This window comes from Streptomyces sp. NPDC026589, assembly GCF_040638385.1.
In the GTDB taxonomy this organism is placed as follows: Bacteria; Actinomycetota; Actinomycetes; order Streptomycetales; family Streptomycetaceae; genus Streptomyces.
Genome location: NZ_JBEZYG010000008.1, coordinates 1 through 54,856, shown reverse-complemented (window position 1 = coordinate 54,856; position 54,856 = coordinate 1). Strand labels below are relative to the sequence as shown.

Below are 54,856 nucleotides of genomic sequence, written 5' to 3'. Positions count from 1 at the left end.
CAGGTCAGCGTGGCGGCGGTCTCCGCCGACGGGATCCGCACCCTCGTCGGTGACCGTGACCCCGGCGAGACCGTGCGGCCCGACCTCACGCTCGACGACGTCGACCCCGCCGCGTACGACCTGCTGCTGGTCCCGGGCGGCACGCTGAACGCCGACTCGCTGCGGTTGGAGGACGCCACCACCCGGATCGTCAGCTCGTTCGCCGCTTCCGGCCGGCCGGTGGCCGCCATCTGCCACGGGCCGTGGGCGCTGGTCGAGGGCGGCTACGTCCGGGGCAAGACGCTGACCTCGTACGCGTCACTGCGGACCGACATCACCAACGCGGGCGGCACCTGGGTCGACAAGCCGGTGGTCCGCGACGACGCCTCCGGCTGGCCGCTGATCACCTCCAGGAACCCCGGCGACCTGGACGACTTCCTCGGCGAGATCGACGCCGTGCTCGACGAGTCCTGAGCCGTCCGCTACGGACGGTCCCGCTGCCCGGTCAGGGCGGCGACGGCGGCGGACGCCGCCTTCGCGATCAGCGTGTTGTCGTAGTCGGCGTCCGCGTCCGCCCGGTTGGAGAGCACCGCCAGCACCAACGGCGCCGCGTCGGGCGGCCATACCACGGCGATGTCGTTGCGCGTCCCGTACGTACTGCCCGCCCCGGTCTTGTCGCCGACGGTCCACCCCTTCGGAACCCCTGCCCGGATCAGTTCGCCGCCCGTGGTGTTGGTGGTGAGCCACTGGGTGAGCCGGGCCCGCTCGGGCCTGCCGAGGGCGTCGCCCAGGACGAACGCCCGCAGATCCTCGGCCAGGGCCCGGGGGGTGCTGGTGTCACGGGTGGCGCCGGGAGTCCACTCGTTCAGCTCGGTCTCCCGCCGCTCCATCCGGGTCACACCGTCCCCCAGCTCCGCGAGCACCGCCTGCAGCTTCCGGGGCCCGCCGACCGCGTCGAACAGCAGATTGCCCGCGGTGTTGTCGCTGAAGCGCACGGCGGCGTCGCACAGATCGCCCAGGCTCATTCCGGTGGCCACGTGCCTCTCGGTGACGGGGGAGTGGTCGACCAGATCCTCATGGCGGTACGTCACGACCCGCTCCAGCCCGCCCAGCCCGTGCTCGCGGAGCACGGCCCCCGCCGCGAGCGCCTTGAACGTGGAGGCATAGGCGAACCGTTCCCCGTCACGGTGGGCGACCGTGCGCCCGGTCCCGGTGTCGACCGCGTACACGCCGAGTCGCGCCGCGTACTCCTTCTCCAGCGCCGCGAAGGCGCGCCCGGCGTCCCGCGCCGCGGCCGAGGGAGTTCCGGCCGCCGTTCCGGCGGGCGAGGGCGAGGGCGAGTCGGATTCCGTGCCACAGGCCGCGAGCGGCACGGACGCGAGGGCGCCGCCCAGCAGACGGAGTACGGAACGTCGGGCGTGGGGGTTCGGCAGACGGCTCATCCCGTCATGCTAGGACGCACACGCCGTCCGGCGGGGGCGGGTCAGTCCAGCGTCTGCGTCAGTTCACTGCGCGTCGTCGTGTGGACGACCCGGCCCCGCGCCCCGTTGACCAGGGGGAGGTACGGCTGCACATGGCCGCACTCGACGTCGGCGACGATCGGCACGCCCAGCGGTCCGAGCGCGTCCAGCACCGCCTGACGCTGGGTGAGCGAGCCGCTGTCCGGGGCCGAAGTCCGGGCCACGAGAACGGCGTTGGCCGCGTCGAAGAAACCGGCCAGCCGCATCCCGTGCAGATTGCGGCAGATGGTGAACGCGTCGTGGCCGCCGGCCTCCACATACACGAGGAGGCCCTCCGGGGCATGGGCCCGGGCGAAGGCGGAGGCGTCGAGGTACGGCGTCCCGGTGAGGTTGCTCAGCATCTCGATACAGCCCCCGATCAGCCGCCCCTCGACGTCCACGTCGCCACCGTCGTCCAGCCTCGTCCACCGGCCCGGGGTGTCGAGCGTGAACGTGCGGACCTCCGGGTGCTCCGCGTAGTCGTCGTAGCCCGTGGCCCGGTGACGCTCCGGCGGAATCTGGGTGAACCGGTGACCCGGCGGCGCGGCGACGACGTCGAGCCAGGAAACCAGCCCCTCCGGCACCTGGTAGGGGGTGTCCAAGAGGTTGTTCCCGTGCACGGTCGCCGACCCCGTGAGGAGGGTCAGCGGCGTCATGACGGTCGACATGTCCGAGTAGCCCACCACCCAGGTGGGCTCGGCCCCGCGCAGCCGGTCCCAGTCGAGCAGGGGCAGCAGTTCGATGGCGGTCTCCCCGCCCCACGGGGGCACCACGGCCCTGATGGCGGGGTCCGTCAGCATGGCCGTCAACTCGGCCGCCCGGTCGGCCGCGGGCGCGCTGACGTGCCCGCCGCCGTCCATGCACCGGCCGGTCACGACCTCGTACCCCCGTGCCTCCACATCGCGCACCGCGACGGCGAGCCGCTCTCCCAGTTCCTCGGGCACTCCGCTGGACGGGGAGGTGACGCCGATCCGGTCACCGGGGCGCAGGGGACGTGGATATCGAACGGACATGCGTCGGATCTTGCCACAGCGCCCGCCCGTACGACCGATGCCGTATCGAACTGGCGCCGATGAAAGGTTAGGCTGGCCTAAGTCAATTCGGTTCTCTCGTCCCGGCGGGCGAGGCGCTCAGGCCGACCACGCGTACGAAGGGGCAGAGTCCATGACGATCCACCGAGCCGTCGTTGCCCGAGTGCAGCCGCTCACCGGGACCATGACGCGCGTCACCCTCCACGGAGAGGGTCTGGCGGGCTTCAGGACCACCGGGGTCGGTGACGAGTACGTACGGATCTTCCTTCCGCACGGCCCGGACCGCACCGAGGTCTCCCTGCCCCGGACGACCGAGCAGGGCGGGTGGGAGACCCCCGAGGGGCAGCCCGTCGCGCCCATGCGCACTTACACGATCCGCGCGGTGCGCCCGGAGGCGGGCGAGGTCGACATCGACTTCGTGCTGCACGAGGGCGGCGTGGCGTCCGGCTGGGCCGCCGAGGCGCGGCCCGGAGACGTCGTGGGCGTCAACGATCCGACGGGCCTCTACAGCCCCCCGGCCGACCTCTCCTGGCAGGTGCTGGTCGCCGACCAGACCGGTCTGCCCGCCGCCGCCCGGCTGCTGGAGAACACGCCGGACCACGTCAGGACCCGGGTGGTGCTGGAAGCGCCCGCGCCCACGGCCGTGCTGCCCCTGCGGGAGCCCTCCGACTCCAAGGTGACCTGGACGTACGGCGGGAACGGTCATGGCCCGAGCCGCCTGGCCGACCTGGTGGCCGCCGCCGTCCCGCCCGGCACGGACCTCGCGGGCGGGTACGTCTGGGTCGCGGGGGAGACCAACGCCCTGCGCTCGGTGCGCCGTTACCTCCGTCGTGACCTCGGGCTCCCGGCGGACCGCTTCAAGGTCGTCGGCTACTGGATACCGAACTCCGACACCTGGTCCGAGCGCTACGAGGCGCTGCCCGACGCGGTGCGCTCCGAGCTGGAGGCCCTCTGGGACAACCCGGCCGGCGACTCCGAGGACCTCACCATCCGCTACGAGGCCCGTCTGAGCGACCTCGGGCTCTGACCGGGCCGACGTCGCCACCGGCCTGGGCAGGGTGGCGAGCGGGGCCGCCGGGGCGCTGATTTCGGGCCAGCAAAACCGGTGTTGAACAGAAGAGTTGTGCGATTCGGCGAGTCAACCGCGGAGCGGATGGGTAGGGTCGCCAGCGATCAAGTAAAGGTACCCTTACCCCAATGGATGGAGGTTGCGGTGACCAATCCGTTCGAGGACGAGGACGGCGTCTACCTGGTGCTCGTCAACGACGAAGGACAGCACTCCTTGTGGCCGGCGTTCGCCGAGGTGCCCTCCGGATGGGCCGTGGCCCATCCGGAGGACAGCCGCCAGGCCTGCCTGGACTACGTCGAGCGGAACTGGACCGATCTGCGGCCGAAGAGCCTGATCGAGAGCATGGCCGCCGATCCCACCTGAGAACTCCCCCGAGCGGACGGACCTGGTCGCCCGCCGGGGGTTCCTGATCGGGGCCGGCGTGGGCGGCACCCGGCACCGAACCCGCCCGCGGCCCGGGCCGGCTCTCGGCCGGTGAACTCCAGCTGATCGGGCTGGTCCGCGCGGAGAACGCCCTGCTCGCCCAGAACTGAGCCCGTCACCGTCGGCCCCGCACACCCGTGTGCGGGGCCGCGTCCGTACTCACCGGGCACCCCCTAGGCTGCGACCCTGTACCGGCACCGATCCAGGAGCGCACCCGCATGCACGACCCCGTCCCCGGACTTCCCTTCCCCGACGCCCTCCACCCCGGAGCCTCTCCCGCGCCGCATCCGCTGCTCGCCCCGGTGACCGGGTTCATCGGCACCTGGCGGGGCACGGGCCGCGGCGGATATCCGACGCTGGAGGCGGACTTCACCTACGCGCAGGAGGTCACGTTCAGCCACGACGGGCGGCCCTTTCTCGCGTACGAGGCCCGGGCCTGGCTGCTCGACGCGGACGGGCTGCCCCTGCGGCCGTCCGCCCGCGAGACGGGATGGTGGCGTCTGCAGCCGGACGGGCGGGTGGAGGCCCTGGTCACCCAGCCCACCGGCATCGCGGAGATCTCGGTCGGCCACGCTCGCGACGGCGTCGTTGACCTCGCCACCGAGCGGGTGTCGCTCGCCCGCACCGCCAAGAAGGTCGACGCCACCCGCCGCCGCTACACCCTGACGGATCCGGACACGCTCGCCTTCGTCCACGATCTCGCCGCCGTCGGCCGGCCGCTCCAGCACCACCTGTCGGCGCGGCTCCGCCGGGAAGCCTCTGGCCAGGGCATTTAGGCCCTCTCGTTGCCGGAGTGTGACCAAAGGCGTGCATGGAGGACGGGTCACCGGGCAGGTGGACGGGAAGCCAGGAGAACAGGAGCACTTCCCCGATGTCCCTTCCCTCGTACCCGGATTCCCCGTACCCGGGGCAGCCCGCCGCCCACCACGACCCCTACGGCAGCCAGGCGCCCGCCCGGACGAACGGCTTCGCGGTCGCCGCACTCGTGCTCGGCCTCATCGCCTGCCTGTTCTTCTGGACCGTGGTGGGCGGGCTGCTGCTCGGCCTGCTCGCCGTCGTCTTCGGGATCATCGCCGCGCTCCGTACCCGCCAGGGCCGCGCGCCGCGCCGGGTGATGGCGATAGTCGGCGCAGCGTTCGGGGCGCTCGGGCTCATCGGTTCCGCCATCGTCCTCGTGGTGGCCGTCTCCGTGCTCGACTCCCAGGAGTTCAGGAACCTCGAGGACTGCATGAACCGGGCCAACGGCCAGGCGGCCGAGGACCGGTGCGCGGAGGACTTCATCGACGAGCTGACCAACTGACGGATCCGCACACCTGTCCGTACGTGCCCGGCGGCGTGCCGCCGGTTGCACCCGCACCTGGTGTTTGCCACGGTGTCCATGGGTAGGCGGCCCGGTGATCTCCGGGCCTCACCGCCCGGTGGACCATCCGCAACGGAGTACAGAGCAGAAGGAAGAAGGAGGGTTCGATGTCATCGAAGCGACGTCGTAAGAAGAAGGCCCGCCGCAAGAACGCCGCGAACCACGGCAGGCGCCCGCAGAGCTGAGGCGACGCCGCGGCCCCACCGGGCGGAGGAGCCCGGTGGGGCCGCGGCGGTTTCCGTGGGCCGGGGGAGGGCCGTGCGGAACTCGGGTCCTGAGGGTGATGCCCGATGCGTGCCGGGTTCACACCCCGACCGGGGCCGTGGGCTCCGTTCCCGCCCTGGCACAGACCGTCGCGGCCGTCGCGGCCGCGTACTCCAGCATCGCCCGTGCCTGCCCGGCGGACAGGGCCGGATCCCAGTCGGCCACCGTCCTCAACCAGGTCAGCATCCCCGCCATGAACGCGTCACCCGCGCCGATGGTGTTCACCACCCGCACCCGCAGGGCCGGGACCGGGACCGCGGGAGCGTCATGGACGTACGCGGTGGCGCCTTCCGCCCCCCCCCGGGTCATCACCACCAGCCGCCCCTCCCCGGCGAGCGCCCGGCAGCTGGCCTCCGGGGCCGCGTCCGGCCACAGACGCGCCAGATCCTCGTCGCTCGCCTTCACGACCCGAGCCGGCGAGCACAGCTCGCGCAGCCGGCCGAGGCTCCGCACGGGGTCCAGGGTGCGGTCCTCGCGCACATGGGGGTCCACCACGAGCGGCCCCGCGTCGGCGGCCGCCCGCGCGGTGGCGGCCACGACACCGGCCGCCGGCGCCACGACCGCGGCGAGCCCGCCCACGTACACCGCGCCGAAACGCGCCGTCGCCTCCACCGTCCGTTCGGGCAGCTCGAAGGTCGCCGTGTCACGGAGGTGGAAGCGGTACGTGGTCCCGTGAGCGCCCGGGTCGGCCACCGCGAGCGCCGTCGGCAGCGACGACCGCCCACTCAGTGAGAGATCGACGCCCGCACCGGCCAGCCATGCCTCGACGCTCTCCGCGAAGGCGTCGTCGCCGAGCCCGCCGACGAAGGACGGCCGCCCGCCGAGGCGGGCCAGGCCCACCGCGACGTTCGCGGGCGCGCCGCCCGGCTGGGCCGCCCGGACCCCGGCGTCACCCTCGGTCGGCACCAGGTCCACCAGCGCCTCACCGAGCACGAGGACGGCACCGGGATCCGCGGCAGGCGAAGGCAGGGAATCCGTCACGGCTCCACCACGATCTTGCGGCCGATCCCCGCCCGGAAGCGCTCGATCGCCTGCGGATACTGCTCCAGCGGCAACCGGTCACTGATGAACACCGACGCGTCCAGCACCCCGCTCGCGAAGAGCGCCGCCGCCCGCTCGTAACTGTGCAGGACCGCCATCGAACCGGTGATGGTGATCTCCTGGTTGTAGATCCGGTACGGCTCGATCACCGCGGTGGTGGCGTAGTCGGAGACCCCGAACTGGAGGAACGTGCCGCCCTTGGCGACCCTCCCGAGACCGTCCTGGATGGCCCCGGCGTTGCCGGTGGCGTCGATGACCACATCCCAGCCGCCCGGACGGTCCAGCTCATCCGCACGGGCCGCCGCGCCCGTACAGCCCAGCGTCGTCGCGGTGGCAAGCCGCTGGGCGTTGACGTCCAGCATGTCCACCGACGCGGCGCCGGTGCGCTTGGCCAGCTCCAGCATCATCAGCCCCATCGTCCCGGAGCCGTAGATCAGCACCTGCGCCCCGAGATTGCCGTTGAGGACGTCGTAGCCCCGCACCGCGCAGGACAGCGGCTCGATCAGCGCCGCGTCGCGGACGTCGATGTGCTCCGGCAGGGTGACGCAGTTGGCGACGGGCGCCACCGCGAACTCGGCCGCGCCCCCGGGCACGGTGACGCCGATCGCCGCCCAGTTGTCGCAGAGGTTGCCCCGGCCCGAACGGCAGTAGCGGCACTCGTGGCAGTGCAGCGAGGGGTCAACGGCCACCTTGTCGCCGACGGACAGCTCCGTGACGTCCGCACCGAGGCCGACGACCTCCCCGGCGAACTCGTGCCCGGGCACGATCGGCAGCGTCGGGGCGAACTCGCCCTGGAATATGTGGAGATCGGTGCCGCACAGCCCGCACGACGCCACCTTGACCACCACGTCGCGGGGGCCGGGTGTGGGGTCCGGGACGGTGGTCACGGAGACCTTGCCGGGGGCTTCGACGATGGCTGCCCTCATTTGACTGCTCCCAGAGAGAGGCCCTGGACGAGTTTGTCCTGGGCGGCGTAGCCGGCGACGAGCACCGGCAGGGACACGACCACGGACGCCGCGCACAGCTGGGCGAGGAAGAGGCCCTGGCTGGTGACGAAGGTGGTCAGATGGACGGGGGCGGTCCCGGCGACGACGCCGGTCAGCACCCGTGCGAACAACAGCTCGTTCCAGCTGAAGATGAAGCAGATCAGGGCGGTCGCGGCGATGCCGGGACCGGCGACCGGGGCGACGACACGGCGCAGCACCGTCGGCAGCCGGGCCCCGTCGACCTGAGCCGCCTCGATGATGGAGACGGGGACGTCCGCGAGGAAGGACTGCATCATCCACACCGCGATCGGCAGATTCATCGAGGTGTAGAGGAGGACCAGCAGCCAGATGTTGTCCAGCAGCCCCGTGTTCTTCGCGAACAGATACACCGGCAGCAGCCCGGCGACCACCGGCAGCATCTTGGTGGACAGGAAGAAGAACATCACGTCCGTCCACTTGCGCACCCGCCGGATGGACAGCGCGTACGCGGCCGGAAGAGCGAGCAGCAGCACCAGCACGGTCGAGAAGAACGAGGCCGCGAGCGAGTTGACCAGCGGCGGCCACGGCGTCGGACCGCCCCCACCGCCGAAGAAGGTGCGGTAGCCGTCCAGCGTCAGCGCGGCGGCGACCGACGGCGGGTTGGTCGCGGCGTCGGCCTCCGCGTGGAAGGACGTCAGCACCATCCACAGGGCGGGCAGACAGAAGCCGATCCCCACGACCCAGGCGGCCACGCCCAGGGCGGCGGAGCGCCGACGGGCCTTGCGCGTAGCGGCGTTGACGGATGCGGATACGGATGTCGCGGTCGAGGCGCTCATGCGCGGCTCGCCTCCTCACGGAAGAGGGAGGAGACCGTCCGGAGCGCGAAGGTGGCGATGACGATCGTGCCGATCACCACGACCACGCCCGCCGCCGACGCCAGCCCGTACTCATGGGCCCGGTAGAAGGTCTCGTAGACGGTGTAAGGGAGGTTGGCGGTGCCCAGACCGCCGGAGGTGATCGTGAACACCGCGTCGAAGTTCTGCACGATGTACACCGACCCGAGCAGGACGCCGAGTTCGAGGTAGCGGCGCAGATGCGGCAGGGTCAGATAGCGGAACATCTGCCAGGGCCCGGCCCCGTCCAGCCGGGCGGCCTCCATGATCTCGGCCGGCCTGCTCTGCAGCCCGGCCAGCAGGATCAGCATCATGAACGGTGTCCACTGCCACACGAGCGACGCCTCGATGGCGATCAGCGGCATCTGGGACGTCCACTCGGGCTGCGCGACCGACTCGATGCCGAACAGCTCGCCGAACCAGGTGAGCGCCCCGTTGAACAGCCCGTACTCGGGGTTGTAGAGCGCGTGCTTCCACAGCAGCGCGGCGGAGACCGGCACCAGCAGGAACGGGGTGATCAGCAGGGTGCGCACGAACCCCCGGCCGAAGAAGGCGCGGTCCAGCAGCAGGGCGAAGAGGAGCCCCAGCACCACGCTGACGATCACGACGGACACGGTGAGGACGACGGTCGTCACGACCGATTCGCGCAACGCCTCGTCGGTGAAGACGGAGGCGTAGTTGGAGAACCCGGTGAAGTGGCGCTTCTCCGGCTTGAGGGAGTTCCAGTCGAAGAGCGAGATCACCAGGGTCGCCACGAAGGGCAGTTGGGTGACGGCGATGAGGAAGACCAGCGCCGGCAGCAGGGGAGCGCGGGTCGCCCAGGTACGCCGCCGGCCACCGCCCTGCCTCTTCGCAGGGGAGGGCGGGGACGTGGTCTCTCTGGTTGCGGTGACGGTCATCGGTACTCCTCCGCGACCTTCTCGGCCAGCTTCTGGGAGGCGGCGAGCGCGGCGTCCACCGACTGGCGGCCCGCGATGGCGGCGCTGATCTCCTGCGCCACGCGGGTGCCCAGATCGGTGAACTCCGGTACGCCGACGAACTGGATGCCCGCCGTCGGGCGGGGCTGCGTGCCCGGATTCTTCGGATCGGCCTCGGAGATGGCCCGCTCGGTGACGTCCGCGAACGCGCCCGCCTCCGCCCGGTAGTCGGGGTTGGCGTAGGTGGAAGCCCGTTTGCCGGCGGGTACGTTGGACCAGCCGCTGGTGGCCCCGACGAGTTCCTCGTACTCCTTGCTGGAAGCCCAGGACACGAACTTCCAGGCGTCGTCCGCCTTCTTGGACGCCTTCTGCAGCCCCCAGGCCCAGGTGTAGAGCCAGCCCGAGCTCTTGGTCTGCTCCACCGGGGCGGCGACATACCCGATCTTCCCCTTCACCGGGGAGCCCTCCGCCTCCAGGGACCCGGCGCCCGCCGTCGCGTCGTACCACATGGCGGTCTTGCCCTGGGTCATGTTGTTCAGGCACTCGGCGTATCCGGACTGCGGGGCGCCGAGCTGTCCGTGCTTCCGCACCAGCTCGACGTAGAACTTCGTCGCCTTCTTGAACCCCGGCGCGGTCAGGCGCGGTTCCCAGTCCTCGGTGAACCAGGTGCCGCCCATCGTGTTGACGACCGTGGTGAGCGGGGCGATGACCTCGCCCCAGCCCGGGAGCCCGCGCAGGCAGATGCCCTTCATCCCGGGCTCCGCCCCGTCCGCCCGCTCGGCGAGCTTCGCCACCTGCGCCCAGGTCGGCTTCTCGGGCATGCTGAGGCCCTGCTCCTCGAACACGTCCTCGCGGTACATGAGGAAGGACGACTCGCCGTAGAAGGGCTGGGCGTAGAGCTTGCCGTCCTCGGCGGTCAGCGATTCCCGCAGTGGTGGGAGGATGTCCCCCTGGTCGAAGGCGGTGTCGGCCTTCGCGTAGTCGTCGAGGGGGTGCAGCCAGCCGTTCTTCGCGAAGAACGGCAGCTCGAAGTTGCTGATGGTGGCGACGTCGTACTGACCGGCCTGGTTGGAGAAGTCCTGGCTGATCTTGTCGCGTACGTCGTTCTCGGGCAGGACCGTGAAGTGGACCTGGATGCCGGTCTCCTCCGTGAAGTGCCTCGCGGTCAGCTTCTGCAGTTCGACCATCTGCGGGTTGTTCACCATCAGTACGTTGAGCGCGTCGCCGCCCCCGAAGGAGGTCCCGCCCGCTCCGGCGCAGCCGGTGGCGAGCAGGGCCAGTGCGGCGGTCACGGCGCGGGCCCGACCGCGTACACGTGGTCGGCTGCGGCGTCCTGGATGGGGCATGGGAGCTCCTGATCAGTCGTAGCGGCTCGGTGATCGGGTCGTCGCGGGCATGGCGAAGCAGGCTCCGGCGGTGCGGGGGAGCGGTGATGCGGGGTGTGGGTGCGGGGGGCCGTGCGGTCGGCGGTGCGGCGGGCGGGCCGGTGGGGGCGGGCCAGTCGGGCAGGGGCGGTCGGCCGGGCTGACGGGGCCGGTCAGACGCGGATGACCTGGGGGCCCAGGAGGGAGTAGCGCTGAGCCTCGGCCGAGGAGAGCCCCGCGTCGGTGACGATCGCTTCAAAGTCGCCGACCCCGGCGAACCGGCAGAAGCTCACCGCCCCGAACTTGCTGTGGATCCCCGCGAAGATCCTGCGCCGCGAGCTGCGCAGTGCCTGCGCCTTCACCTCGGCGACGGCGGGGTCCGGGGTGGTGAGGCCGTACTCGCGGGAGATGCCGTTGGCTCCGAGATACGCGAGGTCGATGACGAAGTCCGCGAGCATCCGGGAGGCCCAGTGGTCCACCGTCGCCATCGTCGAGCCGCGTACCCGGCCGCCCAGCAGAAGCACCGAGGTCTTCTCGGCCCCGGCGAGGGAGGTGGCGACGGTCAGGGACGCGGTGACCACGGTCAGGGGCCGGTCCTGAGGGAGTGCCTCGGCGATGAGCTGCGGGGTGAAGCCCTCGTCGACGAAGACCGTCTCGGCGTCGCCGAGCAGATCGGCGGCGGCGGTCGCGATCCTCGACTTCTGCGGAACGTTGCGTGTGGTGCGGACGGCGAGCGTGGTCTCGAAGCCGGCCGACTCCACCGGGTAAGCGCCGCCGTGGGTCCGGCGGACGAGTCCGTGCTCCTCCAGTACATGCAGATCGCGGCGGACGGTCTCCTTGGCCACCTGGAACAGGTCCGCGAGGGCGTTCACTCCGACCGACCCCTCTCGCCGGGCCGTGTCCAGAATTCCCCGACGGCGTTCCTCGGTGTCCACGGCGCACTTCCCTGGTCGCTGCTGGGCCCGTTGCGGGCGGAGCCCGTCTGTCCGTTCGGGCTCATGTGTCGTTTGTACAAGCAGTGCCGGGGCGACTACCAGCCGCTTCACCAGATCCCCTCAGCCCGATCGTGCCCGTTTCCCGCGGGTGACGGTGCTGGTCATGCCCAGGACGGTCGCGGATCCGGTCACTGGGGCTGCCCGCTCTCCCGCGATCCGCGCCCGAATGGCGCCCGAAGTGCGGAGCCCCGGCGTCCGCGGTGCCCGGGAAGGGGCACGCGCAGGCCGGGGCGAGGGGAGGCAGCGCTTGGGCTGGGGCGAGGGAACGCTGGGGCGAGGGAACAGGAAGGACGGGGTGCTGCGCCCGGGCGGGCTCAGGCCGGCACGCAGGTCACGCTCAGGTCATGTCAGGAGAGGACAGTGCTGTCCTCGCCCTCGCTGCGGTGCGGGCGGGTCACCGAGGACCTGCCCGGCGCCTCCGGGTAGAACCGCTTGGCCCAGCGCCGGAACGGGCCGATCGGTCCGTCACCGGAAGCCAGCCGGGGTGGCTGCTGATACTGCTTGTGGTGCCAGATCGGGAAATCGGCGGCGGTGAACTCGCAACTGGCCCGGAAGACGGGGCGGTCCAGGAGCCGCGCCGCGGTACGGCTGACGATCCGGGCGAGCCCGGGCGGCAGTCGGCCCGGCTCGTCGAAGGCGATGCGGTTCAGCTGGCGGAACTGCATCCGGTTGGGCCCGATGGCCGTCGGCATCACCATCGTGCACATCCGCAGCCCGAAGCGGGGCGTGTGGACGTCGGCGTGCAGACAGCCGAGTCCATATCCGTCCACCTTCACGTCGACGGTGAAGTCGCCCATGAGCGGCGCCGACTCATGGGCCCGCATGGCGACATGGAACGTCGCGTCGTCGTACGCCACAGGGCCGTCGATCTCGGCCTTCGCCCAGCCGTGCAGGGTGGCGAAGTGTCCGAGGTCGACCGAGTTCTCGATGACCTCCTGGACGTTGCCGGCCAGCTCCCAGGCGGCGGTACGCGCGGGCCGGCGCCCGATCTCGTGCCACTGCGGGACGGACCAGTCCGGATCCCGGCCGTCGTGGTGCCGCCAGACGAATACGCCCCCGTTCACCTCCTGGACGGGCAGCTGCGTCAGCGGGGACCGCGGCGGCGGCGTGCCGTACCCCGTGCGCACACAGGTGCCGTCGGGTCCGAACGAGAAGAAGTGGAAGGGGCACGTGAGATCCTCCCCCTCGACCTTCGCCAGACCGAGATGGGCCCCCAGGTGCGGGCAGTACGGACGGACGGCGCGGAGCGCCCCCGTGCCGGTGCGGTACAGGACGACGTCGCGCCCCGCGAGTGGCCGGGTGAGCACGGTGCCCGGCCGCAGCTCGTGCGAGAAGGCCAGGGCGGACCACCCGCTCGGATAGGGCAGGGTGGGCGCTCCCGCCGCATCGGCCGGTGTCGGACCCTCACTGATGGTGCGCCCGTACTCACGTGCCACTCCCACGACTCCCCCTCCACGGTCGGTTCGCACGGAGGCTGCCCAGAGCCGCCCCGCAATCCTCCCGACACGCCGCACCGCACCCGAACGGGGCATTGGGTGCGACGTGTTGACGGGCCGGCTCCGCGCCCGTCAGAGCTCGTCGCCGAAAGCCTCGGCCAGCTCACGCCATGCGGCAAGCGGCAGGCCGCCGCCGCCCTCCTCGGCGGTGAGCACCTGCAACGCGACGTGGTCGGCGCCGGCGTCGAAGTACTCCCGGGTCCGGCGCCTCACCTGCCCGGTGTCGCCCATCGCGAAGAGGGCGTCGAGCAGGCGGACGCTGCCACCGCCGTCGAAGTCGCCTTCCGTGAATCCCAGACGCAGCAGATTGTCGGTGTAGTTGGGCAGCCGCAGGTACATCGCCAGCATCGTCCGCGCGGTGGTGCGCGCCCGGTCGAGGTCGGTGTCCAGCACCACCGTCAGCTCCGGGGCGAGCAGCGCGTCGGGGCCGAGCGCCTCACGGGCCTCCGCGGTGTGCTCGGTGGTGACGAGATAGGGGTGTGCCCCCAGCGACCGGCCGGCCGCGAGCTTCAGCATCTTCGGACCGAGGGCCGCCAGGACCCGATGACCGGAGCCCACCGACGGTTCGGCGGCGTCGAGCGCGTCGAGGTAGGAAACCATCGCGCTGTACGGTTTCGCGTACTGCGGCACCATCGGACCGTGGCTGACGCCCAGACCGAGGACGAAGCGGCGGCGCGCCGCCGGATCGATCGCCGCGATCGCGGCCGTCACCTCCTCGGCCGTGTGGTTCCAGATGGACAGGATGCCGGTGGCCACCGTGATGGACCGGGTGGCGGCCACGACGGCCGCCGCGTCCTCGGGCGTCGGGCTGCCCCCGATCCAGACGGTGCCGTACCCCAGTGCTTCGAGCTCGGCGAGCGCCTCCGCGATCGCCTTCCCGCCCGCGTCGTCCACCAGTGAAGCGTGCAGGGCGCCGCTCCAGATCCCCACGCGTCGAAATGCCCTGTTCGTTCCGGAAATATCAGAAGTCATGGTGTGGTCAACCGTGGCCGGGCCCACGTATTCCTGACCTGAGGGTGATTCACTCGTCCGGACTAGCCGAGTGGGCGGACGACCTCTCCGGCGCATGTCACGAGCGTCTTCACTCTCCCCGAACGTCCTCCTGAACGTCCTTCATGAACACGACTCCGTCAATACGGGCCAGGTGCGCCGGGTCGAGCGGGGCGTACCCGAAGTACGGGGAGGTGCGCCGGACGAGGTCCGTGGCACCGAGGACGGCGGCCAGTTCGGAGGCGTCCACCAGGCAGGACTCCTCCGGGAGCGCGTACAGGGTTCCTTCGAGGGTGTCCGGCGGCGGAACGTCGACCCCCTGGTGCCTCATCGTGCCGAAGGCGGTGGCCAGGAAGCCGTACTCCTCGCCCAGGCGGGCGTCGACGACGGCGCCCGCGCTCCACCACTCCAGCCGTCGGCCGCCCATCCGCATCGAGCTCATGTCCCGCTGAAGATGGCTGTTGTGGGCGTGCGCCAGAACCGGCCCCCGCTCGGCGAGCGCGAGGAGATTGCCGGCCATCATCTGGTCCCGCAGGCCCGTCAGCCGTGATAGCCGGCTCGGTGACGTGTCCGCCATCCAGAAGTGGTACCGCAGCAGCCCCGAGGCGGCCCGTGCGTACAGCAGCGCCCGGTCGAACGCGTCCCGTGAGGCCGCCCCGATCAGGTGCGGCGTCCACGCGTCGAGCAGCGCGCCCAGGTCATCGGCGAGCAGGCGCAGTCGTCCGGCCTCGGCCGACCGCCCGAAGGACGCGGACGGATCCAGCATCGCCGCCGGGTCGGTCCACCGGTCGTCCGGGCCGAGGAGGCGGTCGAGCGTTGCGGCGGTGCAGGGCAGCAGGCCCGGGTCCACATGGGCGGCGAGAACGCGGTGGAGCGAGGTGAGGGCCTCGCGCGGGCTCGCCGCGTACGCCATCTCCAGCGGCCCGTCGAAGCCGGCGAAGCGGACCCGGTCGGGCGCGGGCCGGCCGTCGTTGAACGCGCGCATCCAGATCACCAGTTCACGATTGGCCGCCGACTTGCCGAGTCCGTGGCCGAACCCCCGCTCCATCGCCTCGTCGAGCGTGCCCGCGCCCGTCGTCACGTAGTCGTCCACCAGCAGCCCCGCCACACAGTCGCTCTCGATGGTGATGGTGCGGTAGCCCTCCCGTTCGACGAGCCGCCGGAAGAGCGCGTTGCGCAGAAGGAGAGGGGCGTCCACCCCGTGGGTGGGCTCGCCCAGAGTCAGCATCCGGGGCGGGGAGGCGAACAGCCTCATGACGGAAGCCGCGTCGACGGCGTGGGCGATGTCCTTGATGTCGTTGGCCATGGCTTCAACCGTATCGCTGAACCCTCGGTTGAAGCTTCTGCGCGATACCTTGGGATACATGAGGCAGAACCCTCAAACAGCAGGACGACTCCGGCCCGTCGATCTGGCCCGCCGCCACGGATTGTCGACGCAGGCCGTCAGGAACTACGAGGCGGCGGGAATCCTCCCGGCCGCCGGGCGCACCCCCCACGGCTACCGCACCTACGCGCCGATGCACGCGTACGCCCTCGCGGCGTTCCTCGCGCTGGTTCCCGGGCATGGGCACGGGACCGCCGCGTCGATCATGCGGGCGGTGAACCGCGACGATCAGGAGGAGGCATTCCGCATCGTCGACGAGAGCCACGCCCAGCTGCTGGAGGACCGGCGCACACTGCGAGCGGTCGAGCGGGCCCTCGGTGATCTGGGGCCCGGCGTCGCCCCCGCACCCGACGGCGCGGCGAGCGCCGACGGGATGTTCGTCGGACCGCTGGCCAGGAAGCTGGGAATCAGGCCCGCCACGCTGCGGAAGTGGGAGCGCGCCGGACTCGTGACCCCGCGCCGCGACCCGCAGACCGGCTACCGGGTGTACGCCGAGGCCGACGTACGGGACGCCCAACTGGCCCACCAGCTCAGGCGGGGCGGCTACCGTCTTGAGCAGATCGCGCCGTTGATCGCCCAGGTCCGGGCGGCCGGCGGTCTGGAGCCGCTGGCGGCCGCCCTGCGCGACTGGCACGCCCGGCTGGCCGCGCGGGGGAGGGCGATGCTGGCCGGGGCCGCCGAGCTGGACGCCTACCTCCGCCACGCACACGACGTCCCCTGACGGGACGACAGCGGGCCGCCGGCACGGGCCCGTACGCCGGGCGGGGGCAAGGCGCCCGCTGCCCCGCCCGCTTCCATCAGGCGGGCAGCCGCCTCTCCCCGGCCCCGTCAGGCGGGCAGCCGCCCCAGCAGTGCCGCGAAGTCCGTGCCCGCGGGAAGCGTGCCGAAGGCGAGGCCCTGGTCCCCCGCGAGACGGGACGCGCAGAACGCGTCGGCCACCGCCGCCGGTGCGTGGCGCACCAGCAGTGAGCCCTGGAGCACGAGGGCGGCCCGTTCGACCACCCGGCGGGCCCGGAGCTGCGCGTCCTGAGTGCGCGCCAGCTCGGCCCGCAGCTCCCGCCAGGCCGTGTCGAGGCGCGCGTCCGCCCCGGCCGCCGCCTCGATCTCGGCGTGGAAGGCCTCCAGCGAGGCGGGTTCCCGCGTCAACGCCCGCAGCATGTCGAGGGCGTTGACATTGCCGGAGCCCTCCCAGATGCCGTTGAGCGGGGCCTCGCGGTACAGCCGCGGCATGCCGGACGCCTCGTCGTACCCGTTGCCACCGAGGCACTCCAGCGCCTCGGCCACCGCCACGGGCTGCCGCTTGCACACCCAGTACTTGCCGATGGCCGTGGCCAGGCGCAGGAAGGCGCGTTCCCCGCCGTGGCCCCGGTGGGCGCGGTCGGCGGCCCCCGCCAGGCGCAGGGCCAGGGTCGTGGCGGCCTCGGACTCCAGGGACAGGTCCGCCAGGACATTGCGCATCAGGGGCTGGTCGAACAGCCGGGCGCCGAACACCGAGCGGTGGCGCGCGTGGTGGGCAGCCTGCGCGAGCGCGGCACGGATGCCGGCGGCGGAACCGAGGACGCAGTCGAGCCGGGTCATCGTCACCATGTCGATGATGGTGCGCACGCCCTTGCCCTCGTCGCCGACGAGCCAGGCCACGGTGTCGTCGAACTCCGGCTCGCTGGAAGCGTTGGAACGGTTGCCGAGCTTGTCCTTGAGCCGCTGGATGCGGAAGGTGTTCCGGCTGCCGTCCGGCAGCACGCGCGGCACCAGGAAGCACGACAGACCGCCGGGCGACTGGGCGAGCACCAGGAAGAGATCGTTCATCGGCGCGCTGGTGAACCACTTGTGCCCGCACAGCCGCCAGGTGCCGTCGGCCTGCTCGGCGGCGGCCGTGGTGTTGGCGCGCACATCGGTGCCGCCCTGCTTCTCCGTCATCCCCATGCCGGCGAGCAGGCCGCGTTTGCCTGCGGGGGCGCTCAGCCCGGGCTCGTACACACGGCTGGTCAGGAGCGGTTCGTACGTCTTGGCGAGGTCGGGGGAGCGGCGCAGCGCCGGGACGACGGCGTACGTCATCGAGACCGGGCACAGGTGGCCCTGCTCCAGCATCGTGGCCAGCATGAAGCCGCCGGCGCGGGCGACATGGGCCCCGGGGCGCACCTCGGCCCAGGCGGCGCCGGCCAGCCCCGCCCGCACCGAGGCGTCCATCAGCGAGTGGTAGGCGGGGTGGAACTCGACCTCGTCGATGCGGTGGCCGAAGCGGTCGTGGGTACGCAGCTCCGGCTCGTGGCGGTTGGCCTGGTCGGCCCAGTGCTGCGCCTCCTCGCTGCCGACGTAACGGCCGAAGCGGTGCAGCTCGTCCAGGTGCCATGCGGCGCCCTCGCGGCGTACCCCTTCGAGCAGCACCGCGTCGTCGGCGGCGTCGTGACCGGTGAGCGGAGGCGGCTGGTTCGTCACCTCGTGCGTCACCGCGGTCGGGTTGCTGCGCGGTGCGGTGGGCGTGGGCATCGGTTCTCCTCCGGGAGACGGGACGGCGGGTTGCGGCACACGGGGTACGGGGACGAGGGGGTGCGGCGCGGGTCAGGGAGGCGTGGAACGGTCAGGGGCCGCACCGGCGCAGCGCAGGGCCACGGCGGTGAGGCGGGTGACGAGCCGGTCCGTGTCGTACGCGGCCGAGGTGCTCAGCGGGTACACGAGGACCTCGCCGATGGCGCCGGTCAGCGCCGCGGCGGTGATCTCCGCGTCCTGGTCCGGCAGCAGGCCCGCGGCGACCCCCTCGCCGATCACCGCGGCGAACAGCGCCCGGTAGCGGCGCCGGAAGTCGAGACGCTCCGCGCCGACCGCGGGTTCGGCCGGCGCCGCGAGCAGCGCGTACGCCAGACCCTGGTTCTCCAGGGCACGACGGGCGAACACCTCCACCCCCCGGCGCAACCGCTCGGCGGGGTCGCCGTCGCCCTTCAGCACCTCACCCAGCACGTCCACCTCGCGCTGTGCGGCGCGCCGGAAGACCTCCACGGCCAGCGCGGACTTGGACGAGAAGTGCTGGTAGACCGAGCCGGCGGCGATCCCGGCCGCGTCGGCGACAGCGGTCACGGACGCCTGCGCCCAGCCGACCTCCGCCACGACCTCGGTGGCGCGGGCCACGAGACGCTCCCGGGCGGCTTCGAGACGGCGGAGCTCGGCCGGTGTCTTGCGGTAGGCCATGAATGAAGTGAACCACCGTTCAGACTTTCCCGCCAGGCCCGGCCGACGCCGCCCTCCCCCGGGATGACCGGGGGAGGGCGGCGTCCGGGGATCAGTGCGGAGTGGGCCGGTAGGTGAGCTCCTGGGTACGGCCGTCGAGCGTCCGGCTCCCGATCAGTTCGAGGTCGAAGTCGGTAGCACCCCGCAGGACCGGTTCCATACCGGTCCGACCGGTGATGACGGGGAAGAGCGTCACCTGGACGCGGTCGACCAGGCCGGCGGCCATCAGCGCCCGGTTCATCGACAGGCTGCCGTGCGAGCGCAACGGCACATCGGACTCTTCCTTGAGACGGGCCACGACGTCGACGGCGTCGCCGTTCGCGACGGTCGCGTCCGGCCAGTCGAGGGGCTCGCCGAGGGTGGTCGACACCACCGTCGCCGGCAGGCTCCTCATCCGCGTGACCCATGCGTCACCGACGCCTGACTCCTTCGTGCCCGGGCCCAGCAGCCGCACGAACTCCCGATAGGTGTGGGCTCCGAAGACCATCCGCTGCTCCTCGCCGTACAGCGACAGCCGGTGTTCGAGCAGTTCGGGCCCCTGCTTGCCCCAGTATCCGCCCCAGTCGCCGTCGCCGTTGTAGGAGCCGAAACCGTCGAGGCTGGAAAACACGTCGAAGGTGTAGGTAGCGGTCATGATGCTCTCCTGGTGAGTCCGGTCGATGGACACAGGTACAGACTGCGTCCGGTGGGAGAACTCATCGGGTGGAGGCCACCGGGCCACCGCCCCTCTCTCTGCCCCCTGTCCTCGCCCCCGTCCTTCTTCCCTCTGTCCAAGGAGTACGTACGTTGTCGTCGCCGTCCGGCCCGGTCGCCGCCATGGAACGCCACCAGGTCGCCGTCTATGTGGGAGCCCTGGCCGCCGGGGGGCTGGTCGGCCGGGCCGCGCCCGGTGCCGGCCCGGGCCTGGAGCACGCGATCAACCCGGTGCTGGCCGCCCTGCTGTACGTGACGTTCCTGCAAGTGCCCGCCGCCGAGCTGGTCCGCTCGGTGCGGGCGGGCCGCTTCCTGGCCGCGACGCTGGTGGTGAACTTCGTCGTGGTGCCGCTGGTGGTCGCCGCGATGTTCACTTTCCTTCCGGACGACCGGGCGGTCCGCCTCGGCGTGCTGCTGGTCCTCCTGGCACCGTGCGTCGACTACGTGATCGTCTTCAGCGGGCTCGCCGGCGGCAGCAGCGAACGTCTGCTCGCCGCCACCCCGTTGCTGCTGCTGGCCCAGATGGTGCTGCTGCCGGTCTATCTGTTCCTGTTCATGGGCCCGGACCTGGCGGAAGTGGTGGAGGCCGGACCGTTCATCAAGGCGTTCGCCGTGCTGATCGTCATTCCGCTCACGCTGGCCTGGCTCACCCAGGCGTGGGCCGCACGCCGGCCGGCCGGGCGGAGGACCGCCGACGCGATGGGCGCGACCATGGTTCCGCTGATGGCCGCCGTCCTGCTCACCGTGGTGGCCTCCCAGGTACCGAAGCTCGGCGACGCCGACAGCCTCGGGGACGTGGGCCGTGTCGTGCCGTTCTACGTGCTCTTCCTCGTCGTGATGGCGTTCGCCGGGCTCGGTGTCGCCCGCCTGTTCCGCCTGGATGCCCCGGCCGGTCGGGCGATCGTGTTCACGGGCGCGACCCGTAACTCCCTGGTCGTCCTGCCCCTCGCCCTCGCGCTGCCGGACACGCTCGCCGTCGCCGCCGTGGTCGTGGTCGCCCAGACCCTGGTCGAGGTGATCGGCATGGTCGTCTACGTGAGGGCCGTGCCCCGGCTGCTGCCGCTGCGGAGCTGATCCGCCCCGGCGCGCGACGCCCCCGGCCCGGGGCCGCCACCGATCAGCCGCCCGCCACGACCATGGAAGGTGACGAGGCGTCGCGCAGGAGGAGGCTCGGCCCGGTGGCCGGGGCGCCGGCGGGGACGGTCCAGATGTCCGAGGCGCCCTTCGCCCGGCCCGGAAGGGCGTACGCGAGGGTCGAGTCGTCCAGCCATGCCGCCTGGTCGTCGACGCTGCGGGTCTCGGCGACGGGCGTCTCACGCAGGGTCCTGAGGTCCAGTACGTGCAGTCGCCACGGGTTCTGGGTGCCCTCGCGGACCCTCTTCTTGAAGGCGATCCGGGTGCCGTCGGGCGAGAGCGACGGGCATTCGACGTTCCGGCGGAGTGTGCGGGCCTTCCACGTCCTGATGTCGCCCTCGACGAGGTACGTCTTCCCCTTGGTGGCCACCGTCGCGTAGAAGCGGTTGTCGTCGTCCGCGAAGGTGATGCCCCAGTAGTTCACGTCCGGCGCGTGGTAGCGCCGGCCCTCCAGGTAGAGCTGGAGGGTCTCCACGTTCTTGACCAGATAGCCGGTCCGGGTGTCGAGGATGCCGGTCCGCGTCGAGAAGGAGGACGAGGCGTACGAGTCGCCGCTGACGAACAGCGTCCACGCGACCATCCGGCCCGAAGGAGAGACCCGCGCCCGATTGGGGATGCCGCCGACCACGACGGTCTCACGGATGTCCAGCTCGCGGTCGAGGACGCTCACCTTCGTCTTCTGCGAGATGCCGGGGTGGCTCGCGATACAGACGGCCGTCCGCCCGCTCGCGTGGAAGCGGTCGCACGACAGCCCGGTGTTCCTGCCGCGCGCCCCGTCGGCCGCTCCCGCACCGGAGGAGCTGTACGGCGTCGAGAACACGTCGCCCTTCCGCGCCGCGTGGTAGAGGCCGGGCGCGTTGTCGAGTGTGAGGCCCGGAGCGGCGACGGACTCCGGCGACCGGCCGTCGCCGTCCGCTGCCGCGACCGTGTAACCGACGGCGACGGTCGCCAGTACGGCCGTGGCCGCCGTGAGCGCGATGATCCGGGCGCGCAGGGAGAGAGGAGGCAGGGTCATGAGGGCTCCGGGGCGGTGACGGGTACGGGGGCGGCGGGCGTGGGTGCGGCCCGTAGGAGGACGCAGGCGAGGACGAGTACGACGCCGAGTGCCGCGGCGGCCAGGACGAGGGCGTTGTCCATGCCCCACAGTGTCCAGACGGCTCCGAACCCGACGGACGCGAACAGGCGGCCCAGACTCTGGCCGGTCTGCAGCAGCGCCATCCCGCCCGCGCGCCGGTCCGCGGGCACCACCGGGCCGCCGAGCGCCATGAGGACCCCGTCGGTCGCCGCGTAGAACGTGCCGTGGAGAACGAGCACCAGGATCGTGAGGGGCCAGCCCGCCACCGGGGAGAACAGCGCGACGTACACCCCGAGCAGGGCGACATGCCCCAGCACGTACGGAGTACGGCGGCCGATCCGGTCGGCGGCCCGGCCGAGGGGAACGGCGAGCAGGAGGTAGACCGCCGCGCTGCCGAGCGGCAGCAGCGGGAAGTACTCCACGTCGAGGGCGAGCCGCTTCTGCAGGACCAGGTAGAGGAACCCGTCGCCCACGCCGGCGAGACCCAGCAGCGTGGCCGCGAGGAGGATCCGGCGGAAGGCGGGGTCGTGGAAGAGCCGCAGGGTCTCCCGCAGGGTGGCCGCGGCCCTGCCCGGCGGGCGTGCCGGCCGGGCCTCGCGGCCGGGGACGAACGCGAAAAGGATCAGTACACCGAGCAGTCCGAAGCAGAAGCTGACGACGAAGACCGCGTCGTAGGCGTCGACGGTCGCCCACAGGACGGCGAAGGCGACGAGCGGACCGAGCATGGCGCCCGTGGTGTCCATGGCCCGGTGCACACCGAAGGCGCGGCCGAGGTCCCGTTCGTCGCAGCTCAGCGAGATCAGGGCATCGCGCGGTGCTGTCCGCACGCCTTTTCCGACCCGGTCGGCCGCGAGCGCGGCGGAGAGGGCGGGGGTGGAGCTGCCCGCGAGGAGCAGGCCGAGTTTGCAGACGGTGGACAGCGCGTAGCCGCTTCCGGCGACGAGCTTGTGCCGCTGCCAGCGGTCGGCGGCGTGGCCGCCGGCGAGCCTGACGAAGGCGGTGACACCGTTGTAGAGGCCGTCGAGGAAGCCGAATTGGAGGGGGCTGAGTCCCAGGCCCAGGACGAGGTAGAGGGGCAGTACGGCGGTGACCATCTCGGACGAGATGTCGGTGACGAGGCTGACCGCGCCGAGCGCGACGACGGTGCCGGTGAGGCGCCTTCGGCCGGCGGGCCGTACGGCTGAGGGGGTCCGGTCGGGGGCGGTTCTGTCCGGTGGACGGTTCCTGCCGACGGCAAGGTACATACAGACGCTCCTGGTACGCGGCGCCCGGAGCTCCGGCGCACAACCGGTGCTCCGGGCGGGTTCGCCGGACGGGCGTGGCCGGCCGCCGGAGCACGGCGGCCGGACCACGACGGTCGGGGTGGGGGTCGGTGACAGGCGCGGAGATCAGTGGCAGCTGTACGTCGGGCCGGTGTCCAGGACCGTTCCGTCGGTACCGACGAACTTCGAGGTGAAGGTCGTGTCGGTGAAGTCGAGCTGCATCACGCCGAACTTGTCCCAGATGCGCTTCTGGCTGTTCTTCTGCACGGTGTCACCCTGGCCGTACAGGTCCTTGCCTCCCATGCCGCCGAGGATCTCGACGATGCCGTTCGGGTCTGCCCGGCCGTCCGGGCTCTGGGGGGCGAAACGCTCGTAGTGGTGGTCGTGGCCGCTCAGCACCAGCTCGGTGCCGGCTGCCTGCAGCATGGACCAGATCGGCTTGCTCACGGGGTCGTTGCCGTGGCTTCCGGAACTGAACAGCGGGTGGTGGAAGTACGCGGCGACGCACTTCTTGCTGTTCTTGGCGAGGTCGGCCTTCAGCCAGTCGAGCTGTTCGCGCTCGTCGAACCGGTTGGAGTTGAGGGCGACGAAGTGCCAGTTGCCGTAGTCGTAGCTGTACCACATCTTGCCCTGGGGAGTGGCTCGGTCACCGAAGTACTGCCGGTAGGCGACCTCGTCCTGGTTGTCCCAGTCGTCGTAGGCCTCGTGGTTGCCGGGCACGGGGTGGGTCTTGTCCTTGAACTGGCCCCAGGACTTGTCGTAGTAGTTGCGGAAGTCCTCGATGTGGGCGTCGTCGTACTGGTTGTCGCCCATGGTGATGTAGAAGGCCGGGTCGATCGCCATGGCGCGTGCGGCGGTCTTGAAGTGCTGGCATCCCGGATCGCTCTTGTTGCACCGGTCGGCTATGTCGCCGGCCCCGACCACGGTGAACGCGCCCTTCGGGGGCGGGTCGGTGGGGGTGGTTCCCCCCACGCTGCCGTACACGTCGGCCTCCCACAGGGAGTAGCCGTACGTGGTGCCGCGTGCGGTGCCGTACACGCGCAGATAGCGGCCCTTGCCGGTCAGACCGGTCCAGGTGTCGGTCCCGCCGTCGCCCGCCGTCTCCGCGGCGAGCCGGGTCCAGTTCGTGCCGTCCGCCGAGATCTCCAGCCGGTACTGCTTCGCGTACGCGGCCTCCCACATCAGCCCGACGCGGGAGACGGACGCCTCTTCGCCGAGGTCGATGCGGAGCCACTGCGGGTCCGCCCCTTCGGCGCTGGCCCAGCGGGTGGTCGCGACGCCGTCGACGGCCTTGCCGGGCGCCAGGGCGGAGGTCTCGGACGACGAGGCGGTGGCGGGCTTGCCGCGCGATAGCAGTGTCTCGGCGCCGGGTGGGCCCGTCGGTTCCGGGCCTGGCCGGGGGTCGCTGTCGATACGGAAGTCCTCGCCGTAGACGGCCCAGGCCAGCGGGGTGTCGAGGTCGAGGTTGCCGTTCCTCAGGAACACGCGCTGGGCGGTGTCGACCCGGCTGGTGTCCTCGTGCGCCGCCTCCTTCTTCATCTCCACGACACGGGCGTCGAGGAAGGCGTCGAGGTACCGGATTTCGTCGCCCCCCTCGGCGGGCGTACGGGCGTCGGCCCTGGCCTCGGCGCGGATGCTGTCGAAGCCCGACTGCCCGTGCATGACGATGGCGTCGTAGTAGGCGAACTGCCCGAGCACCCGCAGCCCGTCGCTCTTCGCCCGGGACACGGAGGGGCCGAAGTAGACGCGGTCGCGCTCGTGTTCCTGCGCCGCCCGGAACTCGGGGGTCGCCGCGGCCTGCTCCCACGCGGCCGTGAAGCCGGGGTCCAGGCCCTCGTGGGAGTCGCTCCCGTCGACCGCGCGGAGCGCCGGGAGGTACTCGGCCAGCGGATTGTCCGGCACCTCGTCCGTGTAGTACTCGACGAGTTCCAGCATGTCGTGCGTACCGGAACAGAAGCCGATGATGCCGGCCGTATAGCCGCGCCCGTCGCCGATGTCCTCGATGTAGTCGAACTGCTCGCGCCACTGGAGCGAGGAGTTCTCGGCCGTCGAGACGATCTGCATGGCGATCTCCTTCTTCACCGGATCGTCGAGGCCGGAGGCCGCGGCCGCCTGTCCGGTGTTGAGGGCGACCACGGCGGGGATCGCGGTCAGCGCCATGGCCAGGGCGATCCGCACGCCGGTGCGACGCCGGCGGTGCGCGGGGCGGGGTGGTCGTTCCGAACGGGAGATGCGCCGGGAAACGCGGTGGGGCATGCGCATGCGCACGTGGTTCTCCGATCTCTTGCGACATGCCGGACGCCGAACGCACAAGGGCATCGTGGAGGGGCGCACGGACACAGCTCAGCTGGGAGGGCCAGCTCTATTAGGAAAGTTTCCTTTCCATTGAGTCGCGTCCATTGGAGCGCGCCACTCCTCTTCTTGCAAGGGGCATGACAAAAGCAATCCGGCGTGGGGTGAACCTCCGCCGTGCGCGAGCCCGTTGACGCCTACGGGGTCTTCTGTACGCGAGTGGTGTCGCTGTCCAGGGGGGCGCCGTCCGCGCCGGCCGGCGTGAGGTCCGGTACGGGATCGCCGTTCCGGTCGACCAGGACGGAGTGGGGCTCGCCCGGCGCGAAAGCGTGCCGCTCGCCCCATTGGCGCAGTGTGAGGATGACCGGGAACAGTGCGCGGCCGGCGTCGGTGAGGGCGTACTCCTGGCGCCGGCCCGACGGTGCGGTGCGCCGGTCGAGGACCCCGTGGGCGAGGAGCTTGCGGAGGCGGTCGGTGAGGATGTTGCGCGCGATGCCGGTCCGCCGCTGGAACTCGGTGAACGAGGCCGCGCCGTCCATCGCGTCACGGATGACGAGAAGGCTCCATCGGTCGCCGACGAGGTCGAGGGTGCGGGCGACGGGGCAGTCGGGGTCCGTCCATTGCGCGTCCGGGGCGTGCGGGGGTGCGTCTGCCATGGCACCTCTCAATCGGTTGCGGATTGAAACCATCATGCCGTACCGTCCAAACGGTTGCAGAATGCTACTGATTGAAGGGGGCTGTGATGAACGCAGGGCATCGAGTGCTGCTGGCGGTGGTGTGCGGCGTCGCTGTGGCGAGCGTCTACGCCGCGCAGCCGGTTCTGGAGCCGATGGGACGCGACCTCGGCGTGCCGACCGAGCTCACCGGCTGGTTCGTGGCCACCGGTCAGTTCGGCTATCTGGCGGGCCTGTTGCTGCTGGTGCCGCTCGGCGATGTGGTCGACAGACGCCGCCTCATCGCCGTGCAGTTGGCGGTCACCTCGGTGGGCATGACGCTCACGGCCTTGTCGTCGGCCGCGTGGCAGGCGCTGGCGGGGCTCGCGACGGCCGGGGTGTTCGCGGTCGTGGTGCAGATCGCGGTGGCTCACGCGGCGTCGGCCTCCCCTCCCGCCGAACGTGGACGGAACATCGGGGTGGTGACCTCGGGCGTAGTGGTCGGCATTCTGGGTGCGCGGGTCGCTACCGGCGCGCTCGCCGACATGTGGGGCTGGCGCAGCGTCTACGCCGTGCTCGCGGTGCTCTCCCTCGGCCTCGCCGCACTGGTGTCGGCCGTACTGCCTCCGGACCCGCGTGTGACGTCCCCCGCGAAGTACCGCGAGGCCGTCCGCACGCTCGGCCGGCTGCTGGGTCAGCGCACCTTCCTGACGCGCGGCCTCATCGCGTTCTTCCTGTTCGCCTCGTTCGGAACCCTGTGGAGCGGGCTGTCCACGCCGCTGGCGGGCGGACCCTGGCAGCTGAGCGAGACGCACATCGGGCTGTTCGGCATCGCGGGGCTGGCCGGCGCGCTCGGCGCGGCGCGCGCCGGACGGTGGGCGGACGCCGGGCGCGCGACCCCGGTCAGCGGCCTCGCGCTCGTCCTCCTGATCCTTTCGTGGGCGGCGACTGCCCAGCTCCCGTGGTCCCTGTGGCTCCTGATCATCGGAATCGTCGCCCTCGACTTCGCGGTCCAGGCCGTGCATGTGAGCAACCAGCACGTGCTCACCGCGACGTATCCGGAGCGCTTGAGCAGCGTCATCGGCGGCTACATGGTCTTCTACTCACTCGGCTCCGCCCTCGGCGCGGCGGCGACCACGGCGACCTTCGCCACCTACGGCTGGACGGGCTCCAGCCTCCTGGGATCCGGATTCGCGGCCTGCGCGCTGGTTGTCTGGCTGGTCGTCAAGGCGGGCTCCCGGAGCGACACCGCGGGCGCGGTCCCGGTTCGCGGTGGCCGGGCGCCGCACTCAGCGGTCGGAACGCCGGCGGAGTGACGCGCGGCAGCCCTCACCGCATGTTCCGGGTCCTGGCTGAACCGCTCCGGGACGGCCGGCTCGGCTTCGGGGGGGCGTGAGGCCCGGGCCCGGAGCTCGGGGTCCCCCGTGGGCGGTGAAGGCGGCCAGTCCGATGGTTCAGCCAGACGCCGGCTCCATGTGGTGATCCTCGGTCAGCGGCGGCCGGCGGTAAGGACGACGAGGAACTGGCCGCCGCCCGCCTCGATGCCGGCGGTCACCGGCAGCCCCGGTACCAGTCGGGAAAACCGGTCCACCAGCCAATCCGCCGCTTCTTGGGCGTCCTGCCTGGTCGGACAGCGACCCACCATCTCGCGGCCCCCCTTGCGCTCCAGGCGGGAGGCCACAGCGATCAGCGGCGCTGGTTCGACCACGTACAGACGGTCCGGCCAGGCGATGGACACCTTGACCGCGCCCTTGCGGGAGTTGCACCCGCGGTGCGCGAGTCGCTCGGCGACCTTGGCCTTCCGATCGGCGGTCCGGCTGTCGACACTGGGGCCCTGCTGGTCGTTGACCGACTTGTCGGGGTCGACCGGTTCGTCGCACACCCAGCACAGCCAGCCGTCACGCTCGGCCACATCATGGAGAAGGCTCATCCGAGCAAACTAGCCCCTCTGGCCGCCACCCCGTGCACCGGGCCACGGCGGAGTCCCGCGGTGGCCACGGCCGGAGCCCGTCACCTCCGACCGACCTCGCGATCCGCGGCGCGGCCTCGGCCTTCGACCGACGACGAGCATCCCCGTCAGCCCGGCCGGGCTCAGTCGATCTTCTTGATCACCCGGGCGGGCACTCCCGCGACCACGGTGCCGGCCGGAACATCCCGCGTGACCACCGCGCCCGCGGCGACCACCGCACCGGTACCGATGGTCACCCCTTGCGTGATCACGGCAGCTGTCCCGATCCAGACGTCGTCCTCGATGACGATCGGGGCGAAGGAGAGGTACTCGCGGCGCTCGGCCAGGGGCAGGGGATGGCCTCCGGTGATGAGGCTGACCTTCGGGGCGATCATGACACCGTTCCCGATACGAATGCCTCCCTTGTCCATGAAGGTGCATCCCTGGTTGACGAAGACGTTCTCCCCGAACGTCGTGTTCAGCCCGCATTCGGTAAAGAACGGCGGGTAGATCGCCACCGACTCCGGCAGTGGGCCGCCGAACACAACCGAAAGTAGTTCCGTGCGACCTGCGCTGTCGCTGAACGGAAGGACGTTCAGTCGGGAGGTCGCATCGGTCACCTCCACGATCCGCTCCGCGTGACGCGCGAAATCAGGCGTCCGGACGTACATGACCTGCTCTGTGCGGGTAGACATGTGCTGATCCCACCACCGTGCACAACACATGATCAAACAACTCGGTGCCCGATAGACACAACCAATGGTTGTGGAAGCAGAACGGCAGCGCTGGATGTCAGCGCCGCGGACGCTTGTGGCCGCCGGAACGGGTGGACCACTGACCGGACGACCGAATACCGAATCGCCGGCACGCTCTGGCATGGCAAGCCCCTGGGGGCCTGACCTAGCGATAGCCGGTGAGGCCGTCCGCCAGCTCCTCCTCGTCACCGTCGCGATGTGCGTAGAGGGCCTGTTGGAGGGCGAAGGTGCCACGGATCGCGGTGATCCGCCCGGCCGTCGAGGCGTCGTTCCAGCCGCCGAGCGCCAGCACCCGGTCCAGCAGCTCCTTCCCGTAGCCGGCTCCGACGGCTGCCAGGTCCTCGGCGGGGTCGCCCAAGGTGACCTCGTCCCAGTCGATGACCCCTCTGAGGCGTGGCACACCGTCCGAGAGCTCCCACAGGACGTTCTCACCGCCGAGGTCGCCGTGGACCACTGCGGAAGTGAGCGGGGGAAGGCCGTCGAGCGCGGCGAGTTCGCGCGCGGCACGCTCCCGGCCGCCGTCGGACATCAACGGGAACAGTTCGGCGCGCACTCCCGCAGCGAACTCCTGCCACTGACGCTCGGGGGCCGCCGAAAGCGCGGCGCGCGCCCTCTCGTCCCTGCCCGCGGCGATGAGCCCGGAGAGGAGTCCGGCGTACTGCTCGGCCACCGCCTCGGCGACTTCGGCGCCTTCGAGCGCGGCATCGTCCAAGGGGGCCCCGGGGATCCGGCTCAGCACGAGGTAGGGGGGTTCGCCCGTTCCCGGGCCGCCGCCCTGGGCGAGCGGGCGCGGGGTGCGGAAGTCGAGGTCGAGCCCGGCGAGGGCGCGCAGGGCGGCTGCCCGCGCGGGCAGCCGCCCTGCGGCGGCTTCGGTGCGGGCGAAGCACACCACGTGCTCCGAGCCGACGACGACGTGGTGGAACTGCCCGTGGTGGGTGGTGAGTTCTTCCTGCTTGTCATCGGGCAGCAGGCGGCTCACGAGGTCGCGGTGCGTCTCCATGATGTCCATGATGGGGCAACTCTCCACTTCTCAGGCTTACGGAAGGTCTCGACGTACATGCCTCGACGTACATGCCTCGACGTACATGCCTCGACGGGCATGCGCCGACGGGCATGCGCCGACGGGCTGCTTCAGCCGCATCAGCTGAGGCAGGGGTACGTCGAGGTATCCGGCCACGTACAGGAAGCTGCGGCACCGGTCTCACGTGGTGGGTTCGACAAATTTCTCGGCCCCGAGCGGTGGTGGCTGCCCTGGCGCGCCTGTCCGGGGCCGATCACGCCCAATAAATGATGGGGCCAACGTGTGGCCATGGCCGATCATGTGCGTATGACCGACCAGCTGACGATGAGTACCTTGACCTTGCAGCACAGGATCCCGGACGACTGGGCGGCGGACCCCTGGGCCGAGGTGCGCCCGTTGATCGACGGCGTGGACGTTCTGAGGGCAGTCCACCCGGAAGCGATGGCACTCAGCCGCCGGCACTGGACAGGTCCTGCCGAGAGCCGGCCGCTGGCGGTCACGGAGGAGCCGCGCAGGGTCAACATCGGCGAGCCGCCCTGCACCGCCGGCTGCTGCGGCGCCCTGTACGTCACCATGCGCCGCGAGGGAGACCGGGTGATCTGGGACGCCTGGGAGAACACCAGCAACGTCACTGCCGTGCCCGCGGACTGCTGGTTCGACGCGGCCCAGTACGAAGCCGAACTCGCCCGGGCAGCAGCCGACCGTAGCTGGGAAGAGCCGGTGGACACCATCGCCCGGCTGCTTCATCAGACCCTTGCGGACAGCGGCTGGTTCGAGCGGTGGGGCTGCGTTCTCACGGATGTGTCGCCACGACGGGAGGAGCCCGACATGCCCGAGGAGCTCACCAGCCCCGAGGGTGTCGATGTCAGCTTTGACGAGGTTCACGCATCGGGGACGCGTGCACGTTTTCACTGGCACGACTTGTTCACCACCCACGAGCAGCCCGTGGAGGAGCAAGCGCGGCAGCTCGCGGCCCGCATTCTGGCGGACGACCCACGGAAGACCGCTGAGCGCGAAGAACACTGAGGACCAGGCGAGGGACCGCACGAGCCGAGAGAGGTCATGTCCTCAACGGGCCGCCCCTGCCGAGGCGTCTCCGTCTTGGCCGACTCGATACCGGGGCGGGCGACCCGTGCGACGAGATTCCGGCTGCGGAGCCGGCGGCGTACTCAATTCCGGCGGTCATCCCGCGGCAGTACCGGCTTCAGAGCAGAACGGGTAGAGAACTCAGCCCGCGAACGAGCCTGGTCTGCCGCCAATTCAACTGGTCTGCCGGTACGGCGAGCCGGATGTCGGGGAAGCGGGTCAGGATCGCGTGGAGGGCGATGTGCGCTTCGGCTTTCGCGAGTGGTGCGCCGACGCAGCGGTGGATGCCGTGGCCGAAGCTGAGATGCCCGGTCGCCTCCCGGTCCAGGTCGAGCTGGTCCGGTGCGGTGAAGCGCTCCGGATCGCGGTTGGCCGCGCCGAGGGCGACGAGTACGGGGACACCTGCGGGGATCTCGGTCCCGCCGAGGGACATGGCTTCCGTGGTGAACCGGAAGGTGGAGGTGCTGACCGGCGGGTCGAAGCGGAGCAACTCGTCCAGCGCCTGCGGGATGGTTTCCGGGTTCCCGCGCAGACGTTCCAGCTCGGCCGGGTGCTGTAGCAGAGCCAGGACCGCGTTGCCGAGGAAGTTCGTGGTCGTCTCATGGCCGGCGACGAGCAGGAGCACGGCCAGGGAGACCAACTCCTCCTCGTTCAGACGGTCCCCGCCGTCGCGAGCGGCGATGAGTCGATCGAGGAGCGAGTTGCCCGGGTGAAGACGCTTCGACGTGATGAGGCCGGTCATATAGGCGGCGACGGCGTACGAGGCGGCGTCGGTGCGGCCGGGCTCCCCGGCAGCGAACAGGTCGGCGGACCAGCGCTGAACCTGCGGCCGGTCGGTCTCCGGCACGCCGAGCAGTTCGCAGATCACCATGACCGGAAGGGGGACGGCCAGCGCGGCCACGAGGTCGACCGCCCCGCGGGCCGGCCGGCGGTCCAGGAGTTCGTCGGTCAACCGGATGATGGAGGGGCGGAGGCCGGCGACCGAGCCGCTCGTGAAAGCGCCGGTGATCAGCTTGCGGAGCCTTGTGTGCTGGGGCGGGTCGCTGGCGAGCATGCTGTGCGCGACGGCTGGATGCAGGCGGCGCTTCGGGTCCTTGCCGGCGAAGAAGGCGGCGGTGTCCTTGGAAAGCCGCACGTCGCACAGCGCGCGCCGGGCTTCCGCGTATCCGGTGACCAGGTAGCTGTCACGTCCGCGGGACCCGGAGGCCACAGCCCGCACCGGGTATGCGGACCGCGAGCCCGCGTGCCCGGGGCAGGGGTTGGAGGGGTCGGAAGCAGACCGTCCGTCGTCGGAGGCGTCATTCATGGTGTCAGGATCCAACCAAGTATCGCCCGTGGCTTCACAGGGCACGACACCGCGCCGGTCAGATGTCCCGGAACCTGTCGTCGGCTGATCGGTCATTCTCCCATGATCGGCTGACGCGACGGTCGATGTGCGCCGAGGGGGCACTGCTGCTCGACGCCGACGGGACGGGAGAACGGATCGCGGATACGGCGAAACGCCTCGCGGCCACAGGCCCGCCCCCAGTCACCGATACGGCCCTCGAGGACGCCCGGCACGCGCTGACGGACCTGCTCGACGAGTTCGCCGCCTGTACGGACGCGGGGGAGCGGCTGTTCGTCGTGGCCGAACTCGTCCGGCGGAGCGGCGAACTGGCGCTGCTGACCCACGGCACGTGGGCCGGTGGCGGCACGTGGCCGGCTCGGCGGCTCGAACCCGTCGCGCCGGACCTGGCCGCGCGCCTGGACGAGACGGCGCGAGCCGCGCTGCGCGGCGCACCGGCGGGCCTCACCTCGTTGGTCACGGAGGTCCTCGACGCGGCGGGCGGCCCGGTCTGGGAGGGATCCCGCCGCAGCGGACCGCGTAGACGGCCTGAACGCGTCGCGTCCAAGGACCTCGTGCGCGGTTGCCCGGTCCGGCGGCCGGAGTGGCAAGCGCGGAAGGCCGCGGGCCGTCAGGGCACCGAGCCGCCGTTCCGCGCACCCCTTTCCGGCGGCCCCGGGCCCGGGGACCGGTTCGCGCGCAGTTCTCCCGCGCCGGTCCGGGGACACGGGGACAATGAACGTATGGGTACACAGGGAGAGTTGGGCGACTTCTTACGCTCGCGGCGGGCTCGGATACGTCCCGAGGACGTCGGTTTCGCCTCGGGTTCCGGCAGACGCCGCGTTCCGGGCCTGCGGCGGGAGGAGCTGGCGCATCTGGCAGGCGTGAGCGTCGACTACTACGTCCGGCTCGAACAGGGCCGCAACCACGGGGCGTCCGACGCCGTCCTCGGAGCCGTCGCCGTCGCGCTCAGGCTGGACCGGGACGAGCACGACCACCTCGTACGGCTGGCGCGTCGGCAGCGGAACGGAGCCGCTCGTGCCGGGTCACGAGCGGACCGTACGGCTCGGCCCTCCCCGGCGCTCGCGTCGGACGGCGGTGAGGCCGCACGAGCCGGGGTGCAAGACCTGCTGGACTGGATCGCCGCACCCGCCCTCGCCATGGGGCACCGGATGGACGTCGTCGCCTGGAACCGTCCCGCCTGCGCCCTCATCACCGACTTCGCCCGGCTCCCGCCGCGGTCCCGGAACATGTGCCGCCTCCACCTCGTCGACGAAAGCATCGGCAGCCGCTACCCGGAGCGGGACACGATCGCCCGGGAAGCCGTCGGCACGCTACGGATCGCAGCGGGCCGCTTCCCCGAGGATCCCCTCCTCGCGGAACTGATCGACGAACTGAACGCGGCGAGTCCGGAGTTCCGGCGCCATTGGGCGGCGCACACGGTCCGGACGAAGGCGTACGGCGTCAAGCGCATCGATCACCCGGAGCTCGGCCCGCTCGCGCTCGGGTACGAGATCACCACGTTTCCCCAGGACCCGGAGCTCAGCCTGCTGGTCTACACCGCACCGCCGGACACTCCGGAGGCGAAGGCACTGCACGCGCTTGCCGCGCGGTGACCGCGACGGATCCGGCCGGGTGCTTCGGCGTGCCGAGCGACGGTAGGTGCGGCGTACCCAGGTACGGCGCGACCGGGGAACGGCGCGACCGGGGAACAGCGCGACCGGGGGACAGCGCGATCTGAGGGACGGCACAGCGGAGGGAGGACCGGACACCCCGGCTGACGATGGCAGCGCAGCACGGGAACAGCGGAGCACCGACGGCCGTCGGTGCTCCGACGCCATCGAGAGGGGTTCCGCACCTCATGCGCCTGCTCGTATCCGCCGCCGTCGCGGCGCTCGCAGCCACATCGCTCGCCCTCGCCCCCGGCGAGGCCGCTCCGCCCGACCGGTACGTGGTGCCGGGCGACCGGGCCTTCCCCACCGGTCTCGCCATGGACTCGGCGTCCGGCCACTTCTACGTCGGCAGCGCCGAGGACGGCACGCTCTACCGCGGCCACCTGTCGGAGCCGGCGGTCCAGGTCTGGTCGCCCGCGGGACAGGACGGACGCACCTTCACCTCGGGAATGAACGTCGACTCCGCGGGCCGTCTCTTCGCCGGGGGCGGCGAGACCGCCACCCTGCGGATCTACGACACGAAGAGCAAGGCCCTACTCGCCCGGCTGAAGGGCAGGACGGGCGGATTCGTCAACGACATCGCCCTCGACGGGCACGGCACGGCGTACGTCACTGACTCGTTCAAGCCCCAGATCTACCGCGTGACGCAAGCACCGGGCGGGCGCTGGACAATGCGCCCGTGGCTCGACGTCGAGGCGGCGGGCGTCGACTGGATCCATGGGCAGCACAACCTCAACGGCATCGTCTCCGCGGGTGGCCGGCTGCTCGCCGTCCAGAGCAACACCGGGCAGCTCTGGCGGATCGATCCGGCGACCCGGGAGATCGCCGAGGTGGATCTCGGCGGCGGGAGCCTCCCGGGCGGCGACGGCCTCGCATGGCGCGACGGCCACCTGTACGTGTCGCAGGGCGGCCTTTTCGAGGGGCCCGGGGCACAGTCCCGCGTCGCTGTCGTCGAGCTGAGCCAGGACCTGGCACGGGGACGCGTGGTGGACGGGCTCGCGCCGCCGGAAGGGCTGCTGCACCCGAGCGCGGTCGCCCTCACCGGCAGGGCGGCCGACGGCGCGGCCGCAGCCGGTCGGGTGCTGGTGGTGAACAGCCAGTTCAACCGCTGGTCCGCCGGGCTGCCGCCGGCGTCGCTGCCCTTCACCGTCTCCTCGCTGCTCCTTCCCGCCCGGCCCCTGGACGGTGCCGCCCGTTCCTCCCGCTGAGCCGCTCTCCGCAGACGTGCACGACCTGGGCGGTGCGGGGCGGCTCGGAGCCACCCCAAGGCCCTGAGCGTTGCGGGGCGTATCCGGATTCCGATGCGCCCCGCAACGCCACTTCATGGCCGCTGCTGTGCGCCGGCACGGCCGTGGTGGACGCCTCGGTAGCACACCATGTGACGCTGACTCGTGCGTCGCTCGACACGAACGGTTCAGCGGTGCCCGACGACCGTCGAAGGGTATGCACCTGCTGGTAGCAGCTTGTTCCCTGATGTGATGCCGTCATGAGCTCCTGACCCCCGTGTGCCGAAGATCAACGCTTCTCAGAGCGTTGGCCAGACCTGGGTCAGCGATGCCGTGGTGAGGACGTGGTCCGGACGCCCCTGCCCGACGAGGCGGCCGTCCTGGAGGAGGAGGCAGGCGTCCGCGGTGCGCGCCACCTCAAGATCGTGCGTGGCCTGGACGATCGTCACCCCGTCGGCTACGAGCGCCTTCAGCAGCGCGCCGATCCGCTCCCTCGCCCCCGGATCCAGGCCGGTGGTCGGCTCGTCGAGGAGCAGGAGGTCGGAATCCTGCGCCAGGCCCTGCGCGATGAGCGCGCGTTGACGCTGTCCGCCCGACAGCTCGCCCAGTTGGCGTGGGGCGAGGTCGCCGATGCCGAGCCGGTCGAGCGCCGCGTCCACGGTCGCGTGGTCCCGTGCGGTCAGCCGGCGCCACGGACCGCGCTCGCCCCAGCGGCCCATTTCCACGGTCTGCCGAACGGTGAGGGGAAGAGTGTCGCCGACCGCTCCGCGCTGCGGCACGAAGGCCGACGGCCGGCCACCGGTGCGGAAGAGATCTCCGGATGTCGGCTTGATCACACCGGCGAGCACGGCGAGCAGGGTCGACTTGCCACTGCCGTTCGGGCCGACGAGCACCGTGGTGGTCAACTCGGTTATTGCTCCGCTGACTTGATGAAGTACGGGGCGACCTGGATAGCCGGCGCACAACCCCGAGAAGCGGAGGGGGGTGGTCCGATCGAGGGTCGGGGCGGATGAGGGGGGCGGTGTATTGAACATGATTTTCATTGTAGTGTCCGGGCCATGGAATGGTTGACGGTCCCGTTCGAGGTGACTTTCGTGCAGCGAGCCCTCTGGGGCGGGATGCTGGTATCCGCCATCTGTGCCCTGGCGGGCACCTGGGTGGTACTGAGGGGGATGGCCTTCCTCGGTGACGCCATGTCCCACGGGTTGCTGCCGGGCGTCGCGGTCGCCGCGCTTCTCGGGGGAAACCTCATGGTGGGCGCGGTGGTCAGCGCTGTCGTCATGACGGCAGGCGTCACCGCGCTGGGCCGTACGCCGAGGCTTTCGCAGGACACCGGCATCGGGCTGCTGTTCGTGGGCATGCTCTCGCTCGGCGTGATCATCGTGTCCCGCTCGCAGTCCTTCGCGGTCGACCTGACCGGATTTCTCTTCGGGGACGTCCTCGCGGTCAGGCAGCAGGATCTCCTCGTGCTCGCGGCGGCGTTGCTCGCGGCGCTGGCGGTGTCGGTCCTCGGTCACCGTGCCTTCCTGGCCCTGGCGTTCGACGCGCGCAAGGCCCACACCCTGGGGCTGCGGCCGCGCCTGGCCCACGCTGTGCTCCTCGGCCTGCTCGGCCTGGCGATCGTCGCCTCGTTCCACATCGTGGGAACGCTGCTCGTCCTCGGACTGCTCATCGCACCGCCGGCGGCCGCTCTGCCCTGGGCTCGCTCCGTGCGTGGGGTCATGGTGCTCGCCGCCCTGGTCGGCACCTCGGCCACGTTCGGCGGCCTGCTGCTGTCCTGGCATCTGAGTACCGCGGCCGGCGCGACTGTCGCGGCCCTCGCGGTGAGCCTGTTCTTCCTCTCCCACGTGCTGTCCGGCCTGCGTGACCGCTGTACGCGCCAGGTTCACTCCCCGGCGGCCCCCCTGATCGAAGCCAACTGAAAGAAGCCAGAGGCGATCACCATGACCGTCCGCAGAAACATCTCTCCGTGGGCATCGACAGCCCTGGTGCTCACCGCGCTGCTCGCCACGAGTTGCGCCGGTGAGGAGCGCGTCACCGCACGGCCCGACGCGAGTTCCCCGTCTCCCACTGCCCATGGGTACGTCGAGGGAGCCCAGGAGGCCGCCGAGCAGCAGTCCCGACTTCTCCTGAACGACCCCGGCAGCGGGAGAACCAGGGTTCTCGACCTCGTCACCGGCAAGGTGCACAGGACGGCCGACGTGAAGAACGCCGTACGGCTGGGCACGGACGGCAGGTTCGGCTACCTCCGCGCCCCCGACAGCACCCATGTGATCGACAGCGGCGCCTGGATGGTCGACCACGGCGACCACGTCCACTACTACAGCGCGGCGACGCGGGACGTGGGTGAGATTCCTGCGGGCAGCCGAGCACGGATACGCAGTGATGCCGCCGTGACCGCGGTGAGCGACGAGAACGGCCTCGCCGTCCTCTACGACCGCAGCAAGCTGGAGAAGGGACAGATCGCAACTCCCCGGACACTGCGCGGCACTTACACCGGCGTCGTCGTGCCGTACGAGGAACACCTGCTCGCCTTCGCGAACAAGGGCGGCACCACGGAACTCGTCGTCCTCGACCGCGAAGGCGAACGCATGGCTTCCCCGGACGTGACGTGCGAAGCGCCCCGGGGAGACGCCGTCACCCGGCGCGGCGTGATTCTCGGCTGCGCGGACGGCGCCCTGCTCGTGCGTGCGCAGGGCGGCGCGTTCACCGCCGAGGAGATCCCGTACGGAAAGCAGATTCCGGCGCAGGACCGAGCCACCGCCTTCCGCCACCGCCCCGGCAGCGACACCCTCACCGCCCCGGCCGGAGACGGCGCCGTCTGGGTCCTCGACGTCACCGAGCGGACCTGGAAGCAGGTCAACACCGGGCCCGTCGTCGCGGTCAACACGGCCGGCGAGGGATCCCCGTTGCTCGTTCTGGAGACCGACGGATCGGTGCACGGCTACGACATCGCCACCGGAGAGCAGACCGCACGTACCAAGTCACTGCTGACAGCAGGGAAGAAGGACGACTCCGACGGCAGCGCCCCTGTCATCGAGGTCGACCGCAGCCGCGCCTACGTCAACGACCCCGAGGGCAAGCAGGTGTTCGAGATCGACTACAACGACGGCCTGCGCGTCGCGCGCTCCTTCGACCTGGACGTCAAGCCGGTCCTCATGGGGGAGACCGGACGATGAGCCGAACCGAGGTGAACCACCGCCCGAGGGCGGGCACCGCTCGCCCGCGACACCTGATCGCGGGGCTGCTCGCCCTCGCGACAGCCATGACCGTCACCGCCTGCACCACCGACGAGGACCGGCCCAGCATCGTCGTCACGACCAACATCCTCGGCGACGTCACTCGCGAGATAGTCGGCGACGAGGCCGACGTCACCGTCCTGATGAAGCCCAACGCCGACCCGCACTCCTTCGGCCTGTCGGCGGTACAGGCAGCCGAACTGGAACAGGCCGATCTGGTCGTCCACAACGGCCTGGGCCTGGAGGAGAACGTACTGCGGCACGTGGACGCCGCCCGCGAATCCGGTGTCGCCACCTTCGCGGCCGGCGAGGCGGCCGACCCGCTCACCTTCCACACCGCCGACGGCGGCGGCGGCCCCGAGGGCGAGGAAGGGCAGCCCGACCCGCACTTCTGGACCGACCCCGACCGGATGCACAAGGTCACCGGCCAGATAGCCGACCAGGTCATCGAGCACGTCACCGGCGTGGACCCCGGCACGATACAGAACAACGCCGACCGCTACGCGAAGCAACTCGCCGGCCTCACCACCTGGATGGAAGAGTCCCTCGGCCGAGTCCCCGCGGACCGACGAGCCCTGGTCACCAACCACCACGTCTTCGGCTATCTCGCCGACCGTTTCGGCTTCGAGGTGATCGGCGCCGTCATCCCCAGCGGCACCACCCTGGCCTCACCCAGCTCCTCGGACCTGCGCTCCCTCACCGAGGCGATGAACGGCGCAGGCGTGCGCACCGTCTTCGCCGACTCCTCCCAGCCCAAACGGCTCGCCGAGGTACTGCGAGCGGAAATGGGCGGCGGGGTCCGTGTCGTCGAACTCCACTCGGAGTCCCTGACCGCCAGGGGCGCGGGCGCGGACACCTACCTGCGGATGATGCGCGCCAACACCAACGCCATGGTCACCAGCCTGGCCCGCGACTGACCCTCCCAGCCTTCCGGAGCACCCGCCATCGGGTGCCGGCTCGTCGTACCCCCATACCGCCACCGCGCGGTGCAGAAAGGAACAGACCGATGAACAAGTCGATACGCGGCAGAGCCCTCACGGGCACGGCGCTGGCGCTGGCCACCGCCACGGTCCTGACCGCCTGCGGCGGAGAGAGCTCCTCCTCCACCGACACCACGTCCGACAAGACCGCCAACGCCACGCCCGCGGTGGCGGTCAAGGAGCCGTTGGTCGCCACCTTCGACGGCGGCCTCTACATCCTCGACGGTGAGAGCCTCGAGCTCACCGAGACCATTGACCTGCCCGGCTTCAACCGGGTCAACCCCGCAGGCGACAAGGACCACGTCGTCGTCTCCACCGACAGTGGATTCCGCGTCCTGGACGCCACCGGCCAGGCCCTCACCGACATCGAGTACGAGGGCGCCAAGCCGGGCCACGTAGTCCGCCACGCCGCGAAGACCGTGCTCTTCACCGACGGCACCGGAGAGGTCAACGTCTTCGACCCCACCACACTGAGCAGCGGCAAGAAGCCGGCAGGGCGTACCTACACCTCCGCCGAGCCCCACCACGGCGTCGCCATCGAGTTGGCCGACGGCAGACTCGTGAGCACGCTGGGCACCGAGGAGAAGCGCACCGGCGCGCTGGTGCTGGACCGGAACGGCAAGGAAATCGCACGCAACGAGAACTGCCCCGGTGTCCACGGTGAGGCCGCCGCCAAGAACGAAGCCGTCGGCGTCGGCTGCGAGGACGGCATCCTGATCTACAAGGACGGCGCGTTCACCAAGATCGACTCTCCCGACGCCTACGGCCGCATCGGCAACCAGGCCGGCAGCGATGCCTCGCCCGTTCTGCTGGGCGACTACAAGACCGACCCCGAGGCCGAGCTGGAGCGGCCTTCCCGCGTCTCCCTCATCGACACCGAGAAGAAGAAGCTGCGCCTGGTCGAACTCGGCACCAGCTACTCCTTCCGCTCACTGGCCCGCGGCCCGCACGGCGAGGCCCTGGTCCTCGGCACCGACGGCGCCATCCACGTCATCGACCCGGACACCGGCAAGATCGAGAAGAAGATCCCCGTCGTGGGCGACTGGCAGGAGCCGCTGGACTGGCAGCAGGCCCGGCCCACCCTGTTCGTGCGCGGACACGTCGCCTACGTCTCCGAGCCCGGCAAGAAGGCGCTGCACGCCATCGACGTGGGGACGGGGAAGAAGCTCACCTCCGTCACCCTGCCGAAGAGCACCAACGAGCTGTCGGGCGTCGTCGCCGGACACTGACCACACCGGCCGCGCCCGTGCCCTCGCCGCCAAGGCTGACGCCGCGGTGGCGAGGGCCCACGCCTGCCGCCTGCCGTGCCCGCGCAGCGGACCTCACCGGACTCGGCGGTGCCGCCGGTACGGCCGAGAGATCCGAACCCGTACCGGGAATCAGACGGCGACGAGCTCCCGCTCGCGGTCCGGCGCCCGGACCTTGGTCTCCTTGTTCGGCAGTGCGAGCCGGAAGACCTTGTGCCACGCGGAGAAGACCTGCTGGGGCAGCGGGCCGGTGACGTACTCCAGCTCGTACTTCGCGAACAGCGCGCGCACCTTCACCGCGACCTCGGCGTACCGGTTGCTCGGCAGGTCCGGGAACAGGTGGTGCTCGATCTGGTGCGACAGGTTGCCGGTCATGAAGTGCATGGCCTTGCTGCCGCTGATGTTCGCCGAGCCCATCATCTGGCGCAGGTACCACTGGCCGCGCGTCTCGCCCTCGATCGACCGGCGCTCGAAGACCTGTACGCCCTCGGGGAAGTGCCCGCACATGATCACCGAGTGCGTCCAGACGTTGCGGACCAGGTTCGCGGTGAACGTGGCGGCGAGTGTGGGGAGGAAGGACGGGCCCGACAGCAGCGGGTGGATCACGTAGTCCTTGAGCACCTGCTTGCGGATCTTGCGTCCCACGGCCCTGGCGCGCGCGCGGAACTCCGGGTTCTTGCGGCGGCGCTTGGAGAGGTTCTTGCCGAGCTCCAGGTCGTACGCCGCGATGCCGTACTCGAAGAAGCAGGCGTTGAGGAAGTTCCACAGCGGCTGGCCGAGGTGGAAGGGGTGCCACTTCTGGTCCTCGTCGACGCGCATGATGCCGTAGCCGAGGTCGTTGTCCTTGCCGATCACGTTGGTGTACGTGTGGTGCAGCTCGTTGTGCGAGTGCTTCCACTGCTCGGACGGCGAGACGTGATCCCACTCCCAGGTGGTGGAGTGGATCTTCGGGTCCCGCATCCAGTCCCACTGGCCGTGCAGGATGTTGTGGCCGATCTCCATGTTGTCCATGATCTTCGCCACGGACAGCCCGGCGGTGCCGATCAGCCACGCGGGCGGGAAGATGGAGAACAGCAGTACACCCCTGCTGACCAGTTCGAGCTTGCGCTGCGCCGCGATCACCTTACGGATGTAGGCGGCGTCCTTCTCGCCGCGGCCGGCGATCACTTCGTCGCGGATCGCGTCCAGCTCGCGGCCCAGCTCCTCGATCTGCTCCGCGGTCAGGTGGGCGGTGGGGTCGATGGCGGTCAAGGTGCTCCTACCGTTCGATGTCGCACGGGCCCGCGGCGGCGGACACGCAGGTCTGGATGAGGACGCCCGGCTCGGCCTCGGTGATTCCGCCGGTGCGCAGGTCGCGGACGGCGCCCGCCTTGAGCGGCGTGACGCAGCCGAAGCAGATACCCATGCGGCACCCGGACGGCATGAGCACGCCGGCCTCCTCACCGATGTCCAGCAACGGCGTGGCGCCGTCCGCGGCGACGGTCTTGCCGGAGGCGCTGAACGTGACCTCGCCGCCGTCGCCCGCGACGACGATGCCGGGGCGGAAGCGTTCGGTGTGCAGGCGCTCCTGGACGCCGTGCTCGGTCCAGTGCTCTTCCGCGGCGTCGAGCAGGCCCGCGGGCCCGCAAGCCCAGGTCTCGCGCTCGGCCCAGTCGGGTACGAGTCCGTCGAGACGGGCGATGTCGAGCATGCCGTCCGTCTCGGTGTGCACCTCGATGAGACGAAGCTTCTTGTCCGCGACCAGATCGTGCAGTTCGTTGCGGAAAATCACGTCTTGCGGCCGTGGCGCGCAGTGGACCATGACGACGTCGTCGAGCTCGACGTCGCGCAGCATGCCCATCACGGGGGTGATGCCGCTGCCCGCCGTCAGGTAGAACACCTTGGCGGGCTTGGCCTGCGACAGCACGAAGTCGCCGGTCGACTGGTCGAGCCGGACCAGCGTGCCCGGTTTCGCCCTGCGGACCAGGTGGTTGCTGACCTTGCCGCCCGGGATCGCCTTCACGGTGATCGTGATCCGGCCGTCCCCGCGATGTGTCGGCGAGGTGAGGGAGTAGGCACGCCACAGGCGCACCCCGTCGACGTCGACCCCGATCCGCACGTACTGACCGGCTGTGTGGCCGTGCCAGCCCCGGCCCGGCCTGATCACGACCGTCGCGGCGTCACCCGTCTCCGGGTGCACGGCCTCGATGCGCCCGCACAGGTCGGCGCCCGCACGCAGCGGGCTGACCAGATCGAGGTAGTCCGACGGCAGCAGCGGCGTCGTGACCATCTCCAGCAGTTTCCAGGCCCTACTGCGGAGGGCTGCACTCGTCATGACCCCAGCTTGCTGCGCCCCATGGCGTAAAGTCCTGACCACAGGACGTGAATCTGATCAGTTGAATTGTTCGCAGGGAACAAAATCGTGAGCCATGCAATCCGGAGGGCCAGCGAGCTGGCCCTGGACGAGACGACGGTCACCGTCCTTCGGGCCGCTCTGAGAACCACCGCCGACGAGGTCGTCCAGGCGATCATCGACGAGGTCCCTTCCTACGCCAACGCCCTTTCGGGCCGCATGGGCGGCACCATCCGCCGGGCCGTCCGCACCGCCCTGGGGCACTACCTGGACCTCGCGAGCGGCAACGCCACAGGCGGCGACGGCGGTGACGCGGCCTACGAGCTGGGCCGCGGCGAGGTGCGCGACGGCCGTTCGATGGACGCCCTGCTCAGCGCCTACCGCGTCGGCGCCCGCGTCGCCTGGCGCTGCCTCGCAGCGGGTGCCGTACCCGCAGGTCTGCCCGCCGCCGAGGTCGCCAAGTTCGCCGAGCTGACCTTCGCCTACATCGACGAGCTCTCCGCCGCGAGCGCCGCGGGACACGCCGATGAACTCGCCGCCCGGGGCAGGGCCCACGAGCGCCACCTGGAACACCTGGCCCGCGACCTTCTCGCAGGTGCGAGCCTGGACGTGCTGCTGGCCTCCGGTCAACGGGCCGGGTGGCAGCCTCCGGTTTCGCTCACCGCGGTCCTGTTGCCCGCCGCCCAGGCACGACCCGCCTACCGCACGCTCGACCCGAACACCCTGGTCCTCGACGATCTGCCGGATGCCACCGGTGTGCTGCTCGTCCCCGATGCCGACCGACCACATCTCTTGCGGCAGCTGACCGATCGCACGGCCGTGGCCGGCCCGGCCCGGCCGTGGACGCGTGCGTCCGCTTCGTACGCACGCGCCGTTCGCGCACGCTCCCTTTCCCCTGATATCCGCGACACCGAGGACCACTTGCCCGAGCTGGTGCTGAGCGCCGACGTGGACGCGTTCGGGGACCTGCGTGCCCGAGCCCTCGCACCCTTGCGGACCTTGCCCGACGCGACCGCACGGCGGCTGGAGGAGACGTTGCGGGCGTGGCTGCTCCACCAGGGCCGACGGGACGAGGTCGCGGCGGAACTGTTCGTCCACCCCCAGACGGTCCGGTACCGGATGTCGCAGCTGCGGGAGCTTTTCCCGGATCTCGCAACGCCACACCGGGTCCTCGAACTGACGCTGGCGGTCGGTCTTCGGACGGTGCTGACCGGCGCACCGCGCGAGGGATGATGGGACGGAACGTGAGGGCAGGAGGTTCCATGGCACATCGCATTCACCGGCCCCGTGAGGACGCGGAGTTCGATTTCATCCTCGGGATGAGCGGGGTTCCGGTCCTCGCGTACTTCACCGGGACATGGCCCAAGGCGATCGAGTCCTGCCGGGCGATGGACCTCGTCGTGGAAGGCATCGCCGACGACTGTGCAGGGCGCCTGGCGGTCGTCCGCGCCGACATCACGCGTTGTCCGGCGGCAACCGAGAGATACGGGGTCACCGGAGCCCCGGCCTACGTCCTGCTGAAGGAGGGAGAGGCGGTGGCGCACGGCACGGGGCCCATGACCGTCGCCGAGGTACGGCAGTTCCTGGACGGTCACCTCTGAGCTGCCGCTGCGGCACGTGGCCGCGAAGCCCGTCACGTCCCGTCCATGGAAGCTGCGTCGTCCGAGCCCCCACGCCGACACCGTCGGGGAGACCCGGGCCGGCCGATGCGTGGGGGAGAGGAGCGCGGGCCGGGTGCCGGACTCCGCGGATTCCGGCCGTCCCGCAGCGGCCTGCTCAGTCTCCGGTAGGGGGCGTCAGGCCGACGATCCACTGTCGATGACCAGGTCGGTGCCGACGACCGAGCCGGCAGCGGACGAGGCGAGGTAGAGCACCGCGGCCGCCACTTCCTCGGCCTCCGCGACCCGGCCGAGCGGGTTCTCCGTCTTCACCCGCTCGGCACGGTCGGCCTCGGACTCGCCGGGTCGCAGCGACATGGGAGCGGCGGAGGCACCGGGGCTGACGGCGTTGATGCGGATGCCCTGGTGGATGTGGTCGAGAGCGGCGGCGCGGGTCAGCGCGGAGACCGCTGCCTTGGAGGCGATGTACGCGGCGGCGTTCGGGATCCGCAGGTGTGCGCCCAGATTGGAGGAGATGTTGACGATGGTGCCGCCGCCGTTCTCCTTCATGTGGGCGATCTCGTGCTTCATGGCCAGCCAGACGCCGGTGACATTGGTCCGCAGCACCGCGTCCCAGTCCTCCTCGCTCACCTCGCCGATGGGGACCGCGCCCCGGAATATCCCGGCGTTGTTGACCGCGACGTCCAGTCCGCCGAAGCGGGCGACGCTCTCCCGAACGAGATCCTGGAGCCGTCCGGAGTCGGTGACATCGGCGGTGACGGCGGCGGCTGTGCCGCCGGCTGCCTCGACGAGGGCGACCGTCTGGTCCAGGGAGGCCGCGGTGCGTCCCGCGGCGACCACGGACGCGCCTTCGGCGGCGAAGGCGAGCGCGATAGCGCGGCCGAGGCCGGAACCCGCGCCGGTGACGAGGACGGTCTTGCCGGTGAAGCGGTTCATTACGTTGACTCCTCTGTGAGTGACGCATTACTTGGTGCGGTGGTTCAGGAGGGCCGCGACGGCGAGGGCGGCCCCCGTCGCGGCCAGGGTCCAGGGGTCGCTCTCGAGTGTGAGCAGGACGGCGAAGAGGACGGTCGGGCCGCATTCCATCGCGGTGTTCAGCACGCCGCCTGCGAGACCGGTCTGCCGCCGCGGCACCCCTTCGGTGGCGAGCACGGCGGCTCCCGCGAAGGAGGCCGCGGTGCCCGCCGGCAGCAGCACAAGGCCCGGCAGCAGCCCGTACGCGTACGAGGTGTGCGTAGCGAACCCGGTGAAGGCGAGGAGGACGAGCCCGGCCGCGCCTGTGCCCAGCCCGGCGGCCGTGACGGTCCGGGCTCCGTACCGGCCGATGAGCGGTCCCGCCGCCCGGCCCGAGGCGAGCAGTGCGACGGCGAACGGCACGAAGGCGGCCGAGGTCTGCAACGGTGACCAGTCGCGCTCCTGCTGGAGGTGGAGTGAGAGGACCACGAAGGTCATCGCGGTCGCGCAGGAGCTCAGCGCGACGGCCGCAAGGGCCAGGCCCCGCCGCCGGTCGGACAGGAAGCCGGGGGGCAGCAGGGGATCGCGGGCCCGGCGCTCGGCGTACCAGAACGCGACCAGCAGCGCGGTCCCGCCGAGCAGCGGCACGAGCACGTCGGCCGACGATCCGGGGCGGGTGTCGGTGACGACGAGCCCGTAACTGGCGAGGGTGATACCGGCGGTGGCGAGCAGAGCACCGGGCAGGTCGAGACGCCTGCCCCGGTTCGGTGCGGTGTCCGGCAGCAGCCTGGGCGTGAGGACGAGGGCTGCGATCGCCACCACGACGGGTACCGCGAAGGTCCAACGCCAGGAGAGCAGCGCCGAGATGACGCCGGAGAGCAGATGGCCCGCCGTCGCGCCGAGCACCGAGAGTCCGCCCCAGGTGGCCATCGCCCTGCCGTACGCGGCGGGGGAGGGGAAGACGGCGCGCAGCACGGCCATGGCGGCCGGCGCGACGAGGGCCGCGCCCGCGCCCTGGGTGAAGCGCGCCGCGAGCAGTGCCTCGATACCGGGGGCGAGCGGGGCGGCGGCCGACGCGATGGCGAAGAGGACAAGGCCCGCGATGAGGGCGCGCCGCCCGCCGTAACGGTCGGCGAGGCGCCCGCCTAAGAGCAACAGCCCCGCGAAGGTCAGTCCGTAGGCGGTGCTGAGCAGGATCACGTCGGCGCGCTCGAGGACGAGTTCGCGAGCAACGCGGGGCAGCGGTATGGCGATCGCGGCGAGCGTGAAGATCAGCGTGGCCTGGATGCCGCCGAGAAGGACGAAGGCGCGTCTGTGCTGTGAGACGGTGGCGCGTTCCGTGCCCGTGGCGGTGGCGGTCATACTTCCCCCTGATATTTGACCGATCGGTCCATTATTTGGACGCACGGAAGCGGCCTGACGGCTCCGCCGGGTGTGATGTCGGGTGTGGTGCGGTGTGACTCAGTCCAGCAGGGACAGTGCCTGTTCGGCCGCGTCCCGCACCCGGGCGGGATCGTTCGATGCCTTGCCGACGATGCGTACGCCCTGCAGCAGGACGAGCAGCAGGTGGGCCAGCGCTCGCGGTTCCCGGCCCTCGGGGAGCTCTTCCTGGGCCTGGGCCCGCACGAGCGCGGAGTGCAGCAGGGTCTCGATGTGCTCCCAGCTGATCTCGACACGGCGGGCCGCCGCGGGGTCGTGCGGGGCCAGCTCGGCTGCGGTGTTGGTGACGAAGCAGCCGTTCAGCCGCCCATCCGGAGAGGCGGCTTCCGCGGCGAAGCGGCGCACCAGCCTCCGAACCGCAGGCAGTGCGGGGCCTGGCTGGGACAGCTCGGACATGAGGAGCGGGTCGCGCATCTCGGCGTACCGGTCCATGGCCTTCAGGTACAGCTCGTGCTTGCTGCCGAAGGTCGCGTAGATGCTGGCGCGGCCGATGCCGAGGTGCTCGACGAGATCTGTCACCGACGTCGCTTCGTAACCGCGCCGCCAGAACAGCTCAAGGGCCGACTGCAGCGCGGCGTCCGGATCGAATTCCTTGGTCCTGGCCACGTCGAAGACCCTAGTCTTATCTGGACTGCTCGGTCAATAATCGAGCGCGTGGGACCTGCAAGGGAGCGGAGCGAGCGCGAGGCTCTTGTAGGGCTGCTGCGCTCGATTATTGGCCGAGCAGGCGGCAGCGTCCCCGGCGCCGCCCGCTATGGCAAAGCCAACCAGGGGTCGAAGGGCGGGGCCATCCCCGCGCACGCGGTGGGTGGTCCCTCCTCCCGCCGACCCGGACGAGGCCCTCCGACGGTGGTCCTCGCGCACATGGGGATGGTCCCGAGTCGCGGCCCCGGGAGCGGCGGCCTCTGCTCCGTGCGGCGACGGGCTGCGTGCGACAGCCGGACATTCTCGCCGCATTGCGGGGTACGCGGATGGCATACGCCCTCAGGAGGAATCATGGCCGGACTGATCGCCCGTCTCACGCAGTTCACCCGCAGCCCCCAAGGGCGGCGGACCATCGCTTCGGCCCGGCGCGCCGCGGCCGACCCGCGCAAGCGCGCCCAGGTTCGCAGCCTGTTCGGCCGGCTGCGGGGACGCCGGTGACGTCGGCGCTTCGGCGGATGACCGGAAGCAACCGCCGCGCACCTCCCCGGCCACGACACGAGGACCTTCACCGTCCTCACCGTCGCGTGCGCAGGAATCACCTGACCCGCGGCCGGCGACGCGTCAGAACTGGCGAAGGCGGAAGGTTGGATGGCTTTACTCGCGAGTAGTGCCGCTAGTTGTTCATGGGTTTGGGGTTCTGGCACAGATCTTGGGGAGCGGTCGCGGAGGGTGACAGGTTTGTTCGATTGCAGGGAGGGCGGCGACCTCGGGGAGCGTCAGCGTTCACGCATTCTGGTCCACCACCAGTGCGTCGTCGCCCACTTGTTGTAGTTGGGCTCCGGCAAGGTGCGGCGCTCGAATTCCTCATCGATACGCGTAATCAATCGGCCCAGGTCCCGTTTGGCTCCGGGCGGAAGGTGGAGCATCGCCCACTCCAGGTCATCACGGGCATCTCCCACCCCGGGCGAATCAAACGCGGAGGCGTCCAGGTAACGTCCGGGCTCGTTAAAGGCCCACGCGAAACACGAGAGTGCCATGGCGACCGTGTTGGGCCGCGTCCCCTGGTCTTCGACCCCGCGGATCGCTGCACGAGTCCGCGCGGAGACACCGGGGACTCTCATGACCGGATACTGCCATCGTGGCCGCCACCGCTCTGCACGGACGGCCTTGGGGCGCCTACGCGGCATCGCCCTTTCGGATCAACATGAGGCCATGTTGCCACGGATGGGCACCTGCATGCACTGGCTATATACCGGTCGAAGCAGGGGCTCCTGCCATCCGGTTCTCGCGCAGCTCTTGGGGAACATTGAGGTGTTGCTGGAGCAGGATCATCTTGCGGAGGAGTTCGAATCCGGCGCGGCCGTAGAGCTGCCTCTTGATCTTCTTGATGCGGGTGACGGCGCCCTCGATGCTGCCGGAGCTCCAGTCGACAGTGAGCCCGGCTGTCACGGCGTCGAGGTCTCGGAGCAGGTGCAGTGCGGAGCCGGTGAGGCCCGGTAGCTGGCTGGTGTCGACTGCGTCGATCCAGGTGGGGAGTGTCGAGCCGAGGCGGTCGGTGAGTATCTCGCCGAAGCCGCGGATATGTCCGGCGGCTTTGGCTAGTTCGGGACAGCGGGCCAGAACCTCCTTCAGGTCGGCCCGGTCTTCCTCTGTCAAGGTCATGGGGTGCCGGGTCAGCCAGCCGGTCACCTGCCGTACCGACGGCGGCCGCGGGGCCGCGTCGGCTGGAGCCCTGCGGAGGGTGGCGATGTGGGCGCGGACCATTTGATAGGTGCCGGGCGCATTGTCGGCAACGAGCTAGCCGTGCAGTCGGGTGACGCTGGTGCATCCCTCGGCCAATCGCCGCTCCAGGTAGGGCTTGTAAGGGTCCAGTCTGCTGGGCCGGGGCCGGTTCTCGCGGATGGTGTCCTGCCGGCGTGCGGCGTTCGCGTTACCGGAGCACGGTGTTGAGACCCCAGCCCGGGTGCCGGGCAATCGTGCGGCGTGAGTGGCCTTGGGCGAGGAGCTCGTGGAGCAGGGTGTGTGCTGCCTTCTTCCGTTCGGCCCGCCGGCCGACGGGCGCCGGTGGTCTTGCGGCCGACCGGGGTCAGGACGGGTCGCGCCCTGGCGGCGTGCCAGTGGGCGACGGATTGCGCAGGCACTCGCGGTGGGCGGCGACGCAGGCTTCAACGGCCCGGCCGAGGTCCTGCCACAGATGGACCGGTCGGCGACCTGCAGAGCGTCGGGGGCACCGCGGCGGGCGCCCTCGGCGTACGCGCCGGCTCGGTCCCGGCAGATGATCTCCACGCCTGGGTGCTGGATCAGCCAGGCGGCCAGTGGCCCGGCTTCGCGGGTCGGGAGCACATCGACCACGCGATGGTCTTCGACGCTGGTCAAGACGGTGGATTAGGTCTGGCCGCGACGGATCGCGAAGTCGTCGACTCCCAGCACCCGTGGCGTGCTGAACCTTGGATCGGGCAATGCCATGACCCTGCGTAACAAGGTCATCCGTCCCGCCCCGAAGTCCAGCTGGGCGGCCAGCCGAGCGCCGGCCCGCCCGGCCAGCGCGAGCCCCATTTGCTCCAGGGTGTGGTCGAGCCGGGTGGTGAACCGTGCGTGCGGGGCGGCGAGCCAGGAGAAGGGCTCGGCGAACGTCCGGCGGGGACAGTCCGCCACTCCGCAGATGAAACGCCGGACCGTCGACCGGATCACGAAGCCCTGTTCAGCGAGCGGAAGGTCCTTTGACCATCAGAGAGTTGATGGAGCGTCACTTTCGACTGCCGGGTTGCCAGGCGTACGCGGTCTCACGCGGCCCAGCCCGTCACAATCGAACACCAAGGTGACGCTCCGCGACCGCTCCCCAAGATCTGTGCCAGAACCCATTTCTCGTGAACACCTACGAGCCTGCTGATCACCAAATGCTGCCCCAACCAGTGAACAAACACTGCTGCTGAACGTGAACGAAGCCAGTTGGAAAATGGTCGATTCACCGGAATCAGCGAAAGTGCTCCAGAACCGCACCCACCCTTGTCAAGCCGCGGGTCAGGCAGTGTGCTCCCCGCACATGCGGGGGTGGTTGCCGCCGACCCTCGTCTTCGCTGGCCTGCTGCAACTGCTCCCCGCACGTGGGGATGGCCCCACCCGGCCGAACGCGAGTACGAAACCTGCCCTGCCCCCGCGTGCCCTCGCCTGCGTTGCCGCAGGCCCGCTCACGGCATCCGCCCCGCACCAGGGAGCGGGAGCCCGATGGATTCTCGCGTTCTACAGGTCGAGTACTGCCCACATCCTGCGGCCGTCTTCCGCGGTGTCCGTGCCGCACGAGACCGCGCCCAGGCCGGTCAGTTCCGCCAGGACGGCTGTGTCCGCGACCGTGAGTCCGGGCCGGTGGGACAGGGCGACGATCAGTGCCTGCCGGTTCTGGTCCGCGAGGTGTAGGGATACCCGCCGACCGCCATCGGCGACCGCGGCCCGCACCAACGCCTCCGTCAGGTCCCCCGCAGCTTGGTCGGCCTCTCGGTATCCCCAATCGTGCAGCTGGCGCACGACGTTGCCGCAGGCCTTTTTCGGCGACCAGGCAGCTGCCTCGAGCGACCAGTTCGCCGACCGCCGGTTCCGTACGAGCATCCGAGTCCGCGCCGTTCCTTCCAAGCGCGTTTCAGGACGCGGCGGCTGTACAGGTCGCTTCGGTGGCGGCGGGCTCTTCGGCGGGTAGTCCGGTGTGTGATCCAGCACGAGTGCTCCCAGGATCGGCGCGGGTACCCATCGTAGAGGCGCGATCGACAGATCCACCGTGCCCGTGACTTTCGACGGCGCGGATCCGTGGACTGCGATCATCGGCGCCGGCTGCGTCATTCAGGGCGGCCCGGGGCTTGTCAATTGGTAACCTATAGATTACCAATAGGGGGTGGACCCGTTCAACGCCCTGGCTGACCCCATACGCCGTGACCTGCTGCGCACACTTGCCTCCGGTCCGGCGCGAGTGGTCGACCTCGCGGCGCGGCATCCGATCAGCCGACCCGCGGTGAGTAAACATCTGCGCGTGCTCACCGAGGCGGGGCTGGTCACCGTCGAGGACCGCGGTCGCGAGCGCCACTACGCGCTCGCCTGCCCGGGCCTCGCCCCGGTACGCGCTCTGCTCGACGAGCTCGTCGGGCGCCGCCCACCGATCCCCGAGAAGGCCTTCGACGCCCTCGACCTGGAGGTCCGCAGAACCGTCCATGACCGTCGGACCGGCACGGGCGCCGACGCCGCTCCCGGCACCGCAAGCTCTCAGGAGGAATCAGCATGACCAGCACCCCCACCGGGCGTCGCGTGAGCATCGACGGCCTGGACAGCATCGCCTTCGACCGCACCTTCCGGGCCGGCATCAGGGACGTCTGGGCGGCGGTCACCGAGCCGGACCGTCTGGCCCGATGGATCGGCGAATGGACCGGCGACCCGTCGACCGGCTCGGTCGACTTCCGGATGCTCTACGAAGGCGACGGGCATGAGCCCGAACTCCTCACCATCCAGGAGTGCCGGGCCCCTCACCGTCTGGCCCTCAAGTCGCAGGTGCCCGGCCAGGAACTCATCTGGCACATGACTCTCACGCTCGTCGAACACGAGGGCACCACCACGCTCACCTTCACCCAGTCCGTCGGCGACGACCCAGCGATGGCGGGCGGAGTCGGCCCCGGCTGGGACTACTACCTCGACCGGCTCGTCGTCGCCGAGACCGGCGGCGACCCGGCATCCGTTGACTTCGGCTCCTACCACCCGGCCCACGAGCAGCACTACCTCGACATGTTCAGTTGAACCGGAGGACGACGCCGAGTACGAGGGCCAGGCGGTTTCGTTGGATCCAGGGCGTGGAAGCTGCTGGCCCGCGAGAGGGCTGGTCCTGACGTCCCGGCCCGACGCAGGATCGAGCGGGACGACGAGACGATCGCCGGGCGGGTCGAGGAGGTGTGGGCTTGCGCACGGAACTCGCGGTGGCCCGTGGAGCCTCCGGCCCACCCGGAGCCCAAAATCCTGCCGCCTCTGGAGCTGACCGACGAGATCGCCGCCGAGCTCACGGTCCTGACCGGCTTCGACCAGGACCTCGCGGCCGAGGCCACCCGGTGTGAGGCTTGGTGCGGGCCGCGTCAGCGGTGACTGCGGCGTCCTTCGCATTGGTTTTCGCCTCCCCGGATAGAGATCGGCGATCCGCCGCATCGCGAGTCGGGGAAGGTAGGCCGACCGCACAGCCCGCGTCGGCCAGCGGTCCCATTGCAGGGCCGCGAGGAACATGACGGGGACGAACCGGAGAGCGGTGCGTAGGGTGCCCGAGTCGGACCTTGGCCCGTAAATGCCCCGCAACAGCTGGTCAGAGGTGGAGCAGCGGCGGATGCATCGGAGCAACCTCGTCATTCGGCCCACGTCTCCCATGGGCACAACAAAAGGGCGCCTGTCAGGGAAATCCCCTGGTCAGGCGCCCCTTTTCCGTCCCACGCCGTGGCGGGTGGCTGGCGCCGGCTCTTGGCCCCCGGTGGCCGACCGAGACCGGGGTGTGAGGGTTTTCGGTGCACCGGCTGGGATGGCAGCCCTTGTACGGATGTTCCGGAACCCCGCCGGACGCGGGCTGGGGTGAGACGTTCGGGCGGGGCTGGCTTCTTCCAGGGAGGAGGACTCAACGCCGGTACTGCCTCAAGTGCTGGGCGGCTGCTGATTGGAAGGCGTCGTGAGCCCGGCGGGCTCGGTCTTCCGAGCTGTCGATGGCTGGACGATCGTCGTGTGCGTGGTTCTTGATCTCACTAGACGCGTCAACCAGAGTAGTCGCCAAGCGTAGGAGCGTTGCGTTGTCCGTCGCGAGGGTGAGCGCGGTCACGGCCTTGGTCACTCCGCACTGTGCCTCGAACCGGCCCGTCTGTAGCTCCAGACTGTCCGCCTCGCCCGTCCCGCGGACGACATGTTTCAGGTACTGGTGGCGGCGATAGTCTGTCGCGGCACCGAGCAGGCTGGCTACTGCAGCAGTCAGCGCTTGCCGATCACGATCACGGCGGGTGGAGAGAGTGATGAGGTGCTGCATAGCGCCCGCCACGAGGGCACCGAGCAGGGTGCCCAGCACGGCGATGATCGCAGTTGCCACAAGATTCCCCTTCTGCTGTCCTCCTTCCGTATTATCGGACGCTTTCTTCACCCAAAGCCGGTGTTACCAAATTGATTTGAAGGTATGAGATCAGGTCCTGTCGTGATTGCAGCAGCTGCCTGACGAGCTGGTGCGTGATTGCGTTGGAGACATGGCTGCCTGAACTGGTGGTATGTGTCAGCCGGTGAAGTTGCGGTCGGAGACGAGGCCGGCGATGGCCCGGCAGGTGGCGGGCAGGTTCTCTCGGCGGTGGATCCAGCTGCCGGGTTGCTTCCAGCGTTTGTGGTCGGCGAGGGCGTGTTCGACGGTGATGCGCTTGGAGGGGTGCCGGTGCCGGGCTCGTAGGTGGGCTTCGAGGACCTCGGGCGGGCTGATCTTGTTTCCCTTCCCGGGCGGGTCACCGCCTGGCCGGGATGGTCGCGGCGGAGTCCGAGGTAGCCGTCGTCCAGAAGGGCTCCCACGTCGGAGAAGTGCCGGAAGCAGGTACCGATGCCTTCGTTGCGAGCGGCGGTCGCGTCATGTATCCGTCCTGGTAGCAGGGTGTCGGTCCAGAGCGTGCGGCCCTGATGGTCGGCGACGACGCTGGCCCTCACCGTGTTCTGCTTCTTCTTCCCCGAGACGAAAGCACGGCGTCCGCCGCGGCTGGCCGGGGGCCGGCGGACCTGGACCTCGGTGGCGTCCAGCCGCGGCTCAATGCCTTCGGCCTGGGCGTATGCGAACACATCCGCCAGGGTCCGCAGCCGCAGCCGCAGCCGCAGCCGCAGCCGCAGCCGCAGCCGCAGGCCGGTCCGGTCCGGGACCGCATCCCCGCTCGGCCGGCAGCCCTCGTATCTCGCCGATCGCCCGGGTGATGGTGGAGCGGTCGACGCCGAACAGCAGCCCCAACGCCGCGTGCGGCAGATCGTGCCGCAAGTCAATCAGCGTGGCCACGAGCCGGTCGACGAACACCAGCCGATCAGGGACACCGGCTCCTACCTCGCGCTTCCTGGCCCCGCCGCGAGCTTCATGACGACGCCCCTCGACCACGGCCTGCCACGGGCCGGCCAACTCCTCAACCAGGGGCGCGAGATGGCTCCGCGAGACTCCCGTGAACACCTGATGCGCGAGAACTCTCCGAGTGACCATGATCACCACATGTGGATCATGACACCCACCAGCAGAAACACATCACCCACAATCACGCACCAGCTCGTTAGGGCTCGCAGAGAATCAACATGCTGACTTGATCTCTGTGGGGTTGCTGTTGTTGGTGAGGAACGCGGTGACGTCGGCGGGTGTACT

53 protein-coding genes and 4 pseudogenes (1 of these 57 cut by a window edge) are annotated in these 54,856 nt (G+C 70.6%); 21 read left to right on the top strand and 36 right to left on the bottom strand.

Going from position 1 to position 54,856, the window contains the following annotated elements; genetic code table 11:
- Positions 1-453, top strand: the 3' portion of a protein-coding gene (locus AB0F29_RS15750) for a type 1 glutamine amidotransferase domain-containing protein (RefSeq protein WP_018955868.1). It extends 111 nt beyond the left edge of the window; only the last 453 of its 564 coding nucleotides appear in the window; the start codon falls outside the window, past its left edge; it ends in the stop codon at positions 451-453.
- An 8-nt stretch (positions 454-461) separates the two neighbouring features.
- Here AB0F29_RS15750 and bla read toward each other — a convergent pair whose 3' ends face one another.
- Together bla and AB0F29_RS15740 are read right to left on the bottom strand one after the other, a co-directional pair.
- Positions 462-1,421, bottom strand: coding sequence for a class A beta-lactamase (bla, locus tag AB0F29_RS15745; protein WP_361872117.1), 960 nt, complete (start codon positions 1,419-1,421; stop codon positions 462-464).
- Between the two features lie 41 nt (positions 1,422-1,462).
- A complete protein-coding gene (locus AB0F29_RS15740) occupies positions 1,463-2,491 on the bottom strand; it encodes a S66 peptidase family protein (RefSeq protein ID WP_361872114.1) in 1,029 nt (342 codons plus the stop codon).
- 151 nt (positions 2,492-2,642) lie between these two features.
- Between AB0F29_RS15740 and AB0F29_RS15735 the strand changes: the two genes are divergently transcribed.
- From AB0F29_RS15735 to AB0F29_RS15720, 4 genes are all read left to right on the top strand, one after another.
- On the top strand, positions 2,643-3,536 hold the full coding sequence (locus tag AB0F29_RS15735) for a siderophore-interacting protein (RefSeq protein ID WP_361872111.1): 894 nt from the start codon (positions 2,643-2,645) through the stop codon (positions 3,534-3,536).
- Between the two features lie 186 nt (positions 3,537-3,722).
- Complete coding sequence (locus tag AB0F29_RS15730; RefSeq protein WP_361872108.1) at positions 3,723-3,941, top strand: MbtH family protein; 219 nt, start codon at positions 3,723-3,725, stop codon at positions 3,939-3,941.
- Between the two features lie 278 nt (positions 3,942-4,219).
- Positions 4,220-4,777 (top strand): FABP family protein, encoded by a 558-nt coding sequence (locus tag AB0F29_RS15725; protein ID WP_361872105.1) that lies wholly within the window; start codon positions 4,220-4,222, stop codon positions 4,775-4,777.
- A 95-nt stretch (positions 4,778-4,872) separates the two neighbouring features.
- Positions 4,873-5,301, top strand: a complete 429-nt coding sequence (locus tag AB0F29_RS15720; RefSeq protein ID WP_361872102.1) for a DUF4190 domain-containing protein — start codon at positions 4,873-4,875, stop codon at positions 5,299-5,301.
- Positions 5,302-5,664: 363 nt separating this feature from the next.
- On the opposite strand, the gene AB0F29_RS15715 is transcribed toward AB0F29_RS15720, so the two are convergent.
- The 9 genes from AB0F29_RS15715 to AB0F29_RS15675 all read right to left on the bottom strand — a co-directional run bounded on the left by AB0F29_RS15715 (position 5,665) and on the right by AB0F29_RS15675 (position 15,592).
- The gene (locus AB0F29_RS15715) at positions 5,665-6,606 is read right to left on the bottom strand and encodes a PfkB family carbohydrate kinase (RefSeq protein ID WP_361872099.1); all 942 of its coding nucleotides are present in this window, start codon (positions 6,604-6,606) and stop codon (positions 5,665-5,667) included.
- Positions 6,603-7,592, bottom strand: a complete 990-nt coding sequence (locus AB0F29_RS15710; RefSeq protein ID WP_361872096.1) for a zinc-dependent alcohol dehydrogenase family protein — start codon at positions 7,590-7,592, stop codon at positions 6,603-6,605. The genes AB0F29_RS15715 and AB0F29_RS15710 overlap by 4 nt, the downstream gene beginning before the upstream one ends.
- On the bottom strand, positions 7,589-8,467 hold the full coding sequence (locus AB0F29_RS15705) for a carbohydrate ABC transporter permease (protein ID WP_361872093.1): 879 nt from the start codon (positions 8,465-8,467) through the stop codon (positions 7,589-7,591). The genes AB0F29_RS15710 and AB0F29_RS15705 overlap by 4 nt, the downstream gene beginning before the upstream one ends.
- Positions 8,464-9,423, bottom strand: a complete 960-nt coding sequence (locus AB0F29_RS15700) for a sugar ABC transporter permease (protein WP_361872090.1) — start codon at positions 9,421-9,423, stop codon at positions 8,464-8,466. Before AB0F29_RS15700 ends, AB0F29_RS15705 begins: the two co-directional genes overlap by 4 nt.
- On the bottom strand, positions 9,420-10,787 hold the full coding sequence (locus AB0F29_RS15695; RefSeq protein WP_361872087.1) for a sugar ABC transporter substrate-binding protein: 1,368 nt from the start codon (positions 10,785-10,787) through the stop codon (positions 9,420-9,422). Before AB0F29_RS15695 ends, AB0F29_RS15700 begins: the two co-directional genes overlap by 4 nt.
- 191 nt (positions 10,788-10,978) lie before the next feature.
- Entirely contained in the window at positions 10,979-11,740 is a 762-nt protein-coding gene (locus AB0F29_RS15690; protein WP_361872084.1) for a DeoR/GlpR family DNA-binding transcription regulator, read from the bottom strand.
- A 407-nt stretch (positions 11,741-12,147) separates the two neighbouring features.
- Positions 12,148-13,242, bottom strand: a complete 1,095-nt coding sequence (locus tag AB0F29_RS15685; protein ID WP_361872081.1) for a Rieske 2Fe-2S domain-containing protein — start codon at positions 13,240-13,242, stop codon at positions 12,148-12,150.
- A gap of 126 nt (positions 13,243-13,368) precedes the next feature.
- On the bottom strand, positions 13,369-14,268 hold the full coding sequence (locus AB0F29_RS15680) for a TIGR03620 family F420-dependent LLM class oxidoreductase (protein ID WP_361872078.1): 900 nt from the start codon (positions 14,266-14,268) through the stop codon (positions 13,369-13,371).
- Between the two features lie 109 nt (positions 14,269-14,377).
- Positions 14,378-15,592 (bottom strand): erythromycin esterase family protein, encoded by a 1,215-nt coding sequence (locus AB0F29_RS15675; protein WP_361872075.1) that lies wholly within the window; start codon positions 15,590-15,592, stop codon positions 14,378-14,380.
- Positions 15,593-15,650: 58 nt separating this feature from the next.
- Between AB0F29_RS15675 and AB0F29_RS15670 the strand changes: the two genes are divergently transcribed.
- On the top strand, positions 15,651-16,391 hold the full coding sequence (locus tag AB0F29_RS15670) for a TioE family transcriptional regulator (RefSeq protein ID WP_361872072.1): 741 nt from the start codon (positions 15,651-15,653) through the stop codon (positions 16,389-16,391).
- A 107-nt stretch (positions 16,392-16,498) separates the two neighbouring features.
- Here the strand turns inward: AB0F29_RS15670 and AB0F29_RS15665 are convergent, their stop codons facing one another.
- The 3 genes from AB0F29_RS15665 to AB0F29_RS15655 all read right to left on the bottom strand — a co-directional run bounded on the left by AB0F29_RS15665 (position 16,499) and on the right by AB0F29_RS15655 (position 19,526).
- Positions 16,499-18,157, bottom strand: coding sequence for an acyl-CoA dehydrogenase family protein (locus AB0F29_RS15665; protein WP_361872069.1), 1,659 nt, complete (start codon positions 18,155-18,157; stop codon positions 16,499-16,501).
- Positions 18,158-18,229: 72 nt separating this feature from the next.
- Positions 18,230-18,853, bottom strand: a complete 624-nt coding sequence (locus AB0F29_RS15660) for a TetR/AcrR family transcriptional regulator (protein ID WP_361872066.1) — start codon at positions 18,851-18,853, stop codon at positions 18,230-18,232.
- A gap of 91 nt (positions 18,854-18,944) precedes the next feature.
- Positions 18,945-19,526 carry a dihydrofolate reductase family protein gene (locus AB0F29_RS15655; RefSeq protein WP_361872063.1) on the bottom strand — a complete coding sequence of 194 codons (582 nt, stop codon included), beginning with the start codon at positions 19,524-19,526 and terminating at the stop codon, positions 18,945-18,947.
- A 182-nt stretch (positions 19,527-19,708) separates the two neighbouring features.
- Between AB0F29_RS15655 and AB0F29_RS15650 the strand changes: the two genes are divergently transcribed.
- Entirely contained in the window at positions 19,709-20,659 is a 951-nt protein-coding gene (locus AB0F29_RS15650) for a bile acid:sodium symporter (RefSeq protein ID WP_361872694.1), read from the top strand.
- Positions 20,660-20,702: 43 nt separating this feature from the next.
- Here AB0F29_RS15650 and AB0F29_RS15645 read toward each other — a convergent pair whose 3' ends face one another.
- The 5 genes and pseudogenes from AB0F29_RS15645 to AB0F29_RS15625 all read right to left on the bottom strand — a co-directional run bounded on the left by AB0F29_RS15645 (position 20,703) and on the right by AB0F29_RS15625 (position 26,004).
- A complete protein-coding gene (locus AB0F29_RS15645; protein WP_361872061.1) occupies positions 20,703-21,734 on the bottom strand; it encodes a hypothetical protein in 1,032 nt (343 codons plus the stop codon).
- A complete protein-coding gene (locus tag AB0F29_RS15640; RefSeq protein ID WP_361872059.1) occupies positions 21,731-23,038 on the bottom strand; it encodes an MFS transporter in 1,308 nt (435 codons plus the stop codon). The genes AB0F29_RS15645 and AB0F29_RS15640 overlap by 4 nt, the downstream gene beginning before the upstream one ends.
- 144 nt (positions 23,039-23,182) lie before the next feature.
- Entirely contained in the window at positions 23,183-24,412 is a 1,230-nt protein-coding gene (locus AB0F29_RS15635; RefSeq protein WP_361872692.1) for a discoidin domain-containing protein, read from the bottom strand.
- A 54-nt stretch (positions 24,413-24,466) separates the two neighbouring features.
- Positions 24,467-25,318, bottom strand: a pseudogene (locus AB0F29_RS15630) (chitosanase); the annotation flags it as partial.
- 227 nt (positions 25,319-25,545) lie between these two features.
- A complete protein-coding gene (locus AB0F29_RS15625) occupies positions 25,546-26,004 on the bottom strand; it encodes a helix-turn-helix domain-containing protein (protein WP_361872056.1) in 459 nt (152 codons plus the stop codon).
- Between the two features lie 86 nt (positions 26,005-26,090).
- On the opposite strand from AB0F29_RS15625, the gene AB0F29_RS15620 reads away from it, so the two are divergent.
- Positions 26,091-27,317 carry an MFS transporter gene (locus AB0F29_RS15620; protein WP_361872054.1) on the top strand — a complete coding sequence of 409 codons (1,227 nt, stop codon included), beginning with the start codon at positions 26,091-26,093 and terminating at the stop codon, positions 27,315-27,317.
- Between the two features lie 173 nt (positions 27,318-27,490).
- On the opposite strand, the gene AB0F29_RS15615 is transcribed toward AB0F29_RS15620, so the two are convergent.
- The 3 genes from AB0F29_RS15615 to vph form a co-directional block, all read right to left on the bottom strand.
- The gene (locus tag AB0F29_RS15615) at positions 27,491-27,931 is read right to left on the bottom strand and encodes a hypothetical protein (protein WP_361872051.1); all 441 of its coding nucleotides are present in this window, start codon (positions 27,929-27,931) and stop codon (positions 27,491-27,493) included.
- A 161-nt stretch (positions 27,932-28,092) separates the two neighbouring features.
- Positions 28,093-28,620, bottom strand: coding sequence for a DapH/DapD/GlmU-related protein (locus AB0F29_RS15610; RefSeq protein ID WP_361872689.1), 528 nt, complete (start codon positions 28,618-28,620; stop codon positions 28,093-28,095).
- A gap of 229 nt (positions 28,621-28,849) precedes the next feature.
- Positions 28,850-29,716, bottom strand: a complete 867-nt coding sequence (gene vph / locus AB0F29_RS15605; RefSeq protein ID WP_361872687.1) for a viomycin phosphotransferase — start codon at positions 29,714-29,716, stop codon at positions 28,850-28,852.
- Positions 29,717-30,031: 315 nt separating this feature from the next.
- On the opposite strand from vph, the gene AB0F29_RS15600 reads away from it, so the two are divergent.
- Complete coding sequence (locus AB0F29_RS15600; protein WP_361872048.1) at positions 30,032-30,751, top strand: hypothetical protein; 720 nt, start codon at positions 30,032-30,034, stop codon at positions 30,749-30,751.
- Positions 30,752-30,929: 178 nt separating this feature from the next.
- Here the strand turns inward: AB0F29_RS15600 and AB0F29_RS15595 are convergent, their stop codons facing one another.
- Complete coding sequence (locus tag AB0F29_RS15595; protein WP_361872045.1) at positions 30,930-32,117, bottom strand: cytochrome P450; 1,188 nt, start codon at positions 32,115-32,117, stop codon at positions 30,930-30,932.
- A 125-nt stretch (positions 32,118-32,242) separates the two neighbouring features.
- Between AB0F29_RS15595 and AB0F29_RS15590 the strand changes: the two genes are divergently transcribed.
- Entirely contained in the window at positions 32,243-33,751 is a 1,509-nt protein-coding gene (locus tag AB0F29_RS15590; protein ID WP_361872043.1) for a helix-turn-helix transcriptional regulator, read from the top strand.
- A gap of 245 nt (positions 33,752-33,996) precedes the next feature.
- Complete coding sequence (locus AB0F29_RS15585) at positions 33,997-35,016, top strand: hypothetical protein (protein ID WP_361872040.1); 1,020 nt, start codon at positions 33,997-33,999, stop codon at positions 35,014-35,016.
- 317 nt (positions 35,017-35,333) lie between these two features.
- On the opposite strand, the gene aztA is transcribed toward AB0F29_RS15585, so the two are convergent.
- On the bottom strand, positions 35,334-36,077 hold the full coding sequence (gene aztA, locus AB0F29_RS15580) for a zinc ABC transporter ATP-binding protein AztA (RefSeq protein ID WP_361872037.1): 744 nt from the start codon (positions 36,075-36,077) through the stop codon (positions 35,334-35,336).
- Between the two features lie 15 nt (positions 36,078-36,092).
- Between aztA and aztB the strand changes: the two genes are divergently transcribed.
- The 4 genes from aztB to aztD all read left to right on the top strand — a co-directional run bounded on the left by aztB (position 36,093) and on the right by aztD (position 40,482).
- Positions 36,093-36,956, top strand: coding sequence for a zinc ABC transporter permease AztB (gene aztB, locus AB0F29_RS15575; protein ID WP_361872035.1), 864 nt, complete (start codon positions 36,093-36,095; stop codon positions 36,954-36,956).
- 21 nt (positions 36,957-36,977) lie between these two features.
- Positions 36,978-38,213 (top strand): hypothetical protein, encoded by a 1,236-nt coding sequence (locus AB0F29_RS15570; protein ID WP_361872032.1) that lies wholly within the window; start codon positions 36,978-36,980, stop codon positions 38,211-38,213.
- Complete coding sequence (gene aztC, locus AB0F29_RS15565) at positions 38,210-39,190, top strand: zinc ABC transporter substrate-binding protein AztC (protein WP_361872029.1); 981 nt, start codon at positions 38,210-38,212, stop codon at positions 39,188-39,190. Before AB0F29_RS15570 ends, aztC begins: the two co-directional genes overlap by 4 nt.
- Before the next feature lie 89 nt (positions 39,191-39,279).
- Positions 39,280-40,482, top strand: coding sequence for a zinc metallochaperone AztD (gene aztD, locus AB0F29_RS15560; protein ID WP_361872027.1), 1,203 nt, complete (start codon positions 39,280-39,282; stop codon positions 40,480-40,482).
- Between the two features lie 150 nt (positions 40,483-40,632).
- Here aztD and AB0F29_RS15555 read toward each other — a convergent pair whose 3' ends face one another.
- Both AB0F29_RS15555 and AB0F29_RS15550 read right to left on the bottom strand, forming a co-directional pair.
- Positions 40,633-41,751, bottom strand: coding sequence for an acyl-CoA desaturase (locus AB0F29_RS15555; RefSeq protein WP_361872025.1), 1,119 nt, complete (start codon positions 41,749-41,751; stop codon positions 40,633-40,635).
- 7 nt (positions 41,752-41,758) lie between these two features.
- Entirely contained in the window at positions 41,759-42,769 is a 1,011-nt protein-coding gene (locus tag AB0F29_RS15550) for a ferredoxin reductase (RefSeq protein WP_361872684.1), read from the bottom strand.
- Positions 42,770-42,901: 132 nt separating this feature from the next.
- On the opposite strand from AB0F29_RS15550, the gene AB0F29_RS15545 reads away from it, so the two are divergent.
- Both AB0F29_RS15545 and AB0F29_RS15540 read left to right on the top strand, forming a co-directional pair.
- Entirely contained in the window at positions 42,902-44,065 is a 1,164-nt protein-coding gene (locus AB0F29_RS15545) for a helix-turn-helix domain-containing protein (protein ID WP_361872023.1), read from the top strand.
- A gap of 29 nt (positions 44,066-44,094) precedes the next feature.
- A complete protein-coding gene (locus AB0F29_RS15540) occupies positions 44,095-44,433 on the top strand; it encodes a thioredoxin family protein (RefSeq protein WP_361872021.1) in 339 nt (112 codons plus the stop codon).
- Positions 44,434-44,628: 195 nt separating this feature from the next.
- On the opposite strand, the gene AB0F29_RS15535 is transcribed toward AB0F29_RS15540, so the two are convergent.
- The 3 genes from AB0F29_RS15535 to AB0F29_RS15525 all read right to left on the bottom strand — a co-directional run bounded on the left by AB0F29_RS15535 (position 44,629) and on the right by AB0F29_RS15525 (position 47,451).
- The gene (locus AB0F29_RS15535; protein WP_361872018.1) at positions 44,629-45,387 is read right to left on the bottom strand and encodes an SDR family oxidoreductase; all 759 of its coding nucleotides are present in this window, start codon (positions 45,385-45,387) and stop codon (positions 44,629-44,631) included.
- 27 nt (positions 45,388-45,414) lie between these two features.
- Complete coding sequence (locus AB0F29_RS15530; RefSeq protein WP_361872015.1) at positions 45,415-46,767, bottom strand: MFS transporter; 1,353 nt, start codon at positions 46,765-46,767, stop codon at positions 45,415-45,417.
- Positions 46,768-46,866: 99 nt separating this feature from the next.
- Positions 46,867-47,451 carry a helix-turn-helix domain-containing protein gene (locus AB0F29_RS15525; RefSeq protein ID WP_361872012.1) on the bottom strand — a complete coding sequence of 195 codons (585 nt, stop codon included), beginning with the start codon at positions 47,449-47,451 and terminating at the stop codon, positions 46,867-46,869.
- 390 nt (positions 47,452-47,841) lie between these two features.
- Here AB0F29_RS15525 and AB0F29_RS15520 point away from each other — a divergent pair, with 390 nt between their 5' ends.
- Positions 47,842-47,988 carry a hypothetical protein gene (locus AB0F29_RS15520; RefSeq protein ID WP_018955911.1) on the top strand — a complete coding sequence of 49 codons (147 nt, stop codon included), beginning with the start codon at positions 47,842-47,844 and terminating at the stop codon, positions 47,986-47,988.
- Between the two features lie 747 nt (positions 47,989-48,735).
- Here the strand turns inward: AB0F29_RS15520 and AB0F29_RS15515 are convergent.
- The 3 genes from AB0F29_RS15515 to AB0F29_RS15505 all read right to left on the bottom strand — a co-directional run bounded on the left by AB0F29_RS15515 (position 48,736) and on the right by AB0F29_RS15505 (position 51,303).
- Entirely contained in the window at positions 48,736-49,254 is a 519-nt protein-coding gene (locus AB0F29_RS15515) for a transposase (RefSeq protein WP_361872009.1), read from the bottom strand.
- A gap of 621 nt (positions 49,255-49,875) precedes the next feature.
- Positions 49,876-50,145 carry a hypothetical protein gene (locus AB0F29_RS15510; RefSeq protein ID WP_361872006.1) on the bottom strand — a complete coding sequence of 90 codons (270 nt, stop codon included), beginning with the start codon at positions 50,143-50,145 and terminating at the stop codon, positions 49,876-49,878.
- A 585-nt stretch (positions 50,146-50,730) separates the two neighbouring features.
- The gene (locus AB0F29_RS15505; protein ID WP_361872004.1) at positions 50,731-51,303 is read right to left on the bottom strand and encodes a hypothetical protein; all 573 of its coding nucleotides are present in this window, start codon (positions 51,301-51,303) and stop codon (positions 50,731-50,733) included.
- A 70-nt stretch (positions 51,304-51,373) separates the two neighbouring features.
- Between AB0F29_RS15505 and AB0F29_RS15500 the strand changes: the two genes are divergently transcribed.
- The 3 genes from AB0F29_RS15500 (at position 51,374) to AB0F29_RS15490 (ending at position 52,602) form a co-directional block, all read left to right on the top strand.
- Complete coding sequence (locus AB0F29_RS15500) at positions 51,374-51,757, top strand: metalloregulator ArsR/SmtB family transcription factor (protein ID WP_361872001.1); 384 nt, start codon at positions 51,374-51,376, stop codon at positions 51,755-51,757.
- Positions 51,754-52,263: an SRPBCC family protein gene (locus AB0F29_RS15495; RefSeq protein WP_361871998.1), complete on the top strand. Its 510-nt coding sequence runs from the start codon at positions 51,754-51,756 to the stop codon at positions 52,261-52,263. Before AB0F29_RS15500 ends, AB0F29_RS15495 begins: the two co-directional genes overlap by 4 nt.
- Before the next feature lie 183 nt (positions 52,264-52,446).
- On the top strand, positions 52,447-52,602 hold the full coding sequence (locus tag AB0F29_RS15490) for a hypothetical protein (protein ID WP_361872730.1): 156 nt from the start codon (positions 52,447-52,449) through the stop codon (positions 52,600-52,602).
- Here the strand turns inward: AB0F29_RS15490 and AB0F29_RS15485 are convergent.
- The 4 genes and pseudogenes from AB0F29_RS15485 to AB0F29_RS15470 all read right to left on the bottom strand — a co-directional run.
- Positions 52,568-52,689: pseudogene (locus AB0F29_RS15485) on the bottom strand (transposase); the annotation flags it as partial. The gene AB0F29_RS15490 and the pseudogene AB0F29_RS15485 sit on opposite strands and share 35 nt — an antisense overlap.
- Positions 52,690-52,955: 266 nt before the next feature.
- Positions 52,956-53,108 (bottom strand): annotated as a pseudogene (locus tag AB0F29_RS15480) (transposase); the annotation flags it as partial.
- An 8-nt stretch (positions 53,109-53,116) separates the two neighbouring features.
- On the bottom strand, positions 53,117-53,575 hold the full coding sequence (locus AB0F29_RS15475; protein ID WP_361871995.1) for a hypothetical protein: 459 nt from the start codon (positions 53,573-53,575) through the stop codon (positions 53,117-53,119).
- Positions 53,576-53,752: 177 nt separating this feature from the next.
- A pseudogene (locus AB0F29_RS15470) lies at positions 53,753-54,700 on the bottom strand (transposase family protein).
- Positions 54,701-54,856 lie beyond the last annotated feature (156 nt).

Coding starts and splice junctions, on each gene's coding strand:
- AB0F29_RS15645 (WP_361872061.1), bottom strand. CDS start 21,734: ATGACCCTGCCTCCTCTCTCCCTGCGCGCCCGGATCATCGCGCTCACG.
- AB0F29_RS15520 (WP_018955911.1), top strand. CDS start 47,842: ATGGCCGGACTGATCGCCCGTCTCACGCAGTTCACCCGCAGCCCCCAA.
- AB0F29_RS15595 (WP_361872045.1), bottom strand. CDS start 32,117: ATGAATGACGCCTCCGACGACGGACGGTCTGCTTCCGACCCCTCCAAC.
- AB0F29_RS15620 (WP_361872054.1), top strand. CDS start 26,091: ATGAACGCAGGGCATCGAGTGCTGCTGGCGGTGGTGTGCGGCGTCGCT.
- AB0F29_RS15505 (WP_361872004.1), bottom strand. CDS start 51,303: ATGATCGCAGTCCACGGATCCGCGCCGTCGAAAGTCACGGGCACGGTG.
- AB0F29_RS15535 (WP_361872018.1), bottom strand. CDS start 45,387: ATGAACCGCTTCACCGGCAAGACCGTCCTCGTCACCGGCGCGGGTTCC.
- AB0F29_RS15725 (WP_361872105.1), top strand. CDS start 4,220: ATGCACGACCCCGTCCCCGGACTTCCCTTCCCCGACGCCCTCCACCCC.
- AB0F29_RS15655 (WP_361872063.1), bottom strand. CDS start 19,526: ATGACCGCTACCTACACCTTCGACGTGTTTTCCAGCCTCGACGGTTTC.
- aztA (WP_361872037.1), bottom strand. CDS start 36,077: ATGAAAATCATGTTCAATACACCGCCCCCCTCATCCGCCCCGACCCTC.
- AB0F29_RS15735 (WP_361872111.1), top strand. CDS start 2,643: ATGACGATCCACCGAGCCGTCGTTGCCCGAGTGCAGCCGCTCACCGGG.
- AB0F29_RS15610 (WP_361872689.1), bottom strand. CDS start 28,620: ATGTACGTCCGGACGCCTGATTTCGCGCGTCACGCGGAGCGGATCGTG.
- AB0F29_RS15640 (WP_361872059.1), bottom strand. CDS start 23,038: ATGTACCTTGCCGTCGGCAGGAACCGTCCACCGGACAGAACCGCCCCC.
- AB0F29_RS15710 (WP_361872096.1), bottom strand. CDS start 7,592: ATGAGGGCAGCCATCGTCGAAGCCCCCGGCAAGGTCTCCGTGACCACC.
- AB0F29_RS15700 (WP_361872090.1), bottom strand. CDS start 9,423: ATGACCGTCACCGCAACCAGAGAGACCACGTCCCCGCCCTCCCCTGCG.
- AB0F29_RS15650 (WP_361872694.1), top strand. CDS start 19,709: ATGGAACGCCACCAGGTCGCCGTCTATGTGGGAGCCCTGGCCGCCGGG.
- AB0F29_RS15590 (WP_361872043.1), top strand. CDS start 32,243: ATGTGCGCCGAGGGGGCACTGCTGCTCGACGCCGACGGGACGGGAGAA.
- AB0F29_RS15515 (WP_361872009.1), bottom strand. CDS start 49,254: ATGGTCCGCGCCCACATCGCCACCCTCCGCAGGGCTCCAGCCGACGCG.
- AB0F29_RS15550 (WP_361872684.1), bottom strand. CDS start 42,769: ATGGTCACGACGCCGCTGCTGCCGTCGGACTACCTCGATCTGGTCAGC.
- AB0F29_RS15670 (WP_361872072.1), top strand. CDS start 15,651: ATGAGGCAGAACCCTCAAACAGCAGGACGACTCCGGCCCGTCGATCTG.
- AB0F29_RS15680 (WP_361872078.1), bottom strand. CDS start 14,268: ATGACTTCTGATATTTCCGGAACGAACAGGGCATTTCGACGCGTGGGG.
- AB0F29_RS15540 (WP_361872021.1), top strand. CDS start 44,095: ATGGCACATCGCATTCACCGGCCCCGTGAGGACGCGGAGTTCGATTTC.
- AB0F29_RS15530 (WP_361872015.1), bottom strand. CDS start 46,767: ATGACCGCCACCGCCACGGGCACGGAACGCGCCACCGTCTCACAGCAC.
- aztD (WP_361872027.1), top strand. CDS start 39,280: ATGAACAAGTCGATACGCGGCAGAGCCCTCACGGGCACGGCGCTGGCG.
- AB0F29_RS15585 (WP_361872040.1), top strand. CDS start 33,997: ATGCGCCTGCTCGTATCCGCCGCCGTCGCGGCGCTCGCAGCCACATCG.
- AB0F29_RS15720 (WP_361872102.1), top strand. CDS start 4,873: ATGTCCCTTCCCTCGTACCCGGATTCCCCGTACCCGGGGCAGCCCGCC.
- bla (WP_361872117.1), bottom strand. CDS start 1,421: ATGAGCCGTCTGCCGAACCCCCACGCCCGACGTTCCGTACTCCGTCTG.
- AB0F29_RS15570 (WP_361872032.1), top strand. CDS start 36,978: ATGACCGTCCGCAGAAACATCTCTCCGTGGGCATCGACAGCCCTGGTG.
- AB0F29_RS15625 (WP_361872056.1), bottom strand. CDS start 26,004: ATGGCAGACGCACCCCCGCACGCCCCGGACGCGCAATGGACGGACCCC.
- aztB (WP_361872035.1), top strand. CDS start 36,093: ATGGAATGGTTGACGGTCCCGTTCGAGGTGACTTTCGTGCAGCGAGCC.
- AB0F29_RS15615 (WP_361872051.1), bottom strand. CDS start 27,931: ATGAGCCTTCTCCATGATGTGGCCGAGCGTGACGGCTGGCTGTGCTGG.
- AB0F29_RS15675 (WP_361872075.1), bottom strand. CDS start 15,592: ATGGCCAACGACATCAAGGACATCGCCCACGCCGTCGACGCGGCTTCC.
- AB0F29_RS15495 (WP_361871998.1), top strand. CDS start 51,754: ATGACCAGCACCCCCACCGGGCGTCGCGTGAGCATCGACGGCCTGGAC.
- AB0F29_RS15740 (WP_361872114.1), bottom strand. CDS start 2,491: ATGTCCGTTCGATATCCACGTCCCCTGCGCCCCGGTGACCGGATCGGC.
- aztC (WP_361872029.1), top strand. CDS start 38,210: ATGAGCCGAACCGAGGTGAACCACCGCCCGAGGGCGGGCACCGCTCGC.
- AB0F29_RS15665 (WP_361872069.1), bottom strand. CDS start 18,157: ATGCCCACGCCCACCGCACCGCGCAGCAACCCGACCGCGGTGACGCAC.
- AB0F29_RS15705 (WP_361872093.1), bottom strand. CDS start 8,467: ATGAGCGCCTCGACCGCGACATCCGTATCCGCATCCGTCAACGCCGCT.
- AB0F29_RS15600 (WP_361872048.1), top strand. CDS start 30,032: ATGACCGACCAGCTGACGATGAGTACCTTGACCTTGCAGCACAGGATC.
- AB0F29_RS15695 (WP_361872087.1), bottom strand. CDS start 10,787: ATGCCCCATCCAGGACGCCGCAGCCGACCACGTGTACGCGGTCGGGCC.
- AB0F29_RS15660 (WP_361872066.1), bottom strand. CDS start 18,853: ATGGCCTACCGCAAGACACCGGCCGAGCTCCGCCGTCTCGAAGCCGCC.